We start from the raw sequence: 57,671 nt of genomic DNA on the forward strand, positions 1-57,671 counted from the left end.
TTGTTCATCAGCATGCGCAGGGGCGCTTCGGTCAGCCAGCTTTTGGCGGTGAGCTTGTTGCCGCGTGCTGCGCGGATTTCGACGTCACGGAATTTTTTGAAGTTGTTGTCGGTCACGGAAATGGCTCCTAAGCAATCAGTCCAGAGCAACCCAGGCATTGGGTGTGTCATGGGGCTCATACAAACACATCTTTACTTGTATGTACAAGCATAGGCAATTGAAATGCCAACTCATCATCTCCGTGAGCTACGGGGCTGAAATGCCGGCGCCAGAGCCCCGCAGCGCTTGGCTTTGGCGGAATGAAAAAAATTCGGAGGAGATGGACGGTGAGCGGAAGCCGACCAGTGGCGTTGCACCACTTTGGGTCATTAGGTAACAGCCCCAGCCGAATAATTCGGCCGAGGCGTAACACGCTCAGTGCGCGGTAAGCTCGATCAGACAGCAGCGCCCTTGAACGTTCAAGGTCTGCAGATCGGTGTTGGCATCCAGATGCAGGCAGTCATAGCGCCCCAACATGTGATCGCCCTGCCCGGCCAGTGCCACTTCCACCTGCGAGGCGGCGGCGAACAGCAGCAGCGTCGAGGCCGAGCTGAACACTCGCTGACTGCCATCCAGCCACTGCAGGCGCGCACGGTAACGCTGCGGGGAGTAGATCAGGTTGAAGTCGCGAATCGAACTGCCAAGCAACGTGCAGCTCACCTGGCTTTCGCCGCTGAAGGCAAACGCATCGAAGGGCAATAATGGTCGCGTGGCCTGGCCATCAACCTGCAGACGCATGCCTTCACCTTCGAGCACGGTGATAATGCGCTGGTATCCGGCAAAGCTGGAAAATCCTCCGGACTCGGCGATATCGGCAATCGACAGTCGCCAGCCGAAACCTTCCAGACCTTCGCCCGCATCCCGGGTGATTTCTTCGGTGCTACCGCCGCCGTTTTTCCACGGCATGCGGGGGTAATCCTTGGCACGTAAAACCTGTAGCTGGCTCATTTGCTGAAGCGTCCTTCCAGACGGTGACGGGAACCTGGGTGAATCAGACGAGCGGCAGTCACTGGCTGGCGACCCGACCAGGTGCGGCGGCGAATCAACAAGCACGGCTCGCCTTGTTCAATGTGCAGAAGACGGCATTCTTCCGGCTCGGCCAATATCGCCTCGACCACATGCTCGCCCTCGGTCAATGGCGCGACCTGAGACAGGTAGGCATAGGGTGTTTGCCGGGTGAAGTCCTGCTTGAGGTAATCAGGCGCAATCTGAGCATTGACGAAGCGATCTTCGATTTGCACGGCAATGCCATTTTCGTAATGCACGATCAGCGAATGAAATACCCGCTGCCCTTCGCGCATATCCAGGGCCAAGGCACGCTCGGAACCGGCGGCTTCTTCGGCGAGGGTTATCACTTGGCACGTATGTTGATGACCACGGGCAGCGATTTCGTCGGCAATATTGTTCACTTCAAACAGCGCAGAGCGGGTCTTGGGCTCGGCCACGAAGGTGCCAACCCCTTGCATACGCACCAACAGCCCTTCGGCGGTAAGTTCTCGCAGGGCGCGATTGATGGTCATGCGACTGAAGCCCAATTGGCTGACCAGTTCGCTTTCCGATGGCACCCGGTGGTGCGGCGGCCAGCTGCCATTCTGGATCTGCTGGGCGATCATTTGCTTGACCCGGGCATACAGCGGCGCCGGACCCTCGCCCATCTGGGCAACCAGCGCGGAGACAGGAGGTGTCGGCACGGAAGATTTCCTTTGTTCGGTTGAATGAACGGTAGCTTGCCGGAGTTTACCCAGCAGGCAAACGTCTGTATATGTATATACAAATAATCACAATGAGGTGTTGCGCCGATGTCCGTCTTCTTCGCCGAGCGCGCTTTGCTCCCCACGGGCTGGGCCGAAAATGTCCGAATCGAGGTCGACGCTCATGGCCTGCTCGCAAGTGTTCAGGCCAATGGTTCGGCTGAGGGTGCCGAGCGCCTGGCAGGCCCGCTGTTGCCGGGCATGCCTAACCTGCACTCGCACGCGTTCCAGCGCGCCATGGCTGGGCTTGCCGAAGTCGCCGGCAACCCCAATGACAGTTTCTGGACCTGGCGTGAACTGATGTACCGCTTGGTGGGCAAGATCAGTCCCGAACAACTGCAAGTCATTGCCCGCCAGCTTTACATCGAGATGCTCAAGGCTGGTTACACTTCTGTTGCTGAATTCCATTATGTACATCACGACACACAGGGCCAGGCCTACGCCGATCCTGCTGAATTGTCACTGCGCATCAGCGAGGCGGCGCGTGCCAGCGGCATCGGCCTTACCTTGCTGCCAGTGCTGTATAGCCACTCCGGCTTCGGCGGCCAGGCCCCGAACGAAGGCCAGCGCCGCTTCATCAACAGCACCGAACAATACCTCAAGCTGCAACAGCAACTCGGTCCTGTACTGGCCAGGCAACCGGCGCAACAGGTGGGGCTGTGTTTCCACTCGCTGCGCGCGGTGACACCAGAGCAGATCGCCCAGGTACTGGCGGTCAGCGACAAAACCTGCCCGGTGCACATCCACATTGCCGAACAGCAAAAGGAAGTCGACGATTGCCTGGCCTGGAGCGGCCGTCGTCCGCTGCAATGGTTGTATGAAAACGCCGAAGTCGACCAGCGCTGGTGCCTGGTCCATGCCACCCATGCGCAAGCCGACGAAGTTACCCTCATGGCCCGTAGCGGCGCGATTGCCGGTTTGTGCCTGACCACCGAAGCCAACCTCGGCGACGGCATCTTCCCTGCTGTGGATTATCTGGCGCAGGGCGGTCGCTTGGGCATTGGTTCCGACAGCCACGTGTCACTGAGCGTGGTTGAAGAACTGCGCTGGCTGGAGTACGGCCAGCGCCTGCGTGATCAGCGGCGCAATCGACTCTATCGCGGCGATCAGCCAATGGTCGGACGGACCCTCTACGACGCAGCACTGAGCGGCGGCGCTCAGGCGCTGGGCCAGCCGATTGGCGAACTGGCTGTCGGCAAACGTGCAGACTGGTTGGTGCTCGACGGCAACGATCCTTACCTGGCAACCGCCAGCGAAGACGGCATTCTCAACCGCTGGCTGTTTGCCGGCGGGGATCGTCAGGTTCGCGATGTGATGGTCAATGGCCAGTGGGTGGTGCGTCAGGGGCGTCATGCTCACGAGGAAGAAAGCGCCCGCGCGTTTACCGAGGTGCTACGAACGTTGTTGGGCTGACGCGTTGGAGATGCCTTGTTCTTGTTAGCGAGCAAGGCATTTTCCGTCAATCGTTCTACGAGCGTGCAGTTTTCTTTGGCATGAGCATCGCAGGCGCAAATGCACCAATCAGCGCCGGCCAAAGAACAAGGGGATATTCATCAACCCAACTGGATACATCGCCAATAAAGAACAATTTTTCGCGCAAAACAAGACCAGAATGAAGCGCACCAAGAGACGAATTAAATATAAAACAAAAAAAAACGCCGCGACAACTCAAGTCTGGACCGGTAAAAAAAACCTTAAAGAAATAACCGAGCCAGATCCCAAGAACTAGAAATATCAAATAGAGCAGAAGCATCATCGCGCCAACTCACCTTGAATCGCCATCACGCTCTCCATGTTGGTCACACCTTCCGATTGGTCAACGCCTGCGCCAAGAGCGGTGATGATTTATCAATGTTTTTGGTGATAACGATCGGACCATGTGTGGTGCGCTTGATATTGCCGACATTTGTCATGCCGTGATTCATTGCCAATACCATTATTTCATCGGCATGCCCGGCTTGGCATTTGTTGCCAATCGACTCCTGACTTGAGCACCCGGCGGAAATAAGCCCTTGCGTCTTACCTGTGATGGTTATGTAGCCGTGACTAGCCATTGGCTTTACTCCCTGCGATCAGAGAGTGAAGCCTAATTCGTGGCTATTAGATGGTATGTAGGATGCTTCCGTAATTTGTTACGAGCGCAGGATTAATCAGCAATTGCAGGGCAAGCCTGCACCGGCCAACGATCAGAACCGGTGTAAATGGGCTTGCCCCGCACTAAGACCTCACTGCTTATGTGCAGCAATGTCCTTGTCCGCTACCCGCCAGATCAGGCGATTGGTGTCGTAGCCTTGTTGGCGCGCCTTGGCCAGGAGGCTTTCGCGCTGCCAGGCCGGAACGTTCGGCGTGCGGGAAAGAATCCACAGGTACTTTCGGTCCGGGTTACCGACCAACGCGATCTGGTAGTCGTCGCCGACGTACAGCACCCAGCACTCGCCCTTGGCCAGCCCCGGCACTTTCGAGAACCAGTTATCGAAGACAACCCAGAGCTTGTCGGTCTTGCCGGCGACCTGTGGCGAGGCGGTGCCGCTGGCTTCCTGCTATTCACCTTCAAGGGTCTGGCAGCGATTGAGCACGCCGACTGTACCATCGGGCCTCACGTTGTGGACCCTCTACGACGCAGCACTGAGCGGCGGCGCCCAGGCGCTGGGCCAGCCGATTGGCGAACTGGCTGTCGGCAAACGTGCAGACTGGTTGGTGCTCGACGGCAACGATCCTTACCTGGCAACCGCCAGCGAAGACGGCATCCTCAACCGCTGGCTGTTTGCCGGCGGGGATCGTCAGGTTCGCGATGTAATGGTCAATGGCCAGTGGGTGGTGCGTCAGGGGCGTCATGCTCACGAGGAAGAAAGCGCCCGGGCGTTTACCGAGGTGCTACGAACGTTGTTGGGCTGATGCGTTGGAGATGCCTTGTTCTTGTTAGCGAGCAAGGCATTTTCCGTCAATCGTTCTACGAATGCGTAGTTTTCTCCGGCATAAAAGTCGAGTGTAAAACTACACCAATTAGCGCTGGCCAAAGAACAAGGGGGTACTCATCCACCCAACTGGATACGTCACCAATAAACAGAAACCTTTCATTTTGCACGAGCCCAAAATGAATAGAACCCAAAAAAACATTAAACAAGATACAGAACCACGCTCCTGCATTGCTTAAATCAGGACCGGTAAAATAAGTCTTGAAAAATCGACCCAGCCATAACCCTAAAACAAGAGCAGACAAATATAGAAACAGCGTCATTTTTTCAGCTCTTCTCGAATCTGGTCGACGCTTTGTAGATTCGCCATTCCCTCTATTGTAAGAGATACATCTCCGGCAACTTTAAAGGATCGAACATAGTAATCGGCGACCTGCGCCCCGCCCAACTTGATGGTGAAAAACTTCTCTTGTGTGCCAAAGGCTGAGGTACGATAGAAGCTGATCGTGCAATCAATGGCTTCCCGATTGGTCAACGCCTACGCCAAGAGCGGTGATGATCTATCAATGTTTTTGGTGATAACGATCGGACCATGTGTGGTGCGCTTGATATTGCCAACATTTGTCATACCGTGATTCATTGCCAATACCATTATTTCATCGGCATGCCCGGCTTGGCATTTGTTACCAATAGACTCCTGACTTGAGCACCCGGCGGAGATAAGCCCTTGCGCCTTACCTGTGATGGTTATGTAGCCGTGACTAGCCATTCGCTTTACTCCCTGCGTTCAGAGAGTGAAGCCTAATTCGTTGGCATTAGATGGTATGTAGGATGCTTCCGTAAACTGTTACGAGCGCAGGCTAAAGCTGCAATTACAGGGCAAGCCTGCACCGGCCAACGATCAGAACCGGTGAAACCGGGCTTGCCCCGCGAAAAGACCTCACTGTTTATGTGCAGCAATGTCCTTGTCCGCTACTCGCCAGATCAGGCGATTGGTGTCGTAGCCTTGCTGGCGCGCCTTGGCCAGGAGGCTTTCGCGCTGCCAGGCCGGAACGTTCGGCGTGCGGGAAAGAATCCACAGGTATTTTCGGTCCGGGTTACCGACCAACGCGGTCTGGTAGTCGTCGCCGACGTACAGCACCCAGTACTCACCCTTGGCCAGCCCCGGCAGCACTTTCGAGAACCAGTTATCGAAGACAACCCAGAGCTTGTCGGTCTTGCCGGCGACCTGTGGCGAGGCGGTGCCGCTGGCTTCCTGCCATTCACCTTCAAGGGTCTGGCAGCGATTGAGCACGCCGACCGTACCATCGGGCCTCACGTTGTAATGGGCCTCCGACTGGGCGCAGTCGCGTTGAAAAAACATCGGCAAGCGCGCCAGTTCGAACCATTTGCCCTGATAGCGCTTGAGGTCGACACTCTCGACCGTCTTCGGCGGGATCGGCCCCGCACCCGAGTGAGCGCAGCCGCCCAGGATCAGGCCGGCACACAGTGCAAACAGCAGGTGTAAGCGTTTCATTTGAGTCCCTGTCCGGAGTACATCAGTACCTTGTCGGCGGCGTACTGCACACTGATAAAGCTCTTATCGTCACCCCAGGTGCAACTGGACATGCCCAGTGCGCCGGAGCAGTCCTTGGGCGCGCCCAACAGTTTTTCGACCTCGACCTTGGTCATGCCCGCTTGAAGCTTCGAATAGTTTTCCTGATTGATCTTGTTGCACGCGGTTAGAAACACGCACAAGGACAGCAGGGCGAGAGAACGCAACGACATGAAAGGTCACTCCTGGACATGGGGATGCAGGCGCAATGGCCTACCGACAGCTTAGAAGGGAAAAACCACCTCTGGTTCCCGAGCTACCGCGTATTACTGGCGCCATTTCACTGCCTTTGGTCGTATAGACCGCTTCTGGGCTCATCTTTTTCTTTGTGCAGACGACACAGATACGCGCTGCGACGTATTGCCGCGCCCTCCCCGTTGACCCGCCGTGTGCAGACAGACCTCGCAATGACAAAAAACCTGAAGTTCAGCCACAAGATACTGCTCGCCGCCGCCTTGGTGGTTGCAGTCGCCTTTACCTGTTTTGTCCTGTTCAACGACTATCGCCAGCGCCAGACGCTGCGCAGCAATACTGAAGCTTCGATGCAGGAGCTTGGCAGCCTCACCAGCAGCAACATCCAGACCTGGCTGCAAAGCCGCATCCAGATTCTGCACTCGTTGTCTCAGCAGGTAGCCGTCGATGGCGCCGACAAGGAGAGCCTGACCCGCAGCCTCAACCTGCCGGTGTACAGCAGCAACTTCGCCCTGACCTACTTCGGTGGCCAGGACGGCTACATGCAGTCGGTTCCACAAGGCAGCCGCGCTGCCGATTATGACCCACGTGTTCGCGGTTGGTATAAAGCCGCCACCAGTGCCGGCCAGACCATCGTCACCGAACCGTACATTTCGGCATCGATGAACAAACTGGTAATCACCCTGGCCACACCGGTTCTGCACCAAGGCCGCCTGATCGGCGTCAATGGTGCAGACACCGATCTGGACAGCATCAGCTCGATCATCAACGCACTGAACTTCGACGGCCACGGCCACGCATTTATCGTCAACGGCGATGGCAAGATTCTTGTGCACCCAGACGCCAAGCTGGCCCTGAAAAGCCTCAACGACGCCTATCCGCAGAACACCCCACAGATCGGCAGTGGTCTGAAAGAGCTCGAACAAGGTGAGCACAAACAGTTCATCACCTTCACCAAGGTCAATGGCGTGCCGTCCGCCGATTGGTACGTTGCCATGGTGCTCGATCAGGACTTTGCCTTCGCCATGCTCAGCGAACTGCGTACCTCGGCGATTTTTGCCACGGTCATTGCCGTGCTGATCATTATTGCCCTGCTTGGCCTACTGATCCGCGTATTGATGGAACCCCTGCACGTCATGGGCCGGGCAATGCACGACATTGCCGAGGGCGAAGGCGACCTTACCCGGCGCCTGCGCATCCACGGCCAGGACGAGTTCGGTAGCCTCGGTCAGTCGTTCAACCGTTTTGTCGAACGGATTCACGAGTCGATCCGTGAAGTTTCCTCGGCTACCGGCCAGGTCAACGAAGTGGCCCTGCGCGTAGTCAGCGCCTCAAATGCCTCGATTCACAACGCCGACCAGCAATCGAGCCGCACCAGCAGCGTTGCGGCCGCGATCAACCAACTCGGAGCCGCAGCGCAGGAAATCGCCCAGAACGCCGCACTCGCCTCGCAGCACTCCAGCGACGCGCGCAACCTGGCCGAAGAAGGCCAGCATGTGGTCGATCAAACCATCGACGTTATGAATCAGCTGTCGGCAAAGATCAGTGACTCCTGCAGCAACATCGAGACCTTGAACGCCAACACGGTGAACATCGGTCAGATCCTCGAGGTAATCAGCGGCATTTCCCAGCAAACCAACTTGCTGGCGCTCAATGCCGCCATCGAGGCAGCACGAGCAGGTGAAGCCGGCCGCGGCTTCGCCGTCGTCGCTGATGAGGTGCGCAACCTTGCCCACCGCACCCAGGACTCGGCGCAGCAGGTACAACGAATCATTGAAGAGCTGCAGGCCGGCGCGCAGGTGGCGGTCAGCACCATGACCGAAAGCCAGAGCCAGAGTCAGCACAGCGTCGGCATCGCCAACCAGGCAGGTGAACGACTGGGCAGTGTCACCCAGCGCATTGGTGAAATCGACGGCATGAACCAGTCAGTAGCCACCGCGACCGAAGAGCAGACGGCCGTGGTCGAGTCGATCAATGTCGACATCACCGAAATCAATACGCTGAATCAGGAAGGCGTGGAAAACCTGCAAGCGACCTTGCGTGCCTGCAAAGACCTGGAAAATCAGGCCAGTCGTCTGAAGCATCTGGTAGGCAGCTTCAGGATCTGAAGTAAAACTGTCACGGGGCAAGCCCGAACCCACCTGCGTCGGTGGGAGCGGACTGCCCCGCGATGAAAACCAACTCAGAACCTTGAGCCCGGCTCCAGTAGAAAGTCCATCTCTTCGTCGGTACTCGGCCGATTCAGGGTCAGATTACGATGTGGGAAACGGCCAAAACGGGCAATGACTCGCTGGTGCTGTTCGGCGTAATCGAGGAAGCCTTCGAACAATCGCCGATCACTTTCCGGCTGGGCATCGAGCAACAGTTGATAACGCTCGACACTGACGTTCTGCCAATCCAGCACTTCAGCATGCTCCAGCACCAGCAGGATGAACACCCGCTGGATCGGCAGCAATTGGTAGTCCCAATGCTTGCCCAACCCTTGCATCACCAGTACCTGCGCACGCCGGTCGCCATCGAAGGCGCGCGGAGTGTCACGGTAGATCATGCGCGGGAGCTGGTCGAGCAATAGCACCAGGCCAAGCCAGCCCTGTGGGCTTTGCAGCCACTCATCCAGACCACCCGCCAGGGCTAGCTCGACCAGGTCGCCGAAGTGCTCTTGCGCCTCGGCATCGTGGTGCTTGCCAAACCACAGCGTGCTCTTCTCGTCAGCGACGTCCTTGGGACTGGTGCCCCATCCGAACCACCACTCCAGTAACGGCTGCCAAGGTGCGAGCATGACTTACTCCTGGTGATAACCGGTAACGCGCTCGACTTCCTGCTTGGAGCCGAGGAACACTGCCACACGCTGGTGCAGGCTCTCGGGCTGGATGTCGAGGATGCGCTGTTTGCCGTCGGTGGAAGCACCGCCAGCCTGTTCGATGATGAACGACATCGGGTTGGCTTCGTACATCAGGCGCAGCTTGCCTGGCTTGGAAGGCTCGCGCGCGTCACGTGGATACATGAACAGGCCGCCGCGGGTGAGGATGCGATGTACATCGGCAACCATCGAGGCGATCCAGCGCATGTTGTAGTTCTTTTTCAGCGGGCCGGTTTCACCTGCCAGCAGCTCGCCAACATAGCGGGTCACCGGCTCTTCCCAGTGACGCTGGTTGGACATGTTGATAGCGAACTCGGCGGTGGTTTCTGGCACCTGGATGTTTTCATGAGTCAGTACGAAGCTGCCCAGTTCGCGGTCCAGGGTGAAGCCTTTGACGCCGTTGCCCAAGGTCAGGATCAGCATGGTCTGGGGGCCATAGATCGCGTAACCGGCAGCTACTTGCTTGGTGCCTGGTTGCAGGAAAGCCTGTTCGTTGAGGCTTTCGTTCTGACTCAGGTACTCGTTGGGGCAACGCAGTACCGAGAAGATGGTACCGACCGAAACGTTGACGTCGATGTTCGACGAACCGTCCAGCGGGTCGAATACCAGCAGGTAGGCGCCTTTCGGGTATTTGCCCGGAATCTGATAGGCATTGTCCATTTCTTCGGATGCCATGCCGGCCAGGTGGCCGCCCCACTCGTTGGCTTCGAGGAGGATATCGTTGGAAATCACGTCCAGTTTCTTCTGGACTTCGCCCTGCACGTTTTCGGTACCCATGCTGCCCAGAACACCGCCCAGGGCGCCCTTGGAAACGTTGTGGCTGATCTCCTTGCACGCACGCGCCACCACTTCGATCAGGAAGCGCAGATCGGCAGGAGTACTGTTGCTGCGGGTCTGCTCAATCAAATAGCGACTCAGGGTAACGCGGGACATGTAAGGCTCCGAAGAAGGGGGTAATAAAAACCCACGCAGTTTACAGGGAGAGTGAAGCGCTAGCGAGCTATCCGACACGCTTGCCCGATCAGACGGCACTTTGGCCCGAGAGTTCACCCCTCCCGGACCGTCCTGCACAGCTTAGTCGAGGGCTTTCCAGATTTGCGTGGCGTACTCGCGAATTGTCCGGTCCGAGGAAAACCAGCCCATCCGTGCGGTGTTGAGCACAGCTGTGCGCCACCACCGCTTGGGGTCGTGCCAGAGCGCTTCGACGCGCATCTGGGCGTCCCAATAGGCATCAAAATCGGCACACACCAGAAAGCGATCATGAGCCACCAATGAGTCCACCAATCCCACATATCGCGCGGGATCATCCGGAGAGAACACCCCACTGCGAATGGCCTGGAGCACGTCATTGAGCCGATGAGAGGCGCCTATCGCCGCATTGGCACCGAATTCGCCGCTGCGCTTGCGAGCCTCGACCTGCTGCGCGGTCAAGCCGAAGATAAACATGTTTTCCGCGCCCACTTCCTCACACATCTCGACGTTGGCGCCATCCAGGGTGCCGATGGTCAGGGCACCGTTGAGGCCGAATTTCATGTTGCTGGTCCCGGAAGCCTCATAACCGGCAGTGGAGATCTGCTCGGAAAGATCGGCCGCCGGGATGATGCTTTCAGCCAGACTGACGTTGTAGTTGGGCAAGAACACCACTTTGAGCAGGCCGCGGACCGTGGGGTCGTTGTTCACCACCCGAGCGATGTCGTTGCTCAATTTGATGATCAGTTTGGCTTGGTGGTAACTGGCGGCAGCCTTGCCAGCGAAAATTTTTACCCGCGGCGCCCATCCCGCTCCCGGTTCCGAGCGGATCGCCTGATGCAGGGCCACAGTGTGCAGCAGGTTGAGCAACTGGCGCTTGTACTCGTGGATGCGCTTGACCTGCACATCGAACATCGCCTCAGGGTTGACTGATATGCCCAGGCGCTCCTGGATCAAAGCGGCCAGTGCCCTCTTGCTGTGCAAACGCTGCTCGGCAAACTGGTTGCGAAACGCTGCCTTGTCGGCAAAGGGCTCAAGATCACGCAAGCGACCTTCCGGATCGTCGAGCAAACCATCGCCCAAGGCTTCAACCAGCATAGCGGTCAACTGTGGATTGGCCTGGTACAGCCATCTACGGAAGGTAATGCCATTGGTCTTGTTGTTGATCCGTTCGGGGTAGAGCTTGTGCAGCTCGGCAAACACCGTGCTGCGCATCAACTTGGTGTGCAATGCAGACACGCCATTGACGCTATGCGAACCAAGGAAGGCCAGGTTTCCCATCCGCACCCGCCGACCATTGTCTTCCTCGATCAGCGATACCGCGCGCAGTACGTCAAAGTCATGAATGCCCTTGGCCCGCAGCGCATCGATGTGAAAGGCATTGATCAGGTAGATGATCTGCATGTGCCGCGGCAACATGCGCTCCATCAGGCCGACGGGCCAGGTTTCCAGCGCTTCAGGCAACAGGGTGTGGTTGGTGTATGCAAGTGTATCGACAGTCAGTTGCCAGGCGGTGTCCCACGGCACCTCATGCTGGTCTACCAGTAGGCGCATCAATTCGGCCACGGCAATCGAGGGGTGAGTGTCATTGAGCTGGATCGCTGCCGACTCATGCAGGTTGAGCAGGCTGTCGTGCATGTTCAGGTGCCGGCGCAACAGGTCCTGCAGCGAGGCGCTGACGAAAAAGTACTCCTGACGCAGACGCAACTCCTGCCCGGCCTCGGTACTGTCGGCGGGGTAAAGCACCCGCGAAATACTTTCGGCGCGCGCCACTTCGGCCACGGCGCCCAAGTGATCCCCGGCATTGAATCGCTCCAGGTGCAGCTCCTCCAGGGCTCGCGCACGCCATAGACGCAAGGTATTGACGCTGGAACCGCGCCAGCCAACCACTGGCGTGTCATATGCCACAGCCCGTACCGTTTCGCCCGGCCACCACACCTGGCGCTGTTGGCCATCGGCGTCATGCACCGTCTCGACGCTGCCACCGAAGCTGATCGGATAGATCACCTCGGCGCGCTCGAACTCCCAGGGGTTGCCGAAATCCAGCCAGTTCTCGGTCTGTTCCTGCTGCCAACCATCGACCACTGCCTGACGAAACAGACCGTGCTCGTAGCGAATGCCATAACCGTGGGCGGCGATGCCCAGGGTCGACATGCTTTCCATGAAGCACGCCGCCAAGCGCCCAAGACCACCATTGCCCAGCGCCGCATCCGGCTCCAACAGGCGAATGCGCTCCAAATCGACATCGAGCCCCTCGAGCGCCTCACGGGCGACGTCCAGCAACCCCAGATTGCTCAAGCTGTCGTACAGCAAGCGACCGATGAGGAACTCCAGGGATAAGTAGTAAACGCGCTTCTGGCTCTTGCGATAGATCTGCCGCGTATGGTCCATCCAGTGATCGACCATGTGATCACGGGCTGCCAGGGCAATGGCCTCGAACCAGTCATGATCGAAAGCATGCTCCGGGTCCTTACCGACCGAATAGGTCAATTTATCCAGTACAGCGGTGCGAAAAGCAGCCACCTCTGCGTCACGAGCGAGTGGTTCCTGAGACATGCGACGTCCTCGGGCAAGTTGACGAATGCGGATGGAGATTTCTCAGCCTAGACCGTTCGACACAGAGCGTTGGCTCTGGTTCTTGGGTTTCTGTGCAAAAGCTCGCAGCACAGGAGCAAGAACCGGCAAATGGTTGTTCACATTTTGACCAACTCCGGTATGATCGCGCGCCTACTAGAACATCTAAAACCTGAGCCTGATGAAACCGACCCTGATTGCCGCCGCCGAAGTTGACCGGCTGGATACCTGGCAAAAATATGTCAGCCATATGTGCGGAGGCTGCAATTCCACCTGCTGCCAATTGCCAGTGGAAGTGAAGCTGAAAGACCTGATCCGCATTGGCGTGGTGGATGAATTCGAGCAAGGCGAGCCGCCAAAGTCGATTGCCAAGCGCTTGCAGAAAGAAGGCATCGTCGATCGTTTCAATCAGAAGTCGGGGATTTTCACCCTGGCGCAAATGAGTAACGACGACTGCTTGTACCTGGATCGTAAAAGCCGTCTGTGCACCATTTATGACAAGCGTCCGGACACCTGCCGTAACCATCCGCGCGTCGGGCCTCGTCCGGGCTACTGCGCCTATATTCCCAAGCCTGCGGCGCGTCGCTAAACCGCTGGGAATCGGTTTGCCCTGCGAGGAGCTATTGCTGCCAGTTGGCTAATCGCGGGGCAAGCCCGCTTCTACAGTACGCGGGCCAGACTGATTACAGCAGACAAACAAAAACGCCCCCGGCCTTTCGACCGGGGGCGTTTTCGTTTCAGCCTAACTTAGTTAGCTTTGGCTTTCTTGGCAGCGCGAGTACGCTCGCCTTCGTCGAGGATCTTCTTACGCAGACGGATCGACTTAGGTGTTACTTCGCACAGCTCGTCGTCCTGGATGAATTCCAGAGCCTGTTCCAGGGTGAAGCGAACAGGCGGAACCAGAGCGATGGTTTCGTCTTTACCCGAAGCGCGCATGTTGTCGAGCTTCTTGCCCTTGGTAGGGTTGACGCCCAGGTCGTTGTCACGGCTGTTCAGGCCAACGATTTGACCGTTGTAGATCTCCTGACCGTGCTCTACGAACAGCTTGCCGCGAGCCTGCAGAGTTTCCAGGGAGTAGGTCAGGGCCTTGCCGGTTTCAACCGAAACCAGTACGCCGTTCTGACGGCCGGACATGTGGCCGGACTTCATCGGAGCGTAGCGATCGAAGATCGAGGTCAGGATGCCTGCACCGTTGGTCAGGGTCAGGAACTGGTTACGGAAACCGATCAGACCACGGGCTGGGATGTTGTATTCCAGGCGTACACGGCCCTTGCCATCCGGAACCATGTTGGTCAGGTCGCCTTTACGCAGACCCATTTCTTCCATGACCTTGCCCTGCGAATCTTCAGGGATGTCGATGGTGACGTTTTCGAACGGCTCGTTCTTCACGCCGTCGACTTCACGGATGATTACTTCCGGACGACCAACACCCATTTCGAAGCCTTCGCGACGCATGGTTTCGATCAGTACCGACAGGTGCAGCTCACCACGGCCGGACACCTTGAACTTGTCAGCCGAGTCGCCTTCTTCAACGCGCAGTGCAACGTTATACAGCAGCTCTTTGTCCAGACGCTCTTTGATGTTACGGCTGGTGACGAACTTGCCTTCTTTACCGCAGAACGGCGAGTCGTTGACCTGGAAGGTCATCGAAACGGTTGGCTCGTCGACGGTCAGTGGCTTCATCGCCTCTACTGCGTCCGGGGAGCACAGGGTGTCGGAGATGAACAGCTCGTCGAAGCCGCTGATGCAGACGATGTCGCCGGCCAGCGCTTCTTCAACGTCGATGCGGTGCAGACCGTGGTGACCCATCAGCTTCAGGATACGGCCGTTACGCTTCTTGCCGTCGACATCGATAGCGACAACCGGAGTGTTCGGCTTGACGCGACCACGAGCGATACGGCCAACACCGATAACACCCAGGAAGCTGTTGTAGTCCAGTGCCGAGATTTGCATCTGGAACGGACCGTCACGGTCAACGGCAGGAGCCGGTACGTTGTCGATGATCGACTGGTACAGCGGGGTCATGTCTTCGGCCATTTCGGTGTGGTCCAGACCGGCAATACCGTTCAGGGCCGAGGCGTAGACGACTTTAAAGTCCAGCTGTTCTTCGGTAGCACCGAGGTTGTCGAACAGATCGAAGATCTGGTCCAGAACCCAGTCAGGACGTGCGCCTGGACGGTCAACCTTGTTGATCACCACGATTGGACGCAGGCCGGCTTCGAAAGCCTTCTTGGTCACGAAACGGGTTTGCGGCATAGGGCCGTCTTGGGCGTCGACCAGCAGCAGCACCGAGTCAACCATCGACATTACACGCTCAACCTCGCCACCGAAGTCGGCGTGGCCTGGGGTGTCGACGATGTTGATGTGGTAGCCGTTCCAGTTGATGGCGGTGTTTTTCGCCAGAATGGTAATACCGCGCTCTTTTTCCTGGTCGTTGGAGTCCATGACGCGCTCGTCGTTGAGCTCGTTACGCTCCAGAGTGCCGGATTGACGCAGGAGTTTGTCGACCAAAGTGGTTTTACCATGGTCAACGTGGGCGATGATGGCGATGTTACGTAGATTTTCGATCACTTGTGTATCTCGATCAGAGGATTCGGGTTGCCACTATTTTAAGTGGCGAATATGAATGAACGGCGCTCAGACTGCCCGGCGGTCGGGAGGGCGATGGCGGATACTGCCGCCATACAACCCCGGCGTCTTATGCCGGTCGATAAACACGCACATTGGCATGTCCCTCGCTCAGCAGGTGATGGGCATGCAGCCGACTCATCACGCCCTTGTCGCAATACAGCAAGTACTGGCGCGTAGGGTCCAGGTCCTTGAAGCGGCTATTGATCGCATAAAACGGCATCACTTTGACTTCGATGCCGTCCAGTTGCAGCGGTTCATCTTCTTGGGCATCCGGATGACGAATATCGATGACGACTTGACCGGCCAGCGCCTGCTCGACTTCCTCGACCTGGATATCCTGGCTCAGCTCATCGATCACATTGTCGATGGAAATCAGGCGGGCGCGCTCCAGGGCACGCTCCAGCACGGCCATGTCGAACTGTTTCTCTTCATGTTCCATGCGATGACGCTTGGCATGAGTGGTCGGGTTTACCGAGATCACGCCGCAATACTCAGGCATATGCTTGGCGAAGTCGGCGGTGCCGATTTCGTTGGCCTGGTCGATGATGTCCTGTTTGTGGCTAGCCAGCAGCGGGCGCAGTACCAGCTTGTCGGTCGCCGAATCGATGATCGCCAGGTTCGGCAGAGTTTGGCTGGAAACCTGGGAAATCGCCTCGCCGGTTACCAGTGCGTCGATTTCCAGACGATCGGCCATGTGCGCCGCCGCACGCAGCATCATGCGCTTGAGCGTGACGCCCATGTAACTGTTATCGACCTTGCCGAGGATCTCACCGACCACTTCTTCGAACGGCACGCTGATAAACAGAACGCGCTGGCTGCTACCGTACTTTTTCCACAGGAAGTGGGCGACTTCCATCACCCCCAGCTCGTGGGCACGGCCGCCCAGGTTAAAGAAGCAGAAGTGGGTCATCAGGCCGCGACGCATCATCTGATAAGCCGCAACGGTAGAGTCGAAACCACCGGACATCAGTACCAGGGTCTGCTCCAGGGCACCCAGCGGGTAGCCGCCAATGCCTTTGTGCTGGTTGTGAATCACATACAGACGCTTGTCACGCACCTCGATGCGCACTTCGACCTCAGGGTTGCGCAAGTCGATACCTGCAGCACCGCACTGCTGGCGCAATTGGCTGCCAACATAACGATCGACATCCATCGAGGTGAAATCGTGGTGACCGCCACGCTTGCAACGCACGGCGAAACGCTTGCCAGCCAGCAGGTGACCGAAGTGCGCCTTGCACTTGGCGACGATGTCGTCGAAGTCACCCAGCGGGTACTCGTCAACCTGCAGGAAATGGGCAATGCCGGGCATGCACGTGAGGCGCTCGGTCATCTCGCGCAGAACCTTTTCGTCCTCGACATGAGTGATCACTTCGAGGTTGTCCCAGACACCGTTGACCGCGAGCGCAGGATCGAGGTCCTTGAGCACGGTACGGATGTTGCGGCCCAGTTGACGAATGAAACGCTTGCGAACCGGGCGGCTCTTGATGGTGATCTCTGGGAAGACTTTTACGATTAGTTTCATGAAAAACTGCGCGCGAGCTACCGACTAAAAAAGTGGGGCGCGGATTATAGCGGAAATTGCTCAAGGTTTGACCAATTAATGTGCAGAAGGTTTTTCGTGCACCATATTGGGTCGTCAAAGGAAAATTACGCCTCGTTACAGTGCATAAACCGCCCGACATTTTGCTGGCAATGCCCGGAAACGCTTGGGAATGGGGCAAACTTTCCAAACCGGGGCACTGGCATGCAATTTGCTCCCTTGTGAGGCAGGTTGCCTTGGCCGACTATTCGCGCCCGGCATCACCCAAATTCAAGGGCTGCACAGGCAAGCTCTACCCCACCCGGAGGACACTATGTCGAAGTCGGTTCAACTCATCAAAGATCATGACGTTAAATGGATTGATCTGCGCTTCACTGATACCAAAGGCATTCAACATCACGTCACCATGCCATCGCGTGATGCGCTGGACGAAGATTTCTTCGAAGCCGGCAAGATGTTCGACGGTTCCTCCATTGCTGGCTGGAAAGGCATCGAAGCTTCCGACATGATCCTGATGCCGGACGACTCCTCCGCCGTACTCGACCCGTTCACCGAAGAGCCGACCCTGATTCTGGTCTGCGACATCATCGAACCTTCGACCATGCAAGGCTATGACCGCGACCCTCGCGCCATTGCCCGCCGCGCTGAAGAGTACCTGAAGACCACCGGTATCGGTGACACCGTATTCGTCGGTCCAGAGCCTGAGTTCTTCATCTTCGACGAAGTGAAGTTCAAGTCCGACATCTCCGGCTCGATGTTCAAAATCTACTCCGAGCAAGGCTCGTGGATGTCCGACCAGGACGTGGAAGGCGGTAACAAAGGCCACCGTCCAGGCGTCAAAGGCGGCTACTTCCCAGTGCCTCCATTCGACCACGACCACGAAATCCGTACTGCCATGTGCAACGCCATGGAAGAAATGGGCCTGGTCATCGAAGTTCACCACCACGAAGTGGCAACTGCCGGCCAGAACGAAATCGGCGTGCAGTTCAACACCCTGGTGAAGAAGGCTGACGAAGTTCAGACTCTCAAGTACTGCGTACACAACGTTGCCGACGCTTACGGTCGCACCGCTACCTTCATGCCTAAGCCGCTGTACGGCGACAACGGCTCGGGTATGCACGTACACATGTCCATCTCCAAAGAAGGTAAGAACACCTTCTCCGGCGAAGGCTATGCCGGCCTGTCCGATACTGCTCTGTACTTCATCGGCGGCATCATCAAGCACGGTAAGGCACTGAACGGCTTCACCAACCCGGCTACCAACTCCTACAAGCGTCTGGTACCAGGCTTCGAAGCCCCGGTAATGCTGGCCTACTCCGCTCGCAACCGTTCGGCATCGATCCGTATTCCATACGTTTCCAGCCCGAAAGCCCGTCGCATCGAAGCTCGCTTCCCGGACCCGGCTGCCAACCCATACCTGTGCTTCGCTGCACTGATGATGGCCGGCCTGGACGGTATCCAGAACAAGATCCACCCAGGCGATGCCGCTGATAAGAACCTGTACGACCTGCCGCCTGAAGAGGCGAAAGAGATTCCACAGGTTTGCGGCAGCCTGAAAGAAGCCCTGGAAGAGCTGGACAAGGGCCGTGCGTTCCTGACCAAAGGTGGCGTGTTCTCCGACGACTTCATCGATGCCTACATCGCTCTGAAGAGCGAAGAAGAAATCAAGGTTCGTACCTTCGTACACCCACTGGAATACGAGCTGTACTACAGCTGCTAATCCAGTAACGCACTAAAGAAAGGCCTCTTCGGAGGCCTTTTCTTTTTTTCTGACATCGTTGTACGAAACAACTGACAGGTACTGGAACCGGATAAAGGCAAACTGGCCTTTTTCTAACGAGGCCAGCCCACCATGCGCATACCGCTACTTGCCGCACTGACAGCCCCCTTGTTGTCAATTCAAGGTTGCACTCCGACAACACCAGCAGACACGGCACTGGTCCAGTTGCTGGACAGTATGGAGCAACGCCTGGACATATCCGAACAGGTTGCCTTGAGCAAATGGGATTCTGGCCAGCTGGTCCAGGCACCTCAGCGCGAACGCCAGGTCATTGCCCAGGCGCAATCAGAGGCACTCCGCTCCGGCGTCGATGCTCAGCGCGCAGGCGTATTTTTTTTCGATCAGATCGAAGCCAACAAACTGCTGCAATACAGCGCGTTATCGCGCTGGCATGCAGCAGGCAGCGCCCCACAGACACCACGCATCGACCTGGCAACGCAACTGCGCCCACAACTGGATCGCCTGCAGCAAGTCTTGCTCGATGAACTGGCCGAATTTGATCGTCATAGACCCGAGCCCTGCCCGTCAGCCTTGGCTCAAGCCATAGAAAAGCGGAAAAAGAGTCCCGAACGCTCCTTGGCGCTGATTCGTGCCACCGCCCATTTGTGTCCAGCACTATGAAACCTCCCCTATGCTCTATATTGGTGCACAGAACAGCGTTACCAGGAGCGGACCAGCCCAATTTGGTTCAAGCCAAGGGCTAATGTAGGGCTTTACAGCCATATTTAGCGCAAATTCAGGACTTTATCCGGCAGATCCGCTTCTTTTCGGAGCCTTGGTTTGTTTTTTGCATTTTCTTGTTACCAGCAGACAACCAGCGCCCGCGATCCCGGCACAGCCGGGGTCGTCATGAGCCAAAAGAGGTCAAAGACGCCCCATGACCATCAGCGATGCCCTGCACCGACTGCTACTGGACAACCTGACAACCGCGACCATATTGCTCAATGCCGATTTGCGCCTTGAGTACATGAACCCGGCAGCTGAAATGCTTCTGGCTATCAGTGGTCAACGCAGCCACGGGCAATTCATCAGTGAGTTGTTCACCGAATCACCGGAAGCGCTCAATTCATTGCGCCAGGCGGTCGAGCACGCGCATCCATTCACCAAGCGCGAAGCCCTGCTGACCTCTTTGACCGGACAAACCCAGACTGTCGACTATGCGGTAACGCCGATTCTGAGTGGCGGGCGAACCTTGTTGCTGCTTGAAGTACACCCCCGCGACCGACTGCTGCGGATCACCAAGGAGGAGGCCCAACTGTCCAAGCAGGAAACCACCAAATTGCTGGTGCGTGGCCTGGCCCATGAGATCAAGAACCCACTCGGGGGCATCCGTGGAGCCGCACAGCTGCTTTCCAGGGAGTTGCCCGAGGAAGGCCTCAAGGATTACACCAATGTGATCATTGAAGAGGCCGACCGCCTGCGTAACCTGGTCGACCGCATGCTCGGCTCGAACAAACTGCCGTCGCTGGCGATGACCAATATTCATGAAGTCCTCGAGCGGGTGTGCAGCCTGGTCGAGGCCGAAACCCAGGGCGGAATTACCCTGGTACGCGACTACGACCCGAGCCTGCCGGACGTGCTGATCGACCGCGAGCAAATGATCCAGGCCGTACTCAACATCGTGCGTAATGCCATGCAAGCCATCAGTGGCCAGAACGAACTTCGCCTGGGGCGAATCAGTCTGCGCACCCGGGCCATGCGCCAGTTCACCATTGGCCACACACGCCATCGCCTGGTGGCCAAGGTCGAGATCATCGACAACGGCCCAGGTGTTCCGGCCGAGCTGCAAGAAACCATCTTTTACCCAATGGTCAGCGGCCGTCCGGACGGTACCGGGCTGGGCTTGGCCATCACCCAGAACATCATCAGCCAGCACCAGGGCCTGATCGAATGTGACAGCCATCCAGGCCACACCATCTTTTCGATTTTCCTGCCGCTGGAACAAGGAGCCAACGCCTCATGAGCCGAAGTGAAACCGTCTGGATCGTCGACGATGATCGTTCCATCCGCTGGGTCCTGGAAAAAGCCCTGCAACAGGAAGGCATGACCACCCAGAGCTTCGACAGTGCCGACGGGGTCATGAGTCGCCTGGCCCGCCAGCAGCCGGATGTGATCATCTCCGATATCCGCATGCCCGGCGCCAGCGGCCTGGACCTGCTCGCACAGATTCGCGAACAGCATCCGCGCCTGCCAGTGATCATCATGACCGCCCATTCGGACCTCGACAGCGCGGTGGCCTCCTATCAAGGTGGTGCCTTCGAATACCTGCCCAAACCGTTCGACGTCGATGAGGCAGTGTCATTGGTCAAACGGGCCAATCAGCACGCTCAGGAGCAGCAAGGACTGGATGCCGCTCCAACCCTGACCCGCACCCCGGAAATCATTGGCGAAGCGCCAGCGATGCAGGAGGTGTTCCGCGCCATTGGCCGCCTGAGCCACTCCAACATCACCGTGCTCATCAACGGCGAGTCAGGCACCGGCAAAGAGCTGGTAGCCCATGCCCTGCACCGCCACAGCCCCCGTGCGGCTTCACCGTTCATCGCCTTGAACATGGCAGCCATTCCCAAGGACCTGATGGAATCCGAGCTGTTCGGTCACGAAAAAGGCGCGTTTACCGGTGCCGCCAACCTGCGTCGAGGGCGATTCGAGCAGGCCGACGGCGGCACGCTGTTCCTCGACGAGATCGGCGATATGCCGGCCGATACCCAAACCCGACTGCTGCGTGTACTGGCTGATGGCGAATTCTATCGGGTTGGCGGTCATGTGCCGGTCAAGGTCGATGTGCGGATTATCGCGGCGACTCACCAAAACTTGGAAACCCTGGTACAAGCCGGCAAGTTCCGCGAAGACTTGTTCCATCGCTTGAACGTTATTCGTATTCATATTCCACGCCTGGCCGATCGTCGCGAGGACATCCCGACACTGGCGCGACACTTCCTCGGCCGTGCCGCTCAGGAACTCGCGGTCGAGCCCAAGCTGCTCAAGCCGGAAACCGAAGAGTTCATGCGCAATCTGCCGTGGCCAGGCAACGTCCGCCAGCTGGAAAACACTTGTCGCTGGATCACGGTGATGGCGTCGGGTCGGGAAGTGCATGTTGGTGACTTGCCGCCTGAACTGCTCAACCTGCCTCAGGACACCGCTCCGGTGACCAACTGGGAACAGGCATTGCGTCAGTGGGCAGACCAGGCTTTATCCCGTGGCCAATCGAGCCTGCTCGACAGCGCCGTGCCAAGTTTCGAACGCATCATGATCGAGACGGCCCTCAAGCACACTGCTGGCCGACGGCGCGATGCTGCGGTGCTGCTCGGCTGGGGGCGCAACACCTTGACGCGCAAAATCAAGGAACTGGGAATGAAAGTGGCCGGCGGTGAAGAGGACGGCGAGGACGAAGCCTGACTCATCAATGGCTCACCTGCTGGAGGAGCGGTAGGTGCGGGCTTGCCCCGCAACCTGCCTTCTGGCAGCAGTTTCTCTACATGCACCGAACCAGTGCTCGATGCACCGCAGCAAAGCAGAAATCCCCGGGAGAAGCCCGATATAGACGCCAAAACCCGCTAATTTGAGGGTTGAAACAAAACTGGCACACACCCTGCATTAGTATCGGTACTTCCAGTTTCGGGGGCCTTGGTACAGGCAGGCCGGGGATTCCCCTCTTTTATTCGTGCAGGCGAACCTGCACTCGCCAGCGTCCATCTTGCTCCGCTCCGACCCAGTTGCCGTGCAGCGGTCGGGCCGCGATCAAGGTTACCAGCAACCCGCCATCGCTTTTCTGAATCCGCCAACTGACAGGCTTGCCCTGCTGTTCAAGCTGGCCTCGAGCCGCTTTGCCCTGCGCCTCGAACAGCAAGGCCACCGTGCCATCGACCTCTTCGCCATGGAGCTTGGGCTCCTCGTTGAACCACAGGTCCAAGCCGCCTTCGACTATCTGTACCTGTTGCAACTCGCGAGGCTCGGGGGTGGTCAGCCGACCGATCATCAGTCCGACCAGCATGCCGACAATCGCCAGCGAAAACAGCACTCGTGGCCATTGCTGCGAACGCCGGTCCGGTTCAGGAGTAGAATGCTCACTATCTTTATGTTCGGAGCCGTGCATGTTTCACGTCATCCTCTTTCAACCAGAGATTCCGCCGAATACCGGCAACATTATCAGGCTGTGTGCCAACAGCGGCTGCCACTTGCACCTGATCGAGCCCATTGGCTTCGAACTGGACGACAAGCGTCTGCGTCGCGCCGGGCTGGACTACCACGAGTATGCCACTCTCAAACGTCATGCCGATTTGTCCAGTTGCCTGGAAAGCCTCGGCCAGCCACGACTGTTCGCCTTCACTACCAAGGCCTCGCACCCCTACCACGAAACGGCGTTCCAGCCTGGTGATGCCTTTTTGTTCGGCCCGGAAAGCCGGGGCCTGCCTGCCGAGGTACTCGACAACCTGCCTGCGCAGCAGCGCCTGCGGCTGCCCATGCGCCCGGGGTGCCGGAGCCTGAACCTTTCCAATACGGTGGCAGTGACAGTGTATGAGGCTTGGCGTCAGCAGGGTTTTGCCTGACGGTTATCGCCCGATTCCTCGACAGCCCCATGAAAAAAGCGCCCATCAGGGCGCTTTTTCGGCACATTGCAACAAGCTTATTGCAGCGAGGGGGCTTCGCCAGCTTCCTGCATGCGTTGCATTTCTTGTGCGTACAGCGCATCGAAGTTGACTGGCGATAGCATCAGGGCCGGGAACGAACCGCGGGTCACCAGGCTGTCCAGCGCTTCACGCGCATACGGGAACAGGATGTTCGGGCAGAACGCACCCAGGGTGTGGCTCATCGAAGCCGGGTCCAGGTTCTTGATCAGGAAGATACCGGCCTGTTGGACTTCAGCGATGAAGGCCACTTCGTCACCGTTCTTGACGGTAACCGACAGGGTCAGCACGACTTCGTGGAAATCACCTTCCAGACCTTTCTGCTTGGTGTTCAGGTCCAGGGCAACACTTGGTTCCCACTGCTGACGGAAGATCGCCGGGCTTTTCGGCGCTTCGAACGACAGGTCACGCACATAGATGCGCTGCAGGGAGAATTGTGGAGCGCTTTCGTCAGCAGCGGCCGCTTCGTTGTTCTGTTGATCAGTCATGACAGATCCTTCTTTGCAGGGTCTTTAATAGGGGTTCTTGGTCAAGCCTTGAGCAAACCATCGAGCTTGCCGGAGCGCTCAAGGGCATACAGGTCGTCGCAACCGCCGACATGGGTACTGCCGATCCATATCTGCGGTACCGAGGTACGGCCGGCCTTCTGGACCATTTCAGCACGCACCTGCGGCTTGCCATCGACCTTGATCTCTTCGAAAGCCACACCTTTGCTCTGCAACAGGTGCTTGGCCCGCGAGCAGTAAGGGCAGTAGTCGCTGGAGTAGACGATGACGTTGTTCATATCACTTCACCAGAGGCAGGTTGTCGGCTTTCCAGCTCGACACACCACCGGACAGCTTGGCAGCGGTAAAACCGGCCTTGAGCAATTCACGGGCGGTGGTGCCGGCATGCTGGCCCATCGCATCGACCACGATCAGGGTCTTGGCCTTGTGCTTTTCCAGCTCGCCGATACGGGCAGCGAACTTGTCTTGCGGAATATTCAGAGCGCCAACAATGTGGCCAGCCGCGTAATCCTTGGTCGAACGGATGTCGATAACCAGGCCTTTCTCGCTGTTGACCAGTGCCGTCAGCTCGCCGGTACTCAGGCTACGACCACCTTTGCGGGCTTCAGTAACGATCAGCAGAATCAGCAGAACGACGAAGATACCAACCAGCAGATAGTGATTTGTTGCGAATTCAATCAGGTGAGCAACCATCGGAGGGTGTTCCAGGCCATTAAAAATGTTGGCCAGTATACACAGCCCCCTAGGTCGGCCAAAGCCCGCCCGAGCGGCTAGCTGCCAGTAATTCTCATCTATGCCTGCTGTCCGTCGGCCAACGCTGGGCGGCGGGCAAGGTAAATTCGTCATTCATGGCCAATTTGCCCTAAAATGCGTGTCTTTATCATCTGAACAACCGTGAGTGCGATTGATGACGAGCACGCCAAAACCTTTGGTCCTGATCATCCTGGATGGTTTCGGTCATAGCGAAAGCCACGAATACAACGCCATCTACTCGGCCAACACGCCGGTCTACGATCGCCTGCGCGCCACCCAGCCGCATGGCTTGATCTCGGGCTCGGGCATGGACGTCGGCCTGCCTGACGGACAGATGGGCAACTCGGAAGTGGGTCATATGAACCTTGGCGCTGGCCGCGTGGTTTACCAGGACTTCACTCGGGTGACCAAATCCATCAAAGATGGCGACTTTTTCGAAAATGCCGTGCTGTGCGGCGCGGTCGACAAAGCCGCATCAGCCGGCAAAGCCGTCCACATTCTCGGTCTGCTTTCCGATGGTGGCGTGCACAGCCACCAGGACCACTTGATCGCCATGGCCGAACTGGCCGCACAGCGTGGCGCCGAGAATATCTACCTGCACGCCTTCCTTGACGGCCGTGACACGCCCCCCAAAAGCGCACAGTCGTCCATCGAGCTGCTCGACGCCACGTTCGCCAAGCTCGGCAAGGGCCGCATCGCCAGCCTGATCGGTCGCTACTACGCTATGGACCGCGATAATCGCTGGGACCGTGTTGCAGCTGCCTATAACCTCATCGTCGACAGCGCCGCCGAATTTACCGCCGACAACGCCAAGGCTGGCCTCGAAGCTGCCTACGCCCGTGGCGAGAGCGACGAGTTCGTCAAAGCCACACGCGTTGGCGCAGCAGTCAAGGTCGAAGACGGCGACGCGGTAATCTTCATGAATTTTCGCGCCGACCGCGCCCGCGAACTGTCGCGCGTGTTCGTCGAAGCCGATTTCAACGAATTCCCACGAGCACGCCTGCCGAAATTGGCGGCCTATATCGGCCTGACCCAGTATTCGGCAAAAATCCCGGCCCCTGCCGCTTTTGCCCCTGGCAGCTTGGACAACGTGCTGGGCGAATACCTGGCCAAGAACGGCAAGACTCAGCTACGCATTGCCGAAACCGAGAAGTACGCGCACGTCACCTTCTTCTTCTCCGGCGGTCGCGAAGAACCGTTCGAAGGCGAAGAGCGCATCCTGATTCCATCGCCAAAGGTCGCTACCTATGACCTGCAGCCGGAAATGAGCGCTCCGGAAGTGACCGACCGCATCGTTGAAGCCATCGAGCAGCAGCGTTACGACGTGATCGTGGTCAACTATGCCAACGGCGACATGGTCGGCCATAGCGGTGTATTCGAAGCGGCGGTCAAGGCAGTTGAGGCACTGGACCTGTGTGTCGGGCGCATCGTCCAAGCTCTCGACAAGGTTGGCGGCGAAGCCTTGATCACGGCTGACCATGGCAACGTCGAGCAAATGGAAGATGCCTGTACTGGTCAGGCGCACACCGCGCATACCACCGAGCCGGTGCCTTTCATCTATGTCGGCAAACGCAACGTCAAGGTCCGCGAAGGCGGTGTTCTGGCTGACGTCGCGCCAACCATGCTCAAACTGCTGGGCCTTGAAAAACCAGCAGAAATGACCGGCGAGTCGATTCTCGTAGAGGGCTGAAGCTAAAAGTCATCAGCACCAAGGGGCAAGAAAAGGCGCAATCGCGCGCGATCTTCTTGCCGCTTGATGCGTGCAACTTGAAGCTTTAGCCGACCAACGCCTCAACGCAGTTGCCTTGAGGCGTTTTTTTTGCGGCCTGCGGCGGGCATACTAGGCCAGTCTCCATCCCTGGTGTCGCTCACTCCATGTTCCGCGTCCTGATCGTTCTAGCCATGTCTTGCTTGCTCAGCCCGGCGTTTGCCGATGAGCGCGCGCAAACCCAGCAGCAACTGGACGCCACGCGTCAGGACATTGCCGAGCTGAAAAAAATGCTTGGCCAGTTGCAGCAGGAAAAATCCGGTGTGCAGAAAGACCTGCGCAATACCGAAACCGATATCGGCAAGCTGGAAAAGCAGGTGGAGGCCCTGCAACAGGAACTAAAAAAGACCGAGGGCGAGCTGGAGCGCCTTGATCAAGAGAAAAAAAAACTCCAGAGCGCCCGCGTTGAACAACAACGGCTGATTGCCATCCAGGCCCGTTCGGCTTACCAGAACGGCCGCGAGGAATACCTCAAGCTGCTGCTCAACCAGCAGAACCCGGAAAAATTCGCTCGCACCCTGACCTATTACGACTACCTCAGCCAGGCGCGCCTGGCGCAGTTGCGCAGTTTCAATGAAACCTTGCGCCAGTTGGCCAACGTCGAACAGGACATCAGCCTGCAGCAAGCCCAGCTACTGGCCCAGCAAGGCAACCTGGACGCTCAGCGCCAGGAACTCGAAAAAGTACGCAGCGAACGCCAGCAAGTACTGGCCAAGCTCAATACCGACGTCAAAGCCCGCGACCAGAAACTGCAGGCTCGTGAGCAGGATCAGGCCGACCTGAGCAAAGTTCTCAAAACCATTGAAGAAACCCTGGCCCGACAGGCCCGTGAAGCCGAAGCAGCCCGTCAAAAGGCGCTGCTCGCGGCCCAGGAAGCGCAAAAGCAGCGTCAGCGCGACGCCCTGGCAGCAAGCAGCAGCGCGACGCCAAGCAAACCCAAGGCCCTTCCCGGCCCCCTGGTTTCCAGCAGCGGCGAAACCTTCGGCGGCGCTTTTTCTTCGGCTCGAGGAAAACTTCCATGGCCGGTCAATGGTCGATTGCTCGCGCGGTTTGGCGAAGCCCGTGGCGGTGACTCACGGGCAAAATGGGACGGGGTAATGATCAGTGCCTCTGCCGGCAGCCAAGTACGTGCTGTGCATGGCGGTCGAGTCGTGTTCGCCGACTGGTTGCGCGGCGCTGGACTTCTGGTCATTCTCGACCATGGTAATGGTTACCTGAGCCTGTACGGCCACAACCAGAGCCTGCTCAAGAGTGCCGGAGACGTGGTCAAGGCCGGTGAGGCCATTTCCACCGTCGGCGACAGCGGTGGCCAGAACAGCTCGGGGCTGTATTTCGCCATCCGCCAGCAAGGTCGCCCCAGCGACCCCGCACAATGGTGCCGTGCCCAAGGATAGGCCCACCCCTTATTTGACGGCCTAGCGTGAGATCACGCTGTGCCGAAGCTCCAGCCGGAGCGCTACCAGGATCAGGAGTTCGTTCGACATGCTGCATTCGCCTCGCCTCACCTCGCTGGCCCTGACCATCGCCATGGTCCTTGGCGCGCCCCTGGCCCGCGCGGCCGAGCCGACCAAGCCCACCGCGGTGCCGGCCACGACGGTATCGGCTGCCGCTTCCGCCAAGGCACCGTTGCCTCTGGACGAGCTGCGCACCTTTGCCGAGGTCATGGACAGGATCAAAGCCGCTTATGTCGAACCTGTAGACGACAAGACCCTGCTGGAAAACGCCATCAAAGGCATGCTCAGCAACCTCGATCCGCACTCCGCCTACCTGGGGCCGGAAGATTTCCAGGAACTGCAGGAAAGCACCAGCGGCGAATTCGGCGGCCTGGGCATCGAAGTCGGTATGGAAGATGGCTTCGTCAAAGTGGTATCGCCAATTGACGACACGCCGGCCTCACGTGCCGGAATCGAAGCCGGCGACCTGATCGTCAAGATCAATGGCCAACCAACTCGCGGCCAGACCATGACTGAAGCGGTCGACAAGATGCGCGGCAAGATCGGTGAGAAAATTACCCTGACGCTGGTACGCGACGGCGGCACGCCATTCGACGTAACCCTTGCCCGCGCAGTCATTCAGGTCAAGAGCGTGAAGAGCCAACTGCTCGAAGACGGCTACGGCTATATCCGTATTACCCAGTTCCAGGTCAAGACCGGTGAAGAAGTCGGCAAGGCCCTGGCCAAGCTGCGCAAAGACAACGGTAAGAAGCTGCGCGGTCTGGTCCTGGACCTGCGCAACAACCCCGGAGGTGTACTGCAATCGGCGGTTGAAGTGGCAGACCACTTCTTGACCAAAGGCTTGATCGTCTACACCAAGGGACGGATTGCCAACTCCGAGCTGCGCTTCTCTGCCGATCCAGCCGACGCCAGTGAAGCAGTACCGCTTGTGGTACTGATCAACGGTGGCAGCGCCTCGGCGTCGGAAATTGTCGCTGGCGCACTGCAAGACCAGAAGCGCGGCGTGCTGATGGGGACCGACAGCTTCGGCAAGGGCTCGGTGCAAACCGTATTGCCGTTGAACAATGATCGTGCGCTCAAGCTCACCACAGCGCTGTATTACACCCCCAATGGCCGTTCGATTCAGGCCCAGGGCATTGTTCCGGACATCGAGGTGCGCCAGGCGAAGTTGACCGCCGAGCAAGACACCGAGAACTTCAAGGAAGCCGACCTGCAAGGCCACTTGGGCAACGGTAATGGTGGTGCCGACCGGCCAACCAGCAACGCCAAGCGCAAAGAGCGGCCACAAGACAACGACTTCCAGCTCAGCCAGGCCCTCAGCCTGCTCAAGGGCTTGAGCATCACCCACAGCAAGTGACGCTCTGCATGCGCTACCTGTTGTGCACCCTTCTGTATCTGTTGAGCAGCGCCGCTTTTGCGGCGCCTGCCCATCAGGGCAAAGCCTACCTGAGCCTGATCATCGATGACCTGGGCCAGAACAGCGCTCGCGACAGCCGTACCTTGGCCCTACCCGGCCCGGTAACACTGGCGATCATGCCCGACACCCCTCATGCCACAGACTTCGCCCGCCAGGCCCACAAGGCTGGAAAGACGGTGATTCTGCACATGCCCATGGACCCGGCAACCGGTCCTTACGCCTGGCATCCGGGTACGCCACTGCCCGAGCTGGCGCAGCGCCTGGCTGCGGCCCTGGACAAGGTGCCTTATGCCGCTGGGATCAACAATCACATGGGCAGTCGCATGACGTCGCAAGCCGAGCCGATGGCCTGGCTTATGGCTGAACTGCAACGCCGTCACCTGTACTTCATCGACAGCCGCACCAGCGCGGCCACCGTGGCCGCGGCCAAGGCTCAAGCACTCGATCTCGCGCATGTGTCGCGGGATGTGTTCCTTGATGATGTACGCACCCCAGAAGCCATTGCCGCGCAACTACAGCAAGGGATCGACTTGGCGCGCAAGCAGGGGTCGGCGGTGCTGATCGGCCACCCCTACCCGCAGACCCTCGAAGTGCTCGAACGCGAACTGCCCCGGCTCAAAAGCCAGGGCATCGAGTGGATCACCATCGGCCAAATGATTGCCCAACGTGGCAACCTGGCCATGCCAGCCCATGGCAAACACGGCCTGTACCAGAACCGCTAGCTGGTCACTCGAAGGGAATAATGCCCTCCACATCAGCCAAGCGCAGTTTGCCCCGATAGATATCCAGCACGTCGTTGTTTTGGGCCGCGCGCATTTGCGCCTCCCGCCCAAGTTTGCGTTGTGCCCAGATTTTCAGATGCCCCTGGGTGAAGCTACGGTCATCGGCGTCCTCGCTGGAGTAGTGGAAGTGCGCCTCCCAAAGGCCCACTCCCCGGTCTTGTCCCAACTCGGGAAGCCGCCTGATTTCATAAACATCCAAATAGTCATGGGCTGCCAATCTCCTGCGCGACACACTACGAGCTATCGTTACCTGTCTTTCCTGGAACAGATACTTCAGGCCATTTGCCGAAGGATGGCTGGTGGTCAAATACAACGACTTGAGCAGATCCCGCTGGTTCGACTCCAGGCGTTGGATGCCGCTGCGCAGCTCTTCGTACAGCGGGGCGTCCACTGAACTCCGCGCTATGCCAGCCATGACTTCCTGCAACTTCTGCGTGTGCTGCTCCATGACCGTCGTCAACCCCAGCGGCTCCTTGGAGTTGCTGTAACGCCGCGCAAGATCAACCACCGAGTTGATTTCATCGAGTAATTTACGCGCACGTTTTCTGATACCGCGCATGTTGTCTGGCGTCGAAGGCGAGGTAGGAGCGAGTGGGTCGCGGGCCGGTGCAACCTCTTCAACCCCCCGCGGGTCGAAGGTTTTCAGGACATTGCCCTGACTGTCCTTCTGTTGGATGACCGGAGCGCCGTCGACCTCCAACTCTTCACCCAGTACGCTCCTACCCTTTTGCGTCAGAACCACGCGCCGTTTACCGCCCCGGGAGTGCTGCGAGTACGTACGAACAGGACGCGGCTCAGCAAGCTCTTGCTCTCGTACCGCCGAAGTCATTTCCTTTCTAGCCGAGTCCTGAAGCTTCTTCAGCGATGCCCGGTACAGCTTGAGTTTCTCACTTCGGATAGCAGGACCGCCCAGACTTGCCAGATAATCAGCCATACAGGCTGCTTCTTCGTACGACTCCAGTACGCCATTGAGGACGTCGATGCGTTCTGCCAGGGTCAGCTCACTTCCGGCCAGTTCACCATGGGCTGCGCCGGCGCTCTTTAACGCAGGGCCGTCCAAATACCCTTCGTACTCTTGCAGCACCTGCTCGTCAGTGCCCTGCAGCCGATCCAGACTGAGCTCGGCAAGGTCTTCCAGCAGGTGAAATTCCAGATCGACCGCGTTGAGTTGTCTCAGCTTGATCATTTTCTTCAGTATCGAATCCCTGTTTACTTTCTCACCGTCTGCATCCTTGAAGAAAATCGACTGATCCTTGAGCGTATCTTCGAGCAGGTTATCCATATGGCTCGACACTTCAATAAGGTTTTCCCCCCATCCCTGAACCTTTTCCAATACCGCAACAAAGTGCCTGTACTCCTGCTTCTCTGCCTCGGTTTCTGGTAGAACCGCAATTCGATCCTTGAGCTTGTCGACGTTTTCTTCATTGAGTATTTTCGCCACCTCGTTGAAGTAAGCCTCTGCGTACTCCAAAAAGCTCTGGCGCACGTAACTCCGCTGCTGAGTAAGCACATCGACAAAACCCGGCTCCATGAAGCTCATCTGGTTCAATGCGCTCAGTATGTTGTCGTGTTCAAGGTTGTTGTCGATAACCTGCTTCAGCTCGGCAACGACTCGCTCATTGATCCGTTTGTGCAAGCCTATGAGCAAATTGAGCTTGTCTTTCTCTACGTCGTTGGGCTCAGGCAGGGCCCGCAACGCTTCAATCTGCCCCTGGTTTTCGATCAATTGATCGCGGTGCCGATTGAACGTCTCACGGATCGGTTCGCTTTTGCTGATGATCTGCGCTTCTTCTGCCCTGAGCGCCACCATTCGCTTCTGGTTCTCCTCCCGCAGCCGCTGCACACGGCTTTTGGGCATTCCGCCACGCAAACGCAGCCCATCATCAATGCGCCAGACGCCATGCTTACTAACAATCCATGGGCCGAGACGCCCTGACGGGTCAGCTATGCGCACTTGACCATCGGCAAGCGATAGCAGGTACACATCTCCCGCCAGGCTCACGTAATAATGACCGGCTATCAGATAGAGTCCTGCAGTGTCCCCAGTCGCCAATGGCTCGTGCTCATTCACGGAAACGTCGGTGCGCATGGCCAGTAACGCCTCCCGCTGCCCGGCGGTGAGCATGTTGAAACCTTGCCTTCCACGCCAGGACAGATCCAGCTGCAGTTGGCCCTGCGCGGCAAGCGCACTTGGGAGGAACGTTTCTCCCTGGCGTACAACGGTTGTTGAATGGCTCCCCTGCGGCGCCTGCACAGGTAAGCCATCGAATGTAGTCGGGTGAGGTCGCGGGACGACATCGGGAATGCTCTTCGCAGGCAACCTTGCATGCAAAAGCACCATCGCAGTATTGAAAATCAGGTCCACCGCAGCTGCACTACGCTCACTTCGCGATCCCTTTTGCAACGCATTGATGTCATTGCTAAGTGACATCAGAAGCTGAACCATCCAGGCGAATACGGCAACCGGACCTTTGAGTGGAAGTGAAACCACCTGAAAGAGCAGCCAAGCACCCTCACTTAGAATGGCCCAGCGACTTTCCTGGTTGGAAACCGACTGACGATCCGCGAGCTCGACAAGCAGATCACGGTTTGACTCGTAGAGTTTCAGATCGACATCTGTCCTCCAGAACCGTGGGGCAAAAGTCGGTGGTTTGGGGGCTTCGGGCAATAATCCAGTATCAATAATTGGCCTGTTCCAATGCGGTTCGCTGAAGCCACCCAAGTCATAGAGGGGTCGGGCCTGCGGCAACATCCATTCAAGAATGCTCTGTTGCAGCGACTCAGAGGCACGAATCGAAGCCAACATTGCTTCGATACTGGCGAACTCCAGTATCGTCTGGGTGGGGTACAAAGGGCGGAAGAGGATCACTGTCGCAGGCTGCGCCGAGAACAGAACATACATGCCTCGAACCAGATCATAATCACTGCCTTGCGCATCAGGTGTGAAAGCCAATGGCATCAACTGCATGCTTGGCTGCATTTCATCTACTTGGTATCGGCAATAGCTCGCGACAACCTGTAATCCAGTCTCGCTTAGCGTTTCGTTCAACCTTGCTTTAAGCGCACTGAACAGCAGCGAACACCGCCACTCCCTGGCAAAACGAATCACCCGCTGGGGCTTGGCGCTCGGATCATCGAGCATTCGGGCCACGTAAGCCGGATAGCTGCCACCGATGTCGACACGCTGGACCAGGGACTGAACATAGGCGGGTGTCATCCACGGCATGATCAACTGCGCTTCACGGTGAGTGATCGCTGTAATCGTGGCACCGCCTAGCGAACTCAAATTACCTATGGCGAAATCGCTCAGGGTTTCAGTGCGCGTTTCGATACTTGAGTCGCCCACCCCTGCACCTGCCCCCCCGGCAGCGCCAGCGACCGTTGTCAGCGTCAGCTTCAAATCATCGGGAAAGTAATTTGCCTCCGTTGGAAAGTCACTCAGTAACTGCGCTCTCAAACGGTTGCGGGTGTAGCTATAAAGATCAGCAACACCATCCAGCGCCGCGACGCCAGCGGACTCGAGCTGCGCCAATGCAAGATCGAACAGACCGCATTGAAAAGCGAAGCTGTCATTGGCCTCCCTTCGCATCAGACCAGGCGGAACGTGCACATTCGAATCGGCAATCGGTACATAGCCTTTTATAAACCAGGCCGATGGATCACTGAGCGCCGCGAAAAACTGCTCCATCGCTGCCACATCCACGCAGCTTAGGTACTCTCCTCGAACGAAGGGCTGGAACAGTGCATCGACCAACAACGCAGTTTGATGGGCGAAAATATCTCCCTCAAGCTCGTAGCGATGCCACGTCATCGAGTCGAAGTACAACATCGCGCCCAGTGTTTCGCGCAGCGCAAGCGTGAAGTCATCAAGCGATTCAAATGCCCGGACCACACCTGACGGTGCGACCCACACCACCAACTGCCGTTCGTCCAATTCGGTCGAGATAAGCAGGTTCGGCAGCGTCTGAGCGAACGATAGGCCATAGCGTTCGAGCTGAACCTGGACCACGAACACCTGCGGCTGCTCCTTTCCTCCCTTGAGCACCCCCTGAATGCAAAACCGCTCCTGGGCATCGAGACCTTGCAGAGGCAGGTTTTGCAACAGCGTCGACTTGAGCACCTGCTGCAGCCAGCAATCACGGCTCACGCCTTGGCTGCCGACGGCAGCCCAGTAATCAAGTTGCGCCTGGCAAAAAAGCTCGGCCAGCAGTTGACGCAACTCGTCGAGCTCACCGAGCGCCTTGTTCACTGACACCGTAGCGTGCTCCAGCTTGTTCCCTTCAGCGTCGTGCAGATAATGGGGTGCCGTTACCGACACCAGAAATTCGCCCCCTGCCGCTGCCATTGATTGCAGGCTTCGGTTCGCGAGCATCGCCTCAAGAAGCACATCTACCAACGAACGCGGTGTCCAGGATTGATAGGGCGTGGCCATTTGTGAGTTGTCGTCTGGGATCTGCAGCACCAACGGCCCACCATCAGGCAGCTGGGCCGCGGCAACGACCGGGTAGTGCGTCGCCAGAATTTCCAGGGCCTTGTGCCCGGCCAACTGGCGCAAGGTGGGACGATCAGCGAATTCGGCGGCCACGGCAGCATGGAAGTCCGCTGAAAGAGTTGAATTGCTGGGCATGTGGGATAGCTCCTGTGGGCAAGAGCATCGCAGGGTATTTCGGCGTCACCTTGCGCCTGCGGTACATATGGCTGGCCAATCACAGCACTGTGCAAAGGCGGCCAAAACGACAAAGGCCCGATTCTCACGAACCGGGCCTTTGTCGGACCTCTATAACTTGTTAGCTGTACACTCGTCCCAGCAACTGGCGATGGCTCTCGAACTGATCAAGCACATCACGGGTGATCTGATCAGGTGTAAAGCCCATCAGGTCATACTCCTGGCTACCGTTATGCAGGTACACCTCGGCTCGGTAGAAGCGCTGACGCACCTCACTCTCACCTTCGACCGGCGCTTCGCTCGGAGCAGCCAGATAGCCGTCCAGGCTTACTTCATAAACGAAAGGATTGCCCTCTTCCATCATCACTCGCAGACCTATGGTCGAACGCGACTGGCCGATGCGGGTTTCTACCTCCACGCCTAAGTTCTGCAACTGTAGCGCAGCGTCCTTCAAGGCCGGGCTGATCTGCTTATCCATGAAGCGCTGGACCATCGCCTGGGTCGGCTGTAGATCCAACTGACTAAGACGCTCGCTGAAGCCGCGACGACCACGAGCTGCCAGCTCCGCTTGCTCCTGCTCGATCTGGCTATCCTGCTTCATGGCCTTGTACAAGCCGAACATGAACAACACCAATACCACCGAGAACGGCAGACCAGCCAGCACCACCATGGTTTGCATGGCTTCGAAGTTACCCGCGAACAGCAAACCTACGGTGACTACGGTGATGATTGCCGACCACAGAATACGCAGCCAATGCGGCGCATCTTCGTCAACGTTGCCACCTTTGCACGAAAGGTTGGCCATCATTACCGCACCGGAGTCAGCCGGCGTCAGGAACAACACGAAGCCGACGAAGATGGCCACGCCAACAACGATCTTGGCTGCCGGGAAGTGTTCAAGCAGTTGGTAGATCGACATCGAGGGCTGTTCCAGCGCTGTTCGCCCCAGCTCTACCGCGCCCTGGTTGATCACCAGGTCCAGAGCCGTGTTGCCGAATATCGAAAGCCAGGCCAGGGTAAAGCCCAACGGAATCAGCAGCACACCAGCGACCAGTTCACGAACAGTACGGCCACGAGAGATGCGGGCAATGAACATACCGACAAATGGACCCCAGGAAATCCACCAGGCCCAATAGAACACGGTCCACAAGCCCAACCAGCGTTCGGACTTGGCGCCGTCGCCTTCATAGACATAAAGATCAAAGGTCTTGAGCACCGCGCCATTGAGGTAGTCACCGATGTTCTGCACGAAGCTATTGAGCAAATGCAGGGTTGGACCATTGAGCAACACGAACAGCAACAGGCCGCTGAACAGAATGATGTTCAGGTTGGACAAGCGACGAATGCCATTTTCCACACCCGACACCGCCGCAATGGTCGCCACGGTGCTCATCACCAGAATCACGATCAGCAGGTTGGTTTTGCTGTGATCCATGCCAAACAAGTATTCCAGGCCCGAGGACACCTGCATCGAGCCGATACCAAGGTTGGTCACCAGGCCCAGCAAGGTTACGAACATGCCGAAGATGTCCACGGTGTGGCCCGCAGCACCCTTGACCCAACGCTCGCCGACCAGCGGATAGAGCGCCGAACGCAACGCCAATGGTTGGTTGTGGCGATAAGCGAAGTAGGCCACGGCCAGACCAACCAGGGCATAGATTGCCCAGCCGTGCAGGCCCCAGTGCAGGAAGGTCAACTGCAACCCTTCACGGGCGGCCTGGAGGCTGGCCGGCGAACCTTGTGGCGGGTTGAAGTAGTGGTCCAGCGGCTCGGAAGCACCGAAGTACAGCAGCGAAATACCGATACCGGAAGAAAACAGCATGCCGGCCCAGGCACCGTAACTGAAGTCCGGCTTGTCATCCTTGCCGCCAAGCTTGAGCTTGCCGAAGTTGGAGAAGGCCAGAACGATGACGAACAGCAGATAACCGCCAATCACCAGCATGTAGTACCAGCCAAAGCTGCGCGACAGCCAGGCCTGGGCCTGGCCGAGCACGCGGCCAGCTGTTTCGGGAACCGCAATAAGCAAGGCAGTCAAAAGCAGGATCAGTAGCGTCGAGGTGTAGAACACCACGCTATTGACCCGGACCCTCTCGGCAGGGGTCTTGATAAGTGAGGAACTCATTGCACGTAGGCTCCGGGCAGTGCGAGAGAAACGAAACGACCTTTGCCTGAGCAAATGGTGCAATAGCCCCACTGCGTCAGGTGTTATAAAAGCACCTTGAAAAACCGTGATCCCGAATCGATTGCGTTGAAAAAAACAGAACCGATACCCCGCTCCGAGGGTAGCGCCGCGCGATGTGTTACCGCTCGGCAGATCTGTTCAACGCGCCGCCTGCGCCCGTCAACGCCTTGTATTCCTGGGGTTACACGTCTTTTTGGGGTGCCAATTTGTGTCGCTGAACAGTGGAAAATTCCTGTCAATGGCACAGATTGTCGCAGAGCTTATTCTTTGTTGATTGAACGTTCAATCAAAACAAAATAGACTGGCCTTCGCCGAGGCAGCCGCTCGTCGTCTGCTCGCAGGCCTGAGGAGATTTGCAAAATGCCCAAGGTCGGTATGCAACCTATTCGCCGCCAGCAGTTAATCGAAGCCACATTGCTGGCTATCGACCAGGTCGGCATGGGAGACGCCAGCATTGCGCTGATCGCCCGTTTGGCCGGTGTGTCGAATGGCATCATCAGTCACTACTTTCAGGACAAGAACGGCCTGATCGCAGCGACTATGCAGTACTTGATGAGCGTGCTGAGCGAGAACGTCGTCGCCAACCGGCAGGCGCTCAAGAACAACAGCCCGCGTGCCCACCTGCAGGTGATCATCGAAGGCAACTTCGACGCCAGTCAGGTCAACGGCCCGGCAATGAAAACCTGGTTGGCCTTCTGGGCCTCCAGCATGCACCAGCCGTCTTTGCACAGGTTGCAGCGGATCAACGATCACCGCTTGTATTCCAACCTGTGCTGCCAGTTCCGCCGCGTCCTGCCGCTGCCTGAGGCACGCACTGCGGCGCGTGGGCTGGCAGCGTTGATCGATGGTCTGTGGCTGCGCGGTGCGCTGTCCGGAGAAGCTTTCGACACCGACCAGGCGAAACAAATCGCTTACGAATACATGGATCTACAACTGGCGAAGCAGACGAGTCCGAACACACAAACCCGGACCTCTGAACCACTACGCGCCGCAATTGCCAAACAGGCAGGAGCGTCGCTCGGATAGCCAAACCACAATGCACTTGCGAGGACACTATGGCCCGTTTCGAACTGCAAAAACTTTACATTGATGGTGGTTATGTCGACGCTTCCAGCGACGCTACCTTTGAAGCCATCAACCCGGCCAACGGCGAAGTCCTCGCCCAGGTGCAACGCGCCACCGAAGCAGACGTCGAGCGCGCAGTAGAAAGCGCCGAGCGCGGCCAGAAGGTCTGGGCGGCCATGACCGCCATGCAGCGTTCGCGCATCCTGCGTCGCGCCGTCGACATTCTGCGTGAGCGCAACGATGAGCTGGCCGCCCTGGAAACCCTGGACACCGGCAAGTCGTACTCCGAAACCCGCTACGTCGACATCGTCACCGGCGCCGACGTGCTGGAATACTACGCAGGCCTGGTACCGGCCATCGAAGGCGAGCAGATCCCGCTGCGCGACAGCTCGTTCGTCTACACCCGCCGCGAGCCGCTCGGTGTGACAGTGGGTATCGGCGCCTGGAACTACCCGATCCAGATTGCGCTGTGGAAATCCGCTCCAGCCCTGGCCGCCGGCAACGCGATGATCTTCAAGCCAAGCGAAGTCACCTCGCTGACGACCCTGAAACTGGCCGAAATCTACACCGAAGCTGGCCTCCCAGACGGCGTGTTCAACGTTCTGACCGGTAGCGGCCGCGAAGTCGGCACCTGGCTGACCGAGCACCCGCGCATCGAAAAAATCTCCTTCACCGGCGGCACCACGACCGGCAAGAAGGTCATGGCCAGCGCCTCGAGCTCGACGCTCAAGGAAGTCACCATGGAACTGGGCGGCAAGTCGCCGCTGATCATCTGTGAAGACGCTGATCTCGATCGCGCCGCCGATATCGCCATGATGGCCAACTTCTACAGTTCGGGCCAGGTCTGCACCAACGGCACCCGCGTATTCGTCCCTGCTTCGATGAAAGCAGCCTTCGAGGCCAAGATTGCCGAGCGCGTTGCGCGAATCCGTGTTGGTAACCCAGAAGACGAAAATACCAACTTCGGTCCACTGGTCAGCTTCGCTCACATGGAAAGCGTGCTGAGCTACATCGCCAAGGGCAAGGAAGAAGGTGCGCGCGTACTGTGCGGTGGCGAACGTCTGACCGATGGCGAGTTCGCCAAAGGTGCTTTCGTGGCCCCCACTGTGTTTACCGATTGCCAAGACGACATGACCATCGTCAAAGAAGAAATCTTTGGCCCAGTGATGAGCATCCTCTCCTACGAGAGCGAAGAAGAAGTCATTCGTCGTGCCAACGACACCGAATACGGCCTGGCCGCCGGCGTCTGCACCAACGACATCAGCCGCGCCCACCGCATCATCCATCAACTGGAAGCCGGTATCTGCTGGATCAACGCTTGGGGCGAATCGCCAGCTGAAATGCCGGTTGGCGGCTACAAGCAGTCCGGTGTCGGCCGCGAAAACGGCGTGAGCTCGCTGGCTCAGTACACCCGTATCAAATCGGTACAGGTTGAACTGGGTGGGTACACCTCGGTTTTCTGAGGCGACACGCCTCTGAAGCAACAGCTTCAAGCGGCAAGTTGCAAGTACCTGGCGGCGCGCGCTACGCCGACGCGTACTTGCAACTCCCACTAATTTGCGAGCCTCGCGCAACCGCTGTTTCTAGCGGCTTGGAGCTTGAGGCTTGCAGCTGCTTTCGGAGAAAGCCATGGAATTTGACTACATCATCGTCGGTGCCGGCTCGGCTGGTAACACCCTGGCGACGCGCCTGACCGAAGACAAAGACGTTACTGTCCTGCTGCTGGAGGCCGGTGGCCCTGACTACCGCCTGGATTTTCGCACCCAGATGCCAGCCGCCCTGGCCTTCCCGCTGCAAGGCCGTCGCTACAACTGGGCCTATGAGACCGATCCCGAGCCACATATGGACGGCCGCCGAATGGAATGCGGTCGCGGCAAAGGCCTCGGTGGCTCCTCGCTGATCAACGGCATGTGCTATATCCGCGGCAACGCCATGGACTTCGACGGCTGGGCTGAATTGCCAGGCCTGGAAGACTGGACCTACCTGGACTGCCTACCGTACTTCCGCAAGGCGGAAACCCGTGACATCGGTCCGAACGACTACCACGGCGGCGAAGGCCCGGTCAGCGTGACCACGCCTAAAGCCGGGAATAATCCGCTGTTCCATGCCATGGTCGAAGCCGGTGTACAGGCCGGTTACCCGCGCACCGAAGACCTCAACGGCTATCAGCAGGAAGGTTTCGGCCCTATGGACCGCACCGTAACGCCGAAGGGCCGTCGCTCCAGCACCGCTCGCGGTTACCTGGACACCGCCAAGAAGCGTTCGACCCTGACCATCGTCACTCACGCTCTGACCGATCGAATCCTGTTCGACGGCAAGCGCGCCGTGGGCGTGACCTACCTGGTCGGCGCTGGCGAAGAGCGCGTTGAAGCCCGTGCCCGCAAGGAAGTCATCGTTTGCAGCGGCGCCATCGCCTCGCCGCAGTTGCTGCAACGTTCTGGCGTCGGCCCGGCTGAACTTCTGAAAAGCCTCGACATTCCAGTGGTCCATGACCTGCCGGGTGTCGGTGAGAACCTGCAGGACCACCTGGAACTCTACCTGCAGTATGCATGCACCCAGCCTGTGTCCCTCTATCCTTCGCTGCTCTGGTACAACCAGCCGGCCATCGGTGCCGAGTGGCTGTTCAACGGCACCGGTATCGGCGCCAGCAACCAGTTCGAAGCGGGTGGTTTCATCCGTACTCGCGAAGAGTTCAAGTGGCCGAACATCCAGTACCACTTCCTGCCGGTTGCGATTAACTACAACGGCAGCAATGGTGTACAGGAACACGGTTTCCAGGCGCACATGGGTTCGATGCGCTCGCCAAGCCGCGGTCGCATCCAGGCCAAGTCCAAAGACCCACGCCAACATCCAAGCATTTTGTTCAACTACATGGCCACCGAGCAGGACTGGCAGGAATTTCGTGACGGCATTCGCCTGACTCGCGAAATCATGGCTCAGCCTGCACTGGACGCTTACCGGGGTCGCGAAATCAGCCCTGGCGCCGACGTGCAGACCGACGAGGAACTGGACAAATTCATCCGTGAGCACGCCGAAACCGCGTTCCACCCTTCCTGCTCGTGCAAGATGGGTATCGACGACATGGCCGTGGTAGATGGACAGGGCCGTGTGCACGGCATGCAGGGCCTGCGTGTTGTCGATGCCTCGATCATGCCGATCATCATCACCGGCAACCTCAACGCCACCACGATCATGATCGCCGAGAAAATCTCCGACAAGATCCGTGGCCGCCAATCGTTGCCGCGCAGCACAGCCAAGTATTACGTGGCCAACGAGGCGCCGGTCAAAGGCAAGCCGATGCGTGAAGTGAAACAGGCTTAACGTCTGCGTTACGACCAAAAGGCACTCGCGAGAGTGCCTTTTTGCTAATACCCGCCTGCCGTCAGCGACTCATGTCGGCAACGGAAAAAATCGCCTCATCAATGAGTCATCGTCAGCAGCACCCAATCGCTGCGTCATTGCCATGCGATCGAACTGCTCGCCGCTGTGCATGTCGTACACGATTGCGCTGTCAGGCGCTTCGGCCAACGCTTTCAACCGCACCTCCATGAAGCGATAAGCCTTTCCTTGCACAGCTGTCACCTGCTCAATCTGCAGATATCGCCCGGGCATCATCAGCGACTCCACTTCATCCGGTCTGGTGGAGAACGGTGCCACTGGCGTCACTTGCGCTGATTCGCCTGGTTCCAGGCTATAAATCACCGCACTGTCATCGAATATCACAGCACCACTGACCTGCGCTAGTGGGTTATTGAAAACCTCCCAAAGCGCATAAGGGTTATCGGTGAACGAGCAAAAATCCGTGGTGACCAGCACATCACCTACCCCCAGCCGGCCTTCGCGAAAAGCCAAGGTGCCAGTTCCTCGTATGCTCGACGCCGCTCGGTACATCCGCACATTGTTGTGCACGCCGACCTGCTCTAACGCCTCCGCCAAGCGGTGACTGCGCCGAATGCTGTCGACCAGATCATCCTCCAGCGGCAATCCACGCCATAGGTTGTTGTAACGCGCTGGGGAGTGGCTGTATTCATAGATCGCGGGCGACCCGAAGCCAAGCTCGTCGCGGTATACCGCCAAAGGCTCGCTGAATGCATCAAGGTATTCGCCCGCTGCACCCACCGCCTCAGCATCGGCCAACGGCACTGCAGCCAGCAGTGACTCCTGGCGGGCAAGCGCTTGGTCCGAAGAGGCCAGCAGTTCGTTTGCTGCCGGGCGCATGTAAATCTCCCACTGCGGACTGCTCACGGCACCTACCTGCCCAGCGACACGAGTAGGCACAGGAGAGCGTGCAAACAGCTCGCTGGAACGGATCATGCCGGCGTCGAGCAGAATGAACAGCATGTCCATCAGCACAGCCCACCAAGCGTTCGCTCGCCAGGCCGCCTTGCCGTTGATCGCCATGTCCAGGTGTAGCGCCAACATGCTAACGCCGATGCCCAGCGATGTCAGCGCCAGCGGCCAACCCAATGGTGTCATCGGCGCGATGATCAACGCCGTTGCCTGCAGGCTGGACAGCCAGGAGGCCTTGCGCAACTGGGCATTGGACGTCAGCCGTTCATGAGCATTACTGACCAATTCATCCATGACCTGCTCGCGCAGGTGCACGATTAAATCACCAGACACGCGCTGAGAGCCGATGCGCACGTAATCCGGCTCGCTAACCATTACCTGGAAGTATTTGCGCAATTGCCCGCGCAAGGCCTGCGCCAGCACATCACCACCGACAAAGTGCAGCATCATCCGCTCGCGACCTTCCTGCGTCGTGACCTGGTCCTGCAGCCAAGCCTTTAGGTCTCGTTGACGCTCGAATACAACCAGGGCGCCGCGGTCATCTGCACGATAGAGGCAACGTCTCCCCGTCCTCAGCGGCAGCACAAAGAGGGTGCGGGCGGCGATTCCACCGAGAGTCAATGCGGCCCAACCGCCCTGCACAGAACCCGTTGCTGAAGCCTGCAATGCAGACACAGCCAACGGCAGTTGGGTTTCCGGCAGCAGGCTGGCCAATACCTGCTCCCGCTCAGCTTCGGTAAGTGGCGCTGGGACGAGTGCGGCAAGCAACCGCGCTCTTGCCAGGGTACAGAAATCGTCGCCACGTTCGCGGCGAAACCTCCCCAGCAAACGCGTGTATTGCCCGGAAAAGTCCAGTTCCCAAAGCCTCTCGAGAACCCACTGGGGAGCAAGACGCAGTTCATTACGTTCGTCGTACACGCCATGGCTGTTATCGACCCGGTAGAAGCCACCATAGACCGACAGTGCATCAGTATCGCTCTGCTGCGCCGGGCTGAAGCGTTGCATGACCAGTTCGGTGAAGGTCAGTGATCGGTGCGGCGGCCGCGAATGCCGCCATCCGGTGAAGCTCAACGAGCTGGAAGCCGCCGAGTCGAATTCGTGCCAATAGACGCTGTCGGGATCAAGCCAATAACCTGAATGACGCCTCAACAGGTGGCCTGCGGCCTGACGGGCCAGGCCCTGCAAGTCAGGAAACTGCCCGATGTATCGCCGGGCGATATGTTCAAGGGGTTCATCGATGGGTGTAGTCAAAGTCTGCTGCCTTCCATGAGTGCTTAAAACACTACTTCAACCCATGACAAGCCCCTGAATGTGGTAACACTTTACAGCCCGCGCCGGCATCGGGTTAGAATCAGAGCGCATGCAGCCTGCCTGTTCAGCACCACCCCTCCCGCCTGTTTTACCCTGGAGTACTGCCTTTGGATGCGTCCACCATCAATAGCCTGTTCTTGATCGGCGCATTGCTGGTAGGTGCAAGTATTCTGGTCAGCTCACTGTCATCCCGGCTGGGCATCCCGATTCTGGTCATCATTCTCGCAGTCGGCATGGCCGCAGGCGTAGATGGCGGCGGCATCATCTTTAACAACTACCCGACCGCCTACCTGGTGGGCAACCTGGCATTGGCCGTAATCCTCCTCGATGGTGGTTTACGCACGCGCGTGGCCAGTTTCCGCGTGGCGCTGTGGCCAGCGCTGTCTCTGGCCACCGTAGGCGTGCTGATCACCACCGGGCTGACCGGTATGGTAGCCGCCTGGCTGTTCGACCTGAGTCTGATTCAGGGCCTGTTGATTGGCGCTATCGTAGGCTCCACCGACGCTGCAGCGGTATTCTCGCTGCTGGGCGGCAAAGGCCTGAACGAGCGGGTCACCGCGACGCTGGAAATCGAATCGGGCAGTAATGACCCGATGGCGGTGTTTCTCACCGTCACGCTTATCGACATGATCGCCAGCGGCCAGACCGGCTTGCACTGGAGCCTGCTCACTCACCTGCTGCGCGAATTCGGTATTGGCGGCCTGCTGGGTCTTGGCGGAGGCTGGCTGATGCTGCAAATGGTCAATCGCATCAATTTGGCGGGTGGCCTCTACCCGATTCTGGTCGTGGCCGGTGGCCTGGTGGTGTTCTCCCTGACCAACGCCCTGCACGGCAGTGGTTTCCTCGCCGTTTATCTGTGCGGCCTGGTGTTGGGCAACCGGCCAATTCGTAGCCGCCACGGCATTCTGCATATGCTCGATGGTATGGCCTGGCTCGCACAGATCGGTATGTTCCTGGTCCTCGGCTTGCTGGTAACCCCCCACGACTTACTGCCCATAGCCCTGCCCGCCTTGGGCCTGGCGCTGTGGATGATTATTTTCGCCCGGCCCTTGTCGGTGGTTGCCAGCCTGTTGCCGTTCAAGGCCTTCCATGGTCGCGAAAAAGCCTTTATTTCCTGGGTGGGCCTGCGCGGCGCGGTGCCGATCATTCTTGCAGTGTTCCCGCTGATGGCCGGCTTGCCCGACGCCCAGCTGTTCTTCAACCTGGCGTTCTTTATTGTTCTGGTCTCGCTGTTGGTACAAGGCACCAGCCTGCCGTGGATGGCCAAGCTGCTCAAGGTGACTGTGCCGCCAGACCCGGCACCGATCTCCCGCTCAGCCCTGGAGGTGCATATCACCAGCGAGTGGGAGCTGTTCGTCTACCGCCTCAGTGCGGAAAAGTGGTGTATCGGTGCAGCCCTGCGCGAGCTGAAAATGCCTGAAGGCACGCGTATCGCTGCCCTTTTTCGCGGTCAACAACTGCTCCATCCGTCGGGAAGTACCACCCTGGAAACCGACGATCTGCTCTGTGTAATCGGCCACGAACACAACCTGCCGGCCCTTGGCAAGCTGTTCAGTCAGGCGCCACAACGCGGGCTCGATTTACGTTTCTTCGGTGACTTCGTTCTCGAAGGTGACGCAGAACTGGGGGCTGTAGCGACGTTGTACGGTTTGCAGCTCGACGGACAAGACCCGCATATGCCGCTCAGCCGCTTCATTGCCCAGAAGGTTGGCGGTGCACCCGTGGTCGGCGACCAGATCGAATGGAACAACACACTATGGACAGTGGCGGTGATGGAGGGGAACAAGATCCTCAAAGTGGGCGTCAAATTCCCCGAAGGTACTCGACCCGGCCCCGGGTTGTTCCTTTAAACTCAAACTTCGCCCCTGGTTGTAAGAACTTTCTGCCTATGTCCCTGCGCACTTCCCTATGCGCAGCCCTGCTCGGGCTGTGCCTGTCACTCTCCTTCGCCTGGGCCGCAGAGCCGCCAACCCGTGCGTCCATTCAACACAGTCTGGACAAAATCGCTGAACGAAAGCTGCCCGAAGCCGAACAGAAGGCCGTGCAACAGGTGCTCGAGAACACCCTGGCTTTCCTCAGCACCAAGGAAGACAGCGAGAAAAAGCTCCAGGCACTCAAGCAACAATTGAGTGAAGCGCCTCGGCGTACCAGCGAGAATCAACGAGAGCTGGCCAAGCTCAATGAAAGCAAGGTAGTTCCTGCCGCCCAACGCTATGCCACGCAGACCTTGCCGCAACTGGAACAGCTGCTGGCCGAACGTACCACCGAGCAAGGGGAGCTGCAAAAGGCGTTGTCTGAAGCCAACAGCCTGACCATCACCTCGCAAACCCGACCGGAGCGCTCACAGGCAGAAATCAGTGCCAACCAGACCCGCTCCCAGCAGATCAACAACATCCTTAAACTCGGCAAGGATGGCGGCAAACCGCTGACAGCCGACCTGCGCAACCAGCTCAATGCCGAGCTGGCCGCACTCAATGCGGTAACCGTGTTGCGTCGTCAGGAATTGGCCGGCAACAGCCTGTTGCAAGACTTGGGCAACAGCCAGCATGACCTGCTGATCGAGCGCGCCGCACGTCTTGAACAAGAAATCCAGGACCTGCAGACGCTGGTCAACCAAAAGCGCCTGGCGCAATCCCAACAGACCGTTACCGAACAGTCCCTGGAAGCGCAGAAAGCCGGCGGCAGCACCCTGCTTGCCACTGAAAGCGCAGCGAACCTCAAACTCTCGGATTACTTGCTGCGCAGCACCGACCGCCTCAACGAGCTGACCCAGCAGAATCTCAAGACCAAGCAACAATTGGACAGCCTGACCCAGGCCGACCAGGCCCTGGAAGAACAGATCAGTGTGCTCAAGGGCAGCCTGCTGCTGTCGAAGATTCTCTACAAGCAAAAGCAGGCACTGCCGCACCTGAAAGTCGACCGCAACCTGGCTGACCAGATCGCCGATATCCGCCTCTATCAGTTTGAGATCAACCAACAGCGCGAACAGATCACCAGTCCTAGCAGCTATGTCGACAAACTGCTCGTCAACCAGCCCAACGAAAACGTTACCCCACAACTGCGCAAAGCCTTGCTGGAAGTGGTGATTACGCGCAGCGACCTGCTGGAACGCCTGAATCGCGAACTGAGTGCCCTGCTCAATGAATCCATCACCCTGCAATTGAACGAAAAGCAGTTGCTCAGCACCTCTCAGAGCTTGCGCACCACGCTCGACGAGCAGATGTTCTGGATTCCGAGTAACAAACCCCTCGACCTCGAGTGGCTGCAGACCGTCCCCGAACGCCTGCAGAAGCAACTGGTAAGCCTGCCCTGGGGCTCCGGGCTCAAGGAGTTGGGCGACGGCCTGACCCAGCGTCCGCTGCTATTCCTGCCGTTGTTGCTGTTGATCGGTGCCCTGCTGTGGCGACGTAAATACCTGTATCAGCGCCTCAACAAAGTTCATCAGGACGTCGGTCACTTCAAGCGCGACAGTCAATGGCACACCCCTCAGGCGATTCTGATCAACATTCTCCTGGCCTTGCCGGTGAGCCTCGGCCTGGCGTTGTGCGGTTTTGCCCTGCAGATCGATGCCCGTGGTCAGAACGCCAACCTCGGCGCGGCGCTGTGGCAGATCGCCCAGGCCTGGCTGGTGTTCTACACCGCCTACAGAGTGCTTGCCCCGGGCGGTGTGGCCGAGTTGCACTTCCGATGGGACAAGCCACAAGTGGAGTTCCTGCGTCGCTGGATTCGCCGCCTTGGCGCCGTGGTCCTGGCCTTGGTCGGTGTCGTGGCAGTGGCCGAGCACCAACCTTCGGCACTGGCGGACGACGTGCTGGGTATCGGCGTGGTCTTGACCTGTTATGCCCTGATGGCATGGCTGCTTAGCCGGCTGCTGCTCAGCAGTCCTGCCCACCGCAACACATCGCTGTTCCGCCAGGCCGTGGGCGTAGCGTTCACCGCCCTGCCGATCGCCTTGTTCATCGCCGTTTGCTTCGGCTATTACTACACCGCGTTGAAGCTTACCGATCGCCTCATCGATACCCTCTATCTGCTGATGTTCTGGCTGGTGATCGAAGCGGCCTTCGTGCGCGGTCTGGCGGTGGCGGCGCGACGCCTGGCCTACCAGCGGGCATTGAGCAAACGCCAGCAGACCACCAAGGAAGGCCTGGACGGCGAAGTGATTGTCGAAGAACCGACCCTGGACATCGAACAGGTCAACCAGCAATCCTTGCGCCTCATCCGCCTGGCCTTGCTGGGTGGTTTCATCGGTGCGCTGTACTGGGTCTGGTCCGATCTGATCAGCGTGGTTGCCTACCTCGACAACATCACCCTATACGAATACACCAGCGGCACCGGCGCAACCATGAGCATGGTGCCGATCAGCCTAAGCGACCTGCTCGGTGCCCTGGTGATCATCGGTATTACCATTGCCTTGGCTGGCAACTTGCCTGGCCTGCTTGAAGTGCTGGTGCTGTCGCGCCTGAATCTGGCGCAAGGCAGTGCTTACGCCACCACTACCCTACTGTCCTACGTGATTGCCGGTGTCGGCTTTGTCTCGACCCTTTCCGCCCTCGGGGTCAGCTGGGACAAATTGCAGTGGCTGGTGGCTGCGTTGTCGGTGGGTCTGGGCTTCGGCATGCAGGAGATTTTCGCCAACTTCATCTCCGGCATCATGATCTTGTTCGAGCGTCCCGTGCGTATCGGTGACACCATCACCATCGGCAACTTGTCTGGTACGGTCAGTAAAATCCGTATCCGTGCCACGACCATTACCGACTTCGATCGCAAAGACATCATTGTCCCGAATAAAACCTTCATTACCGGGCAACTGATCAACTGGTCGCTGACCGACACCATCACTCGAGTCACACTCAAGCTTGGTGTCGACTACGGTTCGGACCTGGACCTGGTACGCACCCTGTTGCTCAAGGCTGCCAGCGAAAACCCGCGGGTACTCAAAGAGCCAGAACCGATTGTCTACTTCCTGAACTTCGGCGAAAGCACCCTGGACCACGAACTGCGCATGCATGTACGTGACCTGGGTGACCGCAACCCGGTGCTGGACGAGATCAACCGCTTCATCAACAAGGAATTCAAGAAGCAAAAGATCAATATCTCGTTTCGACAGATGGAGATCTACCTGAAGAACATGCAGGGCCAGGAATACAAAATGGTACCCGTTGAGAGCATGGACAAGACCGTCACGGTGAACACTGCGCTGGACCTCGACAAAAAGCCGGACGACGAGGCCACCGGCAAACCGACCTGACTGGACGCCGACGGCCATACCCTTGCAGAATGATCGGATATTCTGCAGGAGATGGCCGTTGAAAGCCCTCGACGAACTGAACTTCGACAACCGCTTTGCCCGCCTGGGCGATGCATTCTCAACCTCGGTGCTGCCCGAACCGATTGCCGAGCCGCGCTTGGTGGTGGCAAGCGATGCCGCCATGGCCCTGCTGGATCTGGAGCCTACCGAGGCGCATTCACCCGTGTTTGCCGAACTCTTCAGCGGCCACAAATTGTGGAGCGAAGCCGAGCCGCGGGCGATGGTCTATTCCGGCCATCAATTCGGTGGCTACAGCCCACGCCTGGGCGACGGTCGCGGTTTGCTGCTGGGCGAGGTGTACAACGACGCTGGCGAGCATTGGGACCTACACCTCAAGGGCGCTGGCCTGACGCCCTATTCGCGCATGGGCGACGGCCGTGCAGTGCTGCGTTCCTCGATCCGCGAGTTCCTCGCCAGCGAAGCCCTGCATGCCTTGGGCATCCCCAGCAGCCGAGCCTTGTGCGTAATCGGTTCGAGCACGCCGGTATGGCGCGAAACCCAGGAACGCGCGGCAATGCTGCTACGCCTGGCGCCCAGCCATATTCGCTTCGGGCATTTCGAGTACTTCTACTACACGCGCCAGCCCGAGCAGCAACGCATTCTGGCCGAGCACGTGCTGAGCCTGCACTTTCCCGAATGCCAGACCGAGCCTGAGCCTTACCTGGCGATGTTTCGCAGCATCGTCGAGCGCAACGCCGAAATGATCGCCCTGTGGCAGGCCTATGGCTTCTGTCATGGGGTGATGAACACCGACAACATGTCGATTCTGGGCATCACCTTCGACTTCGGCCCGTTCGCGTTCCTGGATGACTTCGACGCCAACTTCATCTGCAATCACTCAGACGATCAAGGCCGCTACAGCTATAGCAATCAGGTACCCATCGCCCACTGGAACCTGAGCGCCCTGGCCCAGGCGCTGACGCCGTTCATCAGTGTCGAGGCATTGCAGGACACCCTGACGTTGTTCCTGCCACTGTACGAAGCTCACTACTTGCACCTGATGCGCCGACGCCTGGGTTTGCAGCAGGCCGAAGACGGCGACAAGGCGCTGATCGAGCGCCTGCTGAAATTGATGCAGCCGGGCGCAGTCGACTACACCCTGTTCTTCCGCGGGCTCGGCGAGCAGCCTGCCGACGCAGCGGTACGCGTTGTGCGCGACGACTTTATCGACCTCGAAGGTTTCGACCGCTGGGCCGAAGACTACCTTGCACGCCTGCAGCGCGAGCCCGGCAACGCTGACGGACGCCGAGAGCGCATGCACGCCGTCAATCCGCTGTACATCCTGCGTAATTACCTGGCGCAACGCGCCATTGAGGCAGCGGAAGGTGGCGACTACACCGAAGTGAGACGACTGCACCAGGTGCTGACCAAGCCGTTCGAAGAGCAGCCGGGCATGCAGGCCTATGCCCAACGGCCTCCCGAGTGGGGCAAGCACCTGGAGATCAGTTGCTCGTCTTGACCCTACAGAACCCTAGATTCCTGGAGTATCGATGACCGACCCGCTAGTGATTCCCTGCCCTCACTGCAACGGCCTGAACCGCCTTCCTGCCGATCGCCTGGGCGATGCGCCCAAGTGTGGTCGCTGCAAGTATCCAGTCTTGTTGACCAGACCCTTTGAGCTCAAGCAAGGCGACTACGCCAGCCAGATCAAGGGCGATCTGCCGCTGTTGATCGACGTCTGGGCCGATTGGTGTGGGCCGTGCAAGTCCTTCGCGCCGATTTTCGAGCAAGCAGCCAGTCAGCTGAGTGGACGCTGCCGGCTGGCCAAGCTCGACAGCGAGGCCAACCAGCAATTGGCGGGGCAATTGGCGATTCGCTCGATCCCCAGCCTGATCCTGTTCAAGAATGGCCGGGAAGTGGCGCGTCAGAGCGGTGCGTTCCCACTCCAGCAATTGCTCGAATGGCTGCGTAGCCAGGGTATCTAGGCGTTTTCTTCGAGCAGCGAGTGCAGTTCGACAAACTGCTGAGTCAGCTTGTGCCGCGGCTCCAGATGAATCAAAGGCAAGCTGGCTTGATGCGACTCACGCATTTTCACCGAGCTGTTGAGGTACACCGGCAGTACCGGCAAGCCCTCGGCCAGCAGTTCATCTAGCATCTGCTGGGGTAGACTGGCGCGCGCCTGGAACTGATTGACCACGATGCCTTCAACCTGCAGGTCTTCGTTATGGTCTTCCTTGAGTTCCTCGATTTCGGCCAGCAGGCCGTACAGCGCTTGGCGTGAAAAGCTATCGCAGTCAAAAGGGATCAACACGCGATCAGCAGCGATCAACGCAGAAACTGCGTAAAAGTTCAGCGCTGGCGGGGTATCCAGATAGATCCGGTCGTAATCCTCGTCCAGCTCGTCGAGCAATTTGCGCAGCTTGTTGATCTTGTGTTTGGCCTCGAGCTTGGGCTGCAGATCAGCCAACTCGGCAGTGGCGGTCACCACGTGCAGGTTGTCGAAGGGGGTCTCGTAGATATCCACCTTGTTCTTCTTGGCAAACGGCCCGGACGACAGGGTTTGCTTGAAGAAGTCGGCAATGCCCATGGGAATGTCCTCGCCGGTCAAACCGGTGAGGTACTGGGTCGAGTTAGCCTGAGCATCCAGGTCGATCAGCAAGGTTCGATAGCCTTCATTGGCACTCACCGCCGCAAGGTTGCAAGCGATGCTCGATTTGCCCACACCACCTTTCTGATTGAACACCACGCGCCGCATGGAAAGACCTCCGTGTATCTGGGAATGACCGAGTATGTCGGCGCAGCGTCGGTTTAGCCAGCACCATCCAGCCCTTCAAATCAATGAAGTTGCTCGTCACACAAAAGGCTCGCAAAGGCATCGGCCATCGTCGTCGAAGAGGCTCGTCGCTGTACCAGCCAGACCGCCGTGTCCGCGCCTTCATCCAGGAGCTGGCGGTACACCACGCCATCGATACGCATACGCTGGAATGAAGCCGGCAACACCGACACACCCAGCCCCGCCGACACCAATCCGATGATCGTCATCACCTCACTCGCCTCTTGGGCAAAGTGCGGACTGAATCCGGCCTGGCGTGCCAGATTGAGCAACTGTGCGTACAAGCCACTGCCATAGCTGCGCGGGAAGAACACGAACGGCTCATCGGCCAGCGCGGCCAAATGCACGCCCGCTTCGTTGCCCTGGGCCAGCGGATGAGCGGCGTTGATCACCGCCACCAGTGGCTCGCGAAACAGCTCCTTTGCAACCAGGCTCTCGGGCAGGGCCAGCGGGCGCATCAACCCGACTTCGATGGACTCGTCGAGCAAGGCGTCGGCGACCGCCTGACTGCTCATTTCGCTGAGATTCAAGTGCACCGCCGGAAAACGCTGGCGAAAGGCGTAGATGGCCTTGGGGATGCTGGAGTTGAACGGCGCTGACGAGGTAAAGCCGATTTTCATTTCACCCAGTTCGCCTAACTGCGCGCGACGGGCGACATCCGCCGCTTTGTCGACCTGTGCCAGGACCAAGCGTGCCTCCTCGAGAAACAGCCGCCCCGCCTCGCTGAGCGCGACCCGACGATTGGTACGTTCAAACAGGCGCGCTCCCAGCTCTTGCTCCAGCGCTTGAATCTGCTGGCTCAGCGGCGGCTGGGAAATTCCCAGATTCTGCGCCGCCCGGCCAAAATGCAGCTCTTGGGCAACGGCAATGAAGTAGCGCAGGTGGCGCAATTCCATGAACACCTCAATAGGTCGTAAAACCTCTTAAACAGGTCGAACAATATATTGGAAATGATCATTAGCCAGCTATATGCTTTTTTCACTGCCTGACAGGCCGTAGCGCCCCCGAGGTCACCCGTGAAAACTGCTGTTGCTTCACCTGTCCACAAACTGTCCCCTGCTCCGCTCGACGAAATCGTCGCCAACCTCAACGAGAACTGGATTGAAAAGGGCACACCGGCCTTCCTGCGTACGGTGCTGGCGCTGTTCTGCGGTGGCTTTGCCACCTTCGCCCTGCTCTATTGCGTACAGCCCATGATGCCGCTGTTGTCCCAGGAGTTTTCCATCAGCGCGGCCCAAAGCAGCCTGATTCTCTCGGTATCGACGGCTACTCTGGCGATCGGCTTGCTGATCACCGGACCAATCTCCGACCGCTTCGGGCGCAAGCCGGTGATGGTCTTTGCATTGTTCTGCGCAGCGTTGTGCACCATCGTCAGCGCCCTGATGCCAAGTTGGCACGGCGTATTGCTGAGCCGCGCCCTGCTTGGGCTGTCGCTGAGCGGCCTGGCGGCAGTGGCGATGACTTATCTGAGTGAAGAGATTCACCCCCAGCACATCGGTCTGGCCATGGGGTTATACATCGGCGGAAACGCTATCGGCGGCATGAGTGGTCGTCTGATCACCGGCGTACTGATCGATTTTGTAAGCTGGCACACAGCGCTGCTGGTAATCGGTAGCCTGGCACTGATTGCAGCGGCCGTATTCTGGAAGATTCTTCCCGAGTCCCGTAACTTCCGCCCACGCTCGTTGGGCCCGCGCAGCCTACTCGAAGGCTTCACCCTGCAATTTCGCGATGCCGGATTGCCTTGGCTGTTCCTCGAGGCATTCCTGCTGATGGGCGCGTTCGTTACGCTGTTCAACTACATTGGCTACCGCCTGCTGGCCGAGCCTTACCACATGAGCCAGGCGTTGGTCGGCTTGCTCTCGGTGGTGTACTTGTCTGGTATCTACAGCTCGGCGCAAATTGGCGCCCTGGCGGACAGACTAGGTCGGCGCAGGGTGTTCTGGGGCACTATCGTGCTGATGCTTGGTGGTCTGCTGCTGACCTTGTTCAGCCCCTTGCTGCTGGTGATCATCGGCATGTTGGCGTTCACCTTCGGCTTCTTCGGCGCGCACTCGGTGGCCAGCAGCTGGATTGGACGGCGTGCGACCAAAGCCAAGGGCCAGGCGTCGTCGCTATACCTGTTCAGTTACTACGCGGGGTCGAGTGTGGCCGGTACAGCCGGTGGCGTGTTCTGGCATGAAGCAGGATGGAACGGGATCGGCCTGTTCATTGGCAGTTTGCTGGTGGTGGCACTGTTGGTGGCGTTGCATCTGAGCAAGTTGCCAGCCAAGGCCTGAATGCAACCAAGGCCGCCCCCACATTGCAGTGGACGGCGGCCTTGTCGGCAATCGGCTAAGGAACAGCCCCTAGCAGTCAGTTGATCACTTCAACCAGATCGACATCAATTTCACGGCTCATCAGTTTCTTCTCGACTTCACCGGTCAGCTTGACCTTGGTCTTGTCGTTGAAAGGCACTGCCGGCATGTCTTCATTGTCGATTTCGACAGTGATGGTGCCCGTATTGTCCTTGAACTCGAACTTGTCGTCGTTGTTCAGCTTCTTGATCACAAAGCCCTGCAGGACCACTGGGGTGTCGTCAGCAGCATCGTTGGCTGCGGCAACCGTGGTCACCGGCTGAGCGCCTGGACCGGTATAGCCGGCGGCCAGGGCGGCGGTGCTGAACAGAGGGGCAAGCAGCAGAGCGAGATAACGAGTTTTCATGGTTCAGATCCTGTCTGGGTTTCGATGGAGCCAGATTACCCAGACAGGCTGAATTCAAGCTTAAAACTCGGTGGCAGCGGCCAGACTTACTGGTGGTACTGCGCCGACAGTTCGTGCACGGCGTTGATGAACGCACCTGCATGCTCCGGATCAACTTCCGGGGTGATCCCGTGGCCAAGGTTGAAGACATGCCCGGTGCCATGACCATAGCTGGCCAGGATACGACCGACTTCGGCGCGGATGGCCTCAGGCTTGGCGTACAACACTGTCGGATCCATGTTGCCTTGCAGGGCAACCTTGTTGCCCACGCGCTGGCGGGCTTCTCCGATATCGCACGTCCAGTCCAGACCCAGCGCATCGGCGCCGGCGTCGGCGATGCTTTCCAGCCACAGGCCACCGTTCTTGGTGAAGAGGATCACCGGCACCTTGCGACCTTCGTGTTCGCGGATCAGGCCGCTGACGATTTTGCGCATGTAGGCCAGCGAGAACTCCTGATAGGCCGCCGCCGACAGGTTGCCGCCCCAGGTGTCGAAGATCTGCACCGCTTGCGCACCGGCCATGATCTGACCATTGAGGTAGCTGATAACCGACTGGGCCAGTTTATCGAGCAGCAGGTGCATGGCCTGCGGATTGTCGTAAAGCATGGCTTTGGTCTTGCGGAAGTCTTTCGACGAGCCGCCTTCGACCATGTAGGTCGCCAGGGTCCACGGGCTGCCGGAAAAACCAATCAGCGGTACGCGGCCATTGAGCTCGCGGCGAATGGTGCTGACAGCGTCCATCACATAGCCGAGGTCTTTCTGTGGATCAGGGATCGGCAGGGCTTCGATATCGGCCAGGGTGCTGACGACCTTCTTGAAACGCGGGCCTTCGCCGGTCTCGAAATACAGGCCCTGGCCCATGGCATCGGGAATGGTGAGGATGTCCGAGAACAGAATCGCCGCGTCCAGCGGATAGCGGTCCAGCGGCTGCATGGTGACCTCGCAGGCAAACTGCGGGTTCATGCACAGGCTCATGAAGTCACCAGCCTTGGCGCGGCTGGCGCGGTACTCCGGCAGGTAGCGGCCGGCCTGGCGCATCATCCACACAGGGGTGACGTCTACAGGTTGCTTGAGCAGGGCGCGCAGAAAACGATCGTTCTTCAAGGCAGTCATGTCGGCATCCGGAAAAAAAGTGCGGGCATTTTCTCAGACACCAACGGAAAAGGCACGGTAAGTACCGTGCCTTTTGTCTATCGACTTGTGACAGATCAATAGATTTGCTGCATTTGTCGCGAGTTAAGCCTGCTCCCCCTGGATGGGAGCGCAATTACCCCGCGACCGGACACGTCAGACTTCCAGGTAATCCAGGATGCCTTCGGCAGCATTGCGTCCTTCGAAGATCGCCGTCACCACCAGGTCAGAACCGCGAACCATATCGCCACCGGCGAAGATCTTCGGGTTGCTGGTCTGGTGCTTGAAGGTGTTCTTCTCTGGTGCCACAACACGCCCCTGGCTGTCGGTCTGAATGTCGAACTGCTGGAACCACGGTGCCGGGCTCGGGCGGAAACCGAAAGCGATGACCACGGCGTCAGCCGGGATGATCTCTTCGGAACCCGGGATCGGCTCAGGGCTGCGGCGGCCGCGGGCATCTGGCTCGCCGAGACGGGTCTCGACAACCTTGACGCCTTCAACCTTGTCTTCACCGACGATGGCAATTGGCTGGCGGTTGTAGAGGAACTTCACGCCCTCCTCCTTGGCGTTCTTCACCTCTTTGCGCGAACCGGGCATGTTGGCTTCGTCACGACGGTAGGCACAGGTCACCGCCTTGGCACCCTGGCGGATGGATGTGCGGTTGCAATCCATCGCGGTATCGCCGCCGCCAAGCACCACAACCTTCTTGCCTTTCATGTCGACGAAGTCTTCCGGCGATTTTTCGAAGCCCAGGTTGCGGTTGACGTTGGCCACCAGGAAATCCAGGGCATCATGTACACCCGGCAGGTCTTCACCCGGGAAGCCGCCCTTCATGTAGGTGTAGGTACCCATGCCCATGAACACTGCATCGTACTCTTCGAGCAGTTGTTCCATGCTGATGTCCTTGCCCACCTCGGTGTTGAGACGGAACTCGATACCCATGCCCGTGAAGACTTCGCGACGATTGCTCAGCACGGTCTTTTCCAGCTTGAATTCGGGAATGCCGAAGGTCAGCAGGCCACCGATTTCCGGGTTGCGATCGAACACCACCGGGGTTACACCGCCGCGCACCAGTACGTCGGCACAGCCAAGGCCCGCGGGGCCGGCACCGATAATTGCGACACGTTTATCGGTCGGTTTGACCTTGGACATGTCTGGGCGCCAGCCCATGGCGAAGGCGGTGTCGGTGATGTACTTCTCCACCGAACCGATAGTCACCGCACCAAAACCGTCATTGAGGGTGCACGCGCCCTCGCACAGACGATCCTGAGGGCACACCCGGCCGCACACTTCCGGCAAGGTGTTGGTTTGGTGCGACAGCTCCGCAGCAGCGAGGATGTTGCCTTCGGAGACCAGCTTCAACCAGTTAGGGATGAAGTTGTGCACCGGGCACTTCCACTCGCAGTACGGGTTGCCACAGCCCAGACAGCGGTGAGCCTGTTCAGCCGACTGCTGGGGTTTGAAGGGTTCGTAGATTTCCACGAACTCCTTCTTGCGTTGACGCAACAGTTTCTTCTTCGGATCTTTGCGCCCGACCTCGATGAACTGGAAGTCATTACTTAGACGTTCAGCCATGTTCAAAACCTCATTACCGCAGTTGCAAGCCTCAAGCCGCAAGCTGCAAGACGATCACTTAAGCCGGGCAAACTTCGTACTGCGCTCACGTGCAGCTTGAAGCTTGCCACTTGCAGCTGTTGTTTACTGTGGGTTGGCGCGGGTGCTGGACAGCAGGTTCTTCAGGTTTGCCGCCTTCGGCTTGACCAGCCAGAAGCGACGCACGTAGTCGTCCAGGTTTTCCCAGAGCTCACGCCCCCATTCGCTGCCGGTTTCTTCGACGTATTCGCCCAGCACGCGCGAAAGGTGGCTACGGTAGGCCTCCATCGCTTCGCCACTGATGCGCTGGATTTCCACCAGTTCATGGTTGAGCTTGTCTACGAAGCTGTTGTCCATGTCCAGTACGTAGGCGAAACCGCCCGTCATACCAGAGCCGAAGTTGTAACCGGTCTTGCCCAAAACGCAGACAAAACCACCGGTCATGTATTCACAGCAGTGAT

General features: G+C 58.4%; 44 protein-coding genes and 5 pseudogenes (1 of these 49 running past the window's edge). 22 read left to right on the forward strand and 27 right to left on the reverse strand.

Going from position 1 to position 57,671, the window contains the following annotated elements; genetic code table 11:
• From V0R60_RS02455 to hutC, 3 genes are all read right to left on the reverse strand, one after another.
• Positions 1-116 (reverse strand): hypothetical protein (locus V0R60_RS02455; protein WP_330078926.1); only part of this gene is annotated, 116 nt, incomplete at its 3' end.
• 298 nt (positions 117-414) lie between these two features.
• The gene (locus V0R60_RS02460) at positions 415-987 is read right to left on the reverse strand and encodes a HutD/Ves family protein (protein ID WP_330078919.1); all 573 of its coding nucleotides are present in this window, start codon (positions 985-987) and stop codon (positions 415-417) included.
• On the reverse strand, positions 984-1,694 hold the full coding sequence (gene hutC, locus V0R60_RS02465; protein ID WP_168198528.1) for a histidine utilization repressor: 711 nt from the start codon (positions 1,692-1,694) through the stop codon (positions 984-986). Before hutC ends, V0R60_RS02460 begins: the two co-directional genes overlap by 4 nt.
• A 144-nt stretch (positions 1,695-1,838) precedes the next feature.
• On the opposite strand from hutC, the gene V0R60_RS02470 reads away from it, so the two are divergent.
• Positions 1,839-3,203, forward strand: coding sequence for a formimidoylglutamate deiminase (locus V0R60_RS02470; protein ID WP_330078918.1), 1,365 nt, complete (start codon positions 1,839-1,841; stop codon positions 3,201-3,203).
• A gap of 55 nt (positions 3,204-3,258) precedes the next feature.
• Here the strand turns inward: V0R60_RS02470 and V0R60_RS02475 are convergent, their stop codons facing one another.
• The 3 genes and pseudogenes from V0R60_RS02475 to V0R60_RS02485 form a co-directional block, all read right to left on the reverse strand.
• Positions 3,259-3,546 (reverse strand): hypothetical protein, encoded by a 288-nt coding sequence (locus V0R60_RS02475; protein ID WP_330078917.1) that lies wholly within the window; start codon positions 3,544-3,546, stop codon positions 3,259-3,261.
• A gap of 49 nt (positions 3,547-3,595) precedes the next feature.
• Positions 3,596-3,844, reverse strand: a pseudogene (tssD, locus tag V0R60_RS02480) (type VI secretion system tube protein TssD); the annotation flags it as partial.
• 171 nt (positions 3,845-4,015) lie between these two features.
• A pseudogene (locus tag V0R60_RS02485) lies at positions 4,016-4,396 on the reverse strand (lipocalin family protein); the annotation flags it as partial.
• A gap of 1 nt (position 4,397) precedes the next feature.
• Here V0R60_RS02485 and V0R60_RS02490 point away from each other — a divergent pair.
• A pseudogene (locus V0R60_RS02490) lies at positions 4,398-4,685 on the forward strand (amidohydrolase family protein); the annotation flags it as partial.
• Positions 4,686-5,129: 444 nt separating this feature from the next.
• On the opposite strand, the pseudogene tssD (V0R60_RS02495) reads toward V0R60_RS02490, so the two are convergent.
• The 3 genes and pseudogenes from tssD (V0R60_RS02495) to bamE all read right to left on the reverse strand — a co-directional run.
• Positions 5,130-5,474: pseudogene (gene tssD / locus V0R60_RS02495) on the reverse strand (type VI secretion system tube protein TssD); the annotation flags it as partial.
• Between the two features lie 171 nt (positions 5,475-5,645).
• Positions 5,646-6,221 (reverse strand): lipocalin family protein, encoded by a 576-nt coding sequence (locus V0R60_RS02500; protein WP_136478540.1) that lies wholly within the window; start codon positions 6,219-6,221, stop codon positions 5,646-5,648.
• Complete coding sequence (bamE, locus tag V0R60_RS02505) at positions 6,218-6,472, reverse strand: outer membrane protein assembly factor BamE domain-containing protein (protein ID WP_136478541.1); 255 nt, start codon at positions 6,470-6,472, stop codon at positions 6,218-6,220. The genes V0R60_RS02500 and bamE overlap by 4 nt, the downstream gene beginning before the upstream one ends.
• A 234-nt stretch (positions 6,473-6,706) precedes the next feature.
• Between bamE and V0R60_RS26915 the strand changes: the two are divergent.
• Positions 6,707-7,744, forward strand: a pseudogene (locus V0R60_RS26915) (HAMP domain-containing protein); the annotation flags it as partial.
• Positions 7,745-7,798: 54 nt separating this feature from the next.
• A complete protein-coding gene (locus V0R60_RS26920) occupies positions 7,799-8,599 on the forward strand; it encodes a methyl-accepting chemotaxis protein (protein WP_371922339.1) in 801 nt (266 codons plus the stop codon).
• 74 nt (positions 8,600-8,673) lie between these two features.
• On the opposite strand, the gene V0R60_RS02515 is transcribed toward V0R60_RS26920, so the two are convergent.
• The 3 genes from V0R60_RS02515 to V0R60_RS02525 all read right to left on the reverse strand — a co-directional run bounded on the left by V0R60_RS02515 (position 8,674) and on the right by V0R60_RS02525 (position 12,876).
• The gene (locus tag V0R60_RS02515) at positions 8,674-9,270 is read right to left on the reverse strand and encodes a DUF924 family protein (protein WP_136478543.1); all 597 of its coding nucleotides are present in this window, start codon (positions 9,268-9,270) and stop codon (positions 8,674-8,676) included.
• Positions 9,271-9,273: 3 nt separating this feature from the next.
• On the reverse strand, positions 9,274-10,284 hold the full coding sequence (locus V0R60_RS02520; RefSeq protein ID WP_136478544.1) for a class 1 fructose-bisphosphatase: 1,011 nt from the start codon (positions 10,282-10,284) through the stop codon (positions 9,274-9,276).
• 141 nt (positions 10,285-10,425) lie between these two features.
• A complete protein-coding gene (locus tag V0R60_RS02525) occupies positions 10,426-12,876 on the reverse strand; it encodes a glycogen/starch/alpha-glucan phosphorylase (RefSeq protein WP_136478545.1) in 2,451 nt (816 codons plus the stop codon).
• A 199-nt stretch (positions 12,877-13,075) separates the two neighbouring features.
• Between V0R60_RS02525 and V0R60_RS02530 the strand changes: the two genes are divergently transcribed.
• Positions 13,076-13,483 carry a YkgJ family cysteine cluster protein gene (locus tag V0R60_RS02530; RefSeq protein ID WP_136478546.1) on the forward strand — a complete coding sequence of 136 codons (408 nt, stop codon included), beginning with the start codon at positions 13,076-13,078 and terminating at the stop codon, positions 13,481-13,483.
• A 158-nt stretch (positions 13,484-13,641) separates the two neighbouring features.
• On the opposite strand, the gene typA is transcribed toward V0R60_RS02530, so the two are convergent.
• A complete protein-coding gene (gene typA / locus V0R60_RS02535) occupies positions 13,642-15,465 on the reverse strand; it encodes a translational GTPase TypA (RefSeq protein ID WP_136478547.1) in 1,824 nt (607 codons plus the stop codon).
• A 127-nt stretch (positions 15,466-15,592) separates the two neighbouring features.
• Complete coding sequence (thiI, locus tag V0R60_RS02540; protein WP_136478548.1) at positions 15,593-17,047, reverse strand: tRNA uracil 4-sulfurtransferase ThiI; 1,455 nt, start codon at positions 17,045-17,047, stop codon at positions 15,593-15,595.
• A 331-nt stretch (positions 17,048-17,378) separates the two neighbouring features.
• On the opposite strand from thiI, the gene glnA reads away from it, so the two are divergent.
• The 4 genes from glnA (at position 17,379) to ntrC (ending at position 22,241) form a co-directional block, all read left to right on the forward strand.
• Positions 17,379-18,785 carry a glutamate--ammonia ligase gene (gene glnA / locus V0R60_RS02545; protein WP_045181822.1) on the forward strand — a complete coding sequence of 469 codons (1,407 nt, stop codon included), beginning with the start codon at positions 17,379-17,381 and terminating at the stop codon, positions 18,783-18,785.
• 132 nt (positions 18,786-18,917) lie between these two features.
• Positions 18,918-19,466 carry a chorismate mutase gene (locus V0R60_RS02550; protein WP_330078916.1) on the forward strand — a complete coding sequence of 183 codons (549 nt, stop codon included), beginning with the start codon at positions 18,918-18,920 and terminating at the stop codon, positions 19,464-19,466.
• A 256-nt stretch (positions 19,467-19,722) separates the two neighbouring features.
• Positions 19,723-20,808, forward strand: a complete 1,086-nt coding sequence (glnL, locus tag V0R60_RS02555; protein WP_136478550.1) for a nitrogen regulation protein NR(II) — start codon at positions 19,723-19,725, stop codon at positions 20,806-20,808.
• A complete protein-coding gene (gene ntrC, locus V0R60_RS02560; RefSeq protein ID WP_136478551.1) occupies positions 20,805-22,241 on the forward strand; it encodes a nitrogen regulation protein NR(I) in 1,437 nt (478 codons plus the stop codon). Before glnL ends, ntrC begins: the two co-directional genes overlap by 4 nt.
• Positions 22,242-22,500: 259 nt before the next feature.
• Here ntrC and V0R60_RS02565 read toward each other — a convergent pair whose 3' ends face one another.
• Complete coding sequence (locus V0R60_RS02565) at positions 22,501-22,938, reverse strand: hypothetical protein (protein WP_136478552.1); 438 nt, start codon at positions 22,936-22,938, stop codon at positions 22,501-22,503.
• Here V0R60_RS02565 and trmL point away from each other — a divergent pair.
• On the forward strand, positions 22,937-23,392 hold the full coding sequence (gene trmL / locus V0R60_RS02570) for a tRNA (uridine(34)/cytosine(34)/5-carboxymethylaminomethyluridine(34)-2'-O)-methyltransferase TrmL (protein ID WP_330078915.1): 456 nt from the start codon (positions 22,937-22,939) through the stop codon (positions 23,390-23,392). The genes V0R60_RS02565 and trmL overlap by 2 nt on opposite strands.
• A gap of 77 nt (positions 23,393-23,469) precedes the next feature.
• On the opposite strand, the gene secB is transcribed toward trmL, so the two are convergent.
• The 3 genes from secB to V0R60_RS02585 are packed head-to-tail and all read right to left on the reverse strand — an operon-like array spanning position 23,470 to position 24,669.
• The gene (secB, locus tag V0R60_RS02575; RefSeq protein ID WP_136478554.1) at positions 23,470-23,958 is read right to left on the reverse strand and encodes a protein-export chaperone SecB; all 489 of its coding nucleotides are present in this window, start codon (positions 23,956-23,958) and stop codon (positions 23,470-23,472) included.
• 41 nt (positions 23,959-23,999) lie between these two features.
• Positions 24,000-24,254: a glutaredoxin 3 gene (gene grxC / locus V0R60_RS02580; protein ID WP_136478555.1), complete on the reverse strand. Its 255-nt coding sequence runs from the start codon at positions 24,252-24,254 to the stop codon at positions 24,000-24,002.
• A 1-nt stretch (position 24,255) separates the two neighbouring features.
• On the reverse strand, positions 24,256-24,669 hold the full coding sequence (locus V0R60_RS02585; protein WP_136478556.1) for a rhodanese-like domain-containing protein: 414 nt from the start codon (positions 24,667-24,669) through the stop codon (positions 24,256-24,258).
• Between the two features lie 214 nt (positions 24,670-24,883).
• Between V0R60_RS02585 and gpmI the strand changes: the two genes are divergently transcribed.
• The 4 genes from gpmI to V0R60_RS02605 all read left to right on the forward strand — a co-directional run bounded on the left by gpmI (position 24,884) and on the right by V0R60_RS02605 (position 30,090).
• A complete protein-coding gene (gene gpmI / locus V0R60_RS02590; protein WP_136478557.1) occupies positions 24,884-26,419 on the forward strand; it encodes a 2,3-bisphosphoglycerate-independent phosphoglycerate mutase in 1,536 nt (511 codons plus the stop codon).
• A gap of 185 nt (positions 26,420-26,604) precedes the next feature.
• On the forward strand, positions 26,605-27,891 hold the full coding sequence (locus V0R60_RS02595) for a murein hydrolase activator EnvC family protein (protein WP_136478558.1): 1,287 nt from the start codon (positions 26,605-26,607) through the stop codon (positions 27,889-27,891).
• Between the two features lie 88 nt (positions 27,892-27,979).
• On the forward strand, positions 27,980-29,308 hold the full coding sequence (locus V0R60_RS02600) for a S41 family peptidase (protein WP_136478559.1): 1,329 nt from the start codon (positions 27,980-27,982) through the stop codon (positions 29,306-29,308).
• Positions 29,309-29,316: 8 nt separating this feature from the next.
• Positions 29,317-30,090 carry a divergent polysaccharide deacetylase family protein gene (locus V0R60_RS02605; RefSeq protein ID WP_136478560.1) on the forward strand — a complete coding sequence of 258 codons (774 nt, stop codon included), beginning with the start codon at positions 29,317-29,319 and terminating at the stop codon, positions 30,088-30,090.
• Between the two features lie 4 nt (positions 30,091-30,094).
• Here V0R60_RS02605 and V0R60_RS02610 read toward each other — a convergent pair whose 3' ends face one another.
• Together V0R60_RS02610 and V0R60_RS02615 are read right to left on the reverse strand one after the other, a co-directional pair.
• Positions 30,095-34,735 carry a dermonecrotic toxin domain-containing protein gene (locus tag V0R60_RS02610; protein ID WP_330078914.1) on the reverse strand — a complete coding sequence of 1,547 codons (4,641 nt, stop codon included), beginning with the start codon at positions 34,733-34,735 and terminating at the stop codon, positions 30,095-30,097.
• Between the two features lie 202 nt (positions 34,736-34,937).
• Complete coding sequence (locus tag V0R60_RS02615) at positions 34,938-36,884, reverse strand: BCCT family transporter (RefSeq protein ID WP_256658399.1); 1,947 nt, start codon at positions 36,882-36,884, stop codon at positions 34,938-34,940.
• A gap of 474 nt (positions 36,885-37,358) precedes the next feature.
• Here V0R60_RS02615 and betI point away from each other — a divergent pair, with 474 nt between their 5' ends.
• The 3 genes from betI (at position 37,359) to betA (ending at position 41,384) form a co-directional block, all read left to right on the forward strand.
• On the forward strand, positions 37,359-38,024 hold the full coding sequence (gene betI, locus V0R60_RS02620; RefSeq protein WP_136478563.1) for a transcriptional regulator BetI: 666 nt from the start codon (positions 37,359-37,361) through the stop codon (positions 38,022-38,024).
• 29 nt (positions 38,025-38,053) lie between these two features.
• On the forward strand, positions 38,054-39,526 hold the full coding sequence (gene betB, locus V0R60_RS02625; RefSeq protein ID WP_330078913.1) for a betaine-aldehyde dehydrogenase: 1,473 nt from the start codon (positions 38,054-38,056) through the stop codon (positions 39,524-39,526).
• Between the two features lie 166 nt (positions 39,527-39,692).
• On the forward strand, positions 39,693-41,384 hold the full coding sequence (gene betA / locus V0R60_RS02630) for a choline dehydrogenase (RefSeq protein ID WP_330078912.1): 1,692 nt from the start codon (positions 39,693-39,695) through the stop codon (positions 41,382-41,384).
• Between the two features lie 69 nt (positions 41,385-41,453).
• Here the strand turns inward: betA and V0R60_RS02635 are convergent, their stop codons facing one another.
• Positions 41,454-43,604, reverse strand: a complete 2,151-nt coding sequence (locus tag V0R60_RS02635; RefSeq protein WP_136478566.1) for a dermonecrotic toxin domain-containing protein — start codon at positions 43,602-43,604, stop codon at positions 41,454-41,456.
• Positions 43,605-43,771: 167 nt separating this feature from the next.
• Between V0R60_RS02635 and V0R60_RS02640 the strand changes: the two genes are divergently transcribed.
• The 4 genes from V0R60_RS02640 to trxC are packed head-to-tail and all read left to right on the forward strand — an operon-like array spanning position 43,772 to position 50,897.
• Complete coding sequence (locus V0R60_RS02640; protein ID WP_136478567.1) at positions 43,772-45,514, forward strand: potassium/proton antiporter; 1,743 nt, start codon at positions 43,772-43,774, stop codon at positions 45,512-45,514.
• Positions 45,515-45,552: 38 nt separating this feature from the next.
• A complete protein-coding gene (gene mscK, locus V0R60_RS02645) occupies positions 45,553-48,912 on the forward strand; it encodes a mechanosensitive channel MscK (protein ID WP_136478568.1) in 3,360 nt (1,119 codons plus the stop codon).
• A gap of 58 nt (positions 48,913-48,970) precedes the next feature.
• Positions 48,971-50,431 (forward strand): protein adenylyltransferase SelO, encoded by a 1,461-nt coding sequence (gene selO, locus V0R60_RS02650; RefSeq protein ID WP_330078911.1) that lies wholly within the window; start codon positions 48,971-48,973, stop codon positions 50,429-50,431.
• A gap of 31 nt (positions 50,432-50,462) precedes the next feature.
• Positions 50,463-50,897 carry a thioredoxin TrxC gene (gene trxC, locus V0R60_RS02655; RefSeq protein ID WP_136478570.1) on the forward strand — a complete coding sequence of 145 codons (435 nt, stop codon included), beginning with the start codon at positions 50,463-50,465 and terminating at the stop codon, positions 50,895-50,897.
• Here the strand turns inward: trxC and V0R60_RS02660 are convergent.
• Both V0R60_RS02660 and V0R60_RS02665 read right to left on the reverse strand, forming a co-directional pair.
• Positions 50,894-51,667: a ParA family protein gene (locus tag V0R60_RS02660; protein ID WP_136478571.1), complete on the reverse strand. Its 774-nt coding sequence runs from the start codon at positions 51,665-51,667 to the stop codon at positions 50,894-50,896. The two genes, trxC and V0R60_RS02660, sit on opposite strands and share 4 nt — an antisense overlap.
• A gap of 80 nt (positions 51,668-51,747) precedes the next feature.
• Positions 51,748-52,641 (reverse strand): LysR family transcriptional regulator, encoded by an 894-nt coding sequence (locus V0R60_RS02665; RefSeq protein WP_136478572.1) that lies wholly within the window; start codon positions 52,639-52,641, stop codon positions 51,748-51,750.
• Positions 52,642-52,794: 153 nt separating this feature from the next.
• Between V0R60_RS02665 and V0R60_RS02670 the strand changes: the two genes are divergently transcribed.
• On the forward strand, positions 52,795-54,024 hold the full coding sequence (locus tag V0R60_RS02670) for an MFS transporter (protein WP_256658400.1): 1,230 nt from the start codon (positions 52,795-52,797) through the stop codon (positions 54,022-54,024).
• Between the two features lie 76 nt (positions 54,025-54,100).
• On the opposite strand, the gene V0R60_RS02675 is transcribed toward V0R60_RS02670, so the two are convergent.
• The 4 genes from V0R60_RS02675 to gltB form a co-directional block, all read right to left on the reverse strand.
• Entirely contained in the window at positions 54,101-54,448 is a 348-nt protein-coding gene (locus tag V0R60_RS02675; protein ID WP_136478574.1) for a YgiW/YdeI family stress tolerance OB fold protein, read from the reverse strand.
• Positions 54,449-54,534: 86 nt separating this feature from the next.
• On the reverse strand, positions 54,535-55,599 hold the full coding sequence (gene hemE / locus V0R60_RS02680; RefSeq protein ID WP_136478575.1) for a uroporphyrinogen decarboxylase: 1,065 nt from the start codon (positions 55,597-55,599) through the stop codon (positions 54,535-54,537).
• 174 nt (positions 55,600-55,773) lie between these two features.
• Positions 55,774-57,192, reverse strand: a complete 1,419-nt coding sequence (locus V0R60_RS02685; RefSeq protein ID WP_330078910.1) for an FAD-dependent oxidoreductase — start codon at positions 57,190-57,192, stop codon at positions 55,774-55,776.
• A 123-nt stretch (positions 57,193-57,315) separates the two neighbouring features.
• Positions 57,316-57,671: the final stretch of a glutamate synthase large subunit gene (gltB, locus tag V0R60_RS02690; protein WP_136478577.1), read on the reverse strand. It continues 4,090 nt past the right edge of the window; the window shows 356 of its 4,446 coding nt (coding positions 4,091-4,446); its start codon lies beyond the right edge, outside the window — the gene reads right to left on this strand; the stop codon is at positions 57,316-57,318.

Source organism: Pseudomonas auratipiscis (genome assembly GCF_036324085.1).
GTDB classification, from domain to species: domain Bacteria; phylum Pseudomonadota; class Gammaproteobacteria; order Pseudomonadales; family Pseudomonadaceae; genus Aquipseudomonas; species Aquipseudomonas auratipiscis.

Excerpts from the sequence above, each read along its gene's own strand:
- V0R60_RS02460 (WP_330078919.1), bottom strand. The coding sequence starts at position 987 with ATGAGCCAGCTACAGGTTTTACGTGCCAAGGATTACCCCCGCATGCCG.
- hutC (WP_168198528.1), bottom strand. The coding sequence starts at position 1,694 with ATGGGCGAGGGTCCGGCGCCGCTGTATGCCCGGGTCAAGCAAATGATC.
- V0R60_RS02470 (WP_330078918.1), top strand. The coding sequence starts at position 1,839 with ATGTCCGTCTTCTTCGCCGAGCGCGCTTTGCTCCCCACGGGCTGGGCC.
- V0R60_RS02475 (WP_330078917.1), bottom strand. The coding sequence starts at position 3,546 with ATGATGCTTCTGCTCTATTTGATATTTCTAGTTCTTGGGATCTGGCTC.
- V0R60_RS02500 (WP_136478540.1), bottom strand. The coding sequence starts at position 6,221 with ATGAAACGCTTACACCTGCTGTTTGCACTGTGTGCCGGCCTGATCCTG.
- bamE (WP_136478541.1), bottom strand. The coding sequence starts at position 6,472 with ATGTCGTTGCGTTCTCTCGCCCTGCTGTCCTTGTGCGTGTTTCTAACC.
- V0R60_RS02515 (WP_136478543.1), bottom strand. The coding sequence starts at position 9,270 with ATGCTCGCACCTTGGCAGCCGTTACTGGAGTGGTGGTTCGGATGGGGC.
- V0R60_RS02520 (WP_136478544.1), bottom strand. The coding sequence starts at position 10,284 with ATGTCCCGCGTTACCCTGAGTCGCTATTTGATTGAGCAGACCCGCAGC.
- V0R60_RS02525 (WP_136478545.1), bottom strand. The coding sequence starts at position 12,876 with ATGTCTCAGGAACCACTCGCTCGTGACGCAGAGGTGGCTGCTTTTCGC.
- V0R60_RS02530 (WP_136478546.1), top strand. The coding sequence starts at position 13,076 with ATGAAACCGACCCTGATTGCCGCCGCCGAAGTTGACCGGCTGGATACC.
- thiI (WP_136478548.1), bottom strand. The coding sequence starts at position 17,047 with ATGAAACTAATCGTAAAAGTCTTCCCAGAGATCACCATCAAGAGCCGC.
- glnA (WP_045181822.1), top strand. The coding sequence starts at position 17,379 with ATGTCGAAGTCGGTTCAACTCATCAAAGATCATGACGTTAAATGGATT.
- V0R60_RS02550 (WP_330078916.1), top strand. The coding sequence starts at position 18,918 with ATGCGCATACCGCTACTTGCCGCACTGACAGCCCCCTTGTTGTCAATT.
- glnL (WP_136478550.1), top strand. The coding sequence starts at position 19,723 with ATGACCATCAGCGATGCCCTGCACCGACTGCTACTGGACAACCTGACA.
- ntrC (WP_136478551.1), top strand. The coding sequence starts at position 20,805 with ATGAGCCGAAGTGAAACCGTCTGGATCGTCGACGATGATCGTTCCATC.
- trmL (WP_330078915.1), top strand. The coding sequence starts at position 22,937 with ATGTTTCACGTCATCCTCTTTCAACCAGAGATTCCGCCGAATACCGGC.
- V0R60_RS02565 (WP_136478552.1), bottom strand. The coding sequence starts at position 22,938 with ATGCACGGCTCCGAACATAAAGATAGTGAGCATTCTACTCCTGAACCG.
- secB (WP_136478554.1), bottom strand. The coding sequence starts at position 23,958 with ATGACTGATCAACAGAACAACGAAGCGGCCGCTGCTGACGAAAGCGCT.
- grxC (WP_136478555.1), bottom strand. The coding sequence starts at position 24,254 with ATGAACAACGTCATCGTCTACTCCAGCGACTACTGCCCTTACTGCTCG.
- V0R60_RS02585 (WP_136478556.1), bottom strand. The coding sequence starts at position 24,669 with ATGGTTGCTCACCTGATTGAATTCGCAACAAATCACTATCTGCTGGTT.
- gpmI (WP_136478557.1), top strand. The coding sequence starts at position 24,884 with ATGACGAGCACGCCAAAACCTTTGGTCCTGATCATCCTGGATGGTTTC.
- V0R60_RS02595 (WP_136478558.1), top strand. The coding sequence starts at position 26,605 with ATGTTCCGCGTCCTGATCGTTCTAGCCATGTCTTGCTTGCTCAGCCCG.
- V0R60_RS02600 (WP_136478559.1), top strand. The coding sequence starts at position 27,980 with ATGCTGCATTCGCCTCGCCTCACCTCGCTGGCCCTGACCATCGCCATG.
- V0R60_RS02605 (WP_136478560.1), top strand. The coding sequence starts at position 29,317 with ATGCGCTACCTGTTGTGCACCCTTCTGTATCTGTTGAGCAGCGCCGCT.
- betI (WP_136478563.1), top strand. The coding sequence starts at position 37,359 with ATGCCCAAGGTCGGTATGCAACCTATTCGCCGCCAGCAGTTAATCGAA.
- betB (WP_330078913.1), top strand. The coding sequence starts at position 38,054 with ATGGCCCGTTTCGAACTGCAAAAACTTTACATTGATGGTGGTTATGTC.
- betA (WP_330078912.1), top strand. The coding sequence starts at position 39,693 with ATGGAATTTGACTACATCATCGTCGGTGCCGGCTCGGCTGGTAACACC.
- mscK (WP_136478568.1), top strand. The coding sequence starts at position 45,553 with ATGTCCCTGCGCACTTCCCTATGCGCAGCCCTGCTCGGGCTGTGCCTG.
- trxC (WP_136478570.1), top strand. The coding sequence starts at position 50,463 with ATGACCGACCCGCTAGTGATTCCCTGCCCTCACTGCAACGGCCTGAAC.
- V0R60_RS02660 (WP_136478571.1), bottom strand. The coding sequence starts at position 51,667 with ATGCGGCGCGTGGTGTTCAATCAGAAAGGTGGTGTGGGCAAATCGAGC.
- V0R60_RS02665 (WP_136478572.1), bottom strand. The coding sequence starts at position 52,641 with ATGGAATTGCGCCACCTGCGCTACTTCATTGCCGTTGCCCAAGAGCTG.
- V0R60_RS02675 (WP_136478574.1), bottom strand. The coding sequence starts at position 54,448 with ATGAAAACTCGTTATCTCGCTCTGCTGCTTGCCCCTCTGTTCAGCACC.
- hemE (WP_136478575.1), bottom strand. The coding sequence starts at position 55,599 with ATGACTGCCTTGAAGAACGATCGTTTTCTGCGCGCCCTGCTCAAGCAA.
- V0R60_RS02685 (WP_330078910.1), bottom strand. The coding sequence starts at position 57,192 with ATGGCTGAACGTCTAAGTAATGACTTCCAGTTCATCGAGGTCGGGCGC.